Origin of the sequence: Tenacibaculum sp. 190524A02b (assembly GCF_964036645.1) — a bacterium.
GTDB lineage: Bacteria > Bacteroidota > Bacteroidia > Flavobacteriales > Flavobacteriaceae > Polaribacter > Polaribacter vairaonense.
The window spans coordinates 3,210,687-3,268,357 of sequence record NZ_OZ038525.1 but is presented as its reverse complement, the minus strand read 5'-3'; the positions used below and the strand labels follow the sequence as shown (position 1 = coordinate 3,268,357).

Annotated in this window: 49 protein-coding genes and 3 tRNA genes (2 of these 52 cut by a window edge); 31 read left to right on the top strand and 21 right to left on the bottom strand. The window is 29.9% G+C overall.

The features are described from left to right. The 3 genes from ABNT65_RS13370 to ABNT65_RS13360 form a co-directional block, all read left to right on the top strand. Positions 1 to 529, top strand: the 3' portion of a protein-coding gene (locus ABNT65_RS13370) for a glycoside hydrolase family 113 (RefSeq protein WP_348746046.1). Its footprint begins 473 nt before the window's first position; 529 of the gene's 1,002 nt are visible here — the last part of the coding sequence; the start codon falls outside the window, past its left edge; the stop codon is at positions 527 to 529. Further along, positions 519 to 1,253, top strand: a complete 735-nt coding sequence (locus tag ABNT65_RS13365) for a hypothetical protein (RefSeq protein ID WP_348746045.1) — start codon at positions 519 to 521, stop codon at positions 1,251 to 1,253. Before ABNT65_RS13370 ends, ABNT65_RS13365 begins: the two co-directional genes overlap by 11 nt. 69 nt (positions 1,254 to 1,322) lie before the next feature. After that, on the top strand, positions 1,323 to 2,519 hold the full coding sequence (locus ABNT65_RS13360) for a POTRA domain-containing protein (protein ID WP_348746044.1): 1,197 nt from the start codon (positions 1,323 to 1,325) through the stop codon (positions 2,517 to 2,519). Positions 2,520 to 2,703: 184 nt separating this feature from the next. Here ABNT65_RS13360 and ABNT65_RS13355 read toward each other — a convergent pair whose 3' ends face one another. Continuing rightward, positions 2,704 to 3,210 (bottom strand): hypothetical protein, encoded by a 507-nt coding sequence (locus ABNT65_RS13355; protein WP_348746043.1) that lies wholly within the window; start codon positions 3,208 to 3,210, stop codon positions 2,704 to 2,706. Between the two features lie 217 nt (positions 3,211 to 3,427). Between ABNT65_RS13355 and ABNT65_RS13350 the strand changes: the two genes are divergently transcribed. After that, positions 3,428 to 3,640: a helix-turn-helix transcriptional regulator gene (locus tag ABNT65_RS13350; RefSeq protein ID WP_348703453.1), complete on the top strand. Its 213-nt coding sequence runs from the start codon at positions 3,428 to 3,430 to the stop codon at positions 3,638 to 3,640. Between the two features lie 2 nt (positions 3,641 to 3,642). Here ABNT65_RS13350 and ABNT65_RS13345 read toward each other — a convergent pair whose 3' ends face one another. The 4 genes from ABNT65_RS13345 to ABNT65_RS13330 form a co-directional block, all read right to left on the bottom strand. After that, positions 3,643 to 4,134 (bottom strand): rhodanese-like domain-containing protein, encoded by a 492-nt coding sequence (locus ABNT65_RS13345; RefSeq protein ID WP_348703454.1) that lies wholly within the window; start codon positions 4,132 to 4,134, stop codon positions 3,643 to 3,645. Between the two features lie 39 nt (positions 4,135 to 4,173). Beyond that, a complete protein-coding gene (gene arsS, locus ABNT65_RS13340) occupies positions 4,174 to 5,223 on the bottom strand; it encodes an arsenosugar biosynthesis radical SAM (seleno)protein ArsS (protein ID WP_348703456.1) in 1,050 nt (349 codons plus the stop codon). A 69-nt stretch (positions 5,224 to 5,292) separates the two neighbouring features. Continuing rightward, positions 5,293 to 5,628, bottom strand: coding sequence for an arsenosugar biosynthesis-associated peroxidase-like protein (locus ABNT65_RS13335; protein WP_348703457.1), 336 nt, complete (start codon positions 5,626 to 5,628; stop codon positions 5,293 to 5,295). 74 nt (positions 5,629 to 5,702) lie between these two features. Then, positions 5,703 to 6,410, bottom strand: coding sequence for a DUF547 domain-containing protein (locus tag ABNT65_RS13330; protein WP_348746042.1), 708 nt, complete (start codon positions 6,408 to 6,410; stop codon positions 5,703 to 5,705). Between the two features lie 315 nt (positions 6,411 to 6,725). Between ABNT65_RS13330 and ABNT65_RS13325 the strand changes: the two genes are divergently transcribed. Then, positions 6,726 to 8,414 carry an endonuclease/exonuclease/phosphatase family protein gene (locus tag ABNT65_RS13325; RefSeq protein ID WP_348746041.1) on the top strand — a complete coding sequence of 563 codons (1,689 nt, stop codon included), beginning with the start codon at positions 6,726 to 6,728 and terminating at the stop codon, positions 8,412 to 8,414. Positions 8,415 to 8,442: 28 nt separating this feature from the next. Continuing rightward, a complete protein-coding gene (locus ABNT65_RS13320; RefSeq protein WP_348746040.1) occupies positions 8,443 to 8,637 on the top strand; it encodes a hypothetical protein in 195 nt (64 codons plus the stop codon). Positions 8,638 to 8,650: 13 nt separating this feature from the next. Here ABNT65_RS13320 and ABNT65_RS13315 read toward each other — a convergent pair whose 3' ends face one another. The 3 genes from ABNT65_RS13315 to ABNT65_RS13305 all read right to left on the bottom strand — a co-directional run bounded on the left by ABNT65_RS13315 (position 8,651) and on the right by ABNT65_RS13305 (position 15,847). After that, a complete protein-coding gene (locus ABNT65_RS13315; protein WP_348746039.1) occupies positions 8,651 to 13,933 on the bottom strand; it encodes a T9SS type B sorting domain-containing protein in 5,283 nt (1,760 codons plus the stop codon). Positions 13,934 to 14,083: 150 nt separating this feature from the next. Beyond that, a complete protein-coding gene (locus ABNT65_RS13310; RefSeq protein ID WP_348703473.1) occupies positions 14,084 to 14,779 on the bottom strand; it encodes a response regulator transcription factor in 696 nt (231 codons plus the stop codon). A 3-nt stretch (positions 14,780 to 14,782) separates the two neighbouring features. After that, the gene (locus ABNT65_RS13305; RefSeq protein ID WP_348703474.1) at positions 14,783 to 15,847 is read right to left on the bottom strand and encodes a sensor histidine kinase; all 1,065 of its coding nucleotides are present in this window, start codon (positions 15,845 to 15,847) and stop codon (positions 14,783 to 14,785) included. Between the two features lie 191 nt (positions 15,848 to 16,038). Here ABNT65_RS13305 and ABNT65_RS13300 point away from each other — a divergent pair, with 191 nt between their 5' ends. Both ABNT65_RS13300 and ABNT65_RS13295 read left to right on the top strand, forming a co-directional pair. Next, positions 16,039 to 16,905, top strand: a complete 867-nt coding sequence (locus ABNT65_RS13300) for a hypothetical protein (protein WP_348746038.1) — start codon at positions 16,039 to 16,041, stop codon at positions 16,903 to 16,905. Continuing rightward, on the top strand, positions 16,895 to 19,078 hold the full coding sequence (locus tag ABNT65_RS13295; RefSeq protein ID WP_348746037.1) for a carbohydrate binding family 9 domain-containing protein: 2,184 nt from the start codon (positions 16,895 to 16,897) through the stop codon (positions 19,076 to 19,078). Before ABNT65_RS13300 ends, ABNT65_RS13295 begins: the two co-directional genes overlap by 11 nt. Positions 19,079 to 19,357: 279 nt before the next feature. Here ABNT65_RS13295 and ABNT65_RS13290 read toward each other — a convergent pair whose 3' ends face one another. The 4 genes from ABNT65_RS13290 to ABNT65_RS13275 all read right to left on the bottom strand — a co-directional run bounded on the left by ABNT65_RS13290 (position 19,358) and on the right by ABNT65_RS13275 (position 20,643). Beyond that, a complete protein-coding gene (locus ABNT65_RS13290; protein ID WP_348739654.1) occupies positions 19,358 to 20,167 on the bottom strand; it encodes an alpha/beta hydrolase in 810 nt (269 codons plus the stop codon). A gap of 143 nt (positions 20,168 to 20,310) precedes the next feature. Beyond that, a tRNA-Leu gene (locus ABNT65_RS13285) sits at positions 20,311 to 20,396 on the bottom strand. A 62-nt stretch (positions 20,397 to 20,458) separates the two neighbouring features. Continuing rightward, positions 20,459 to 20,547 (bottom strand) — tRNA-Leu (locus ABNT65_RS13280). A 24-nt stretch (positions 20,548 to 20,571) separates the two neighbouring features. Then, positions 20,572 to 20,643: transfer RNA gene (locus ABNT65_RS13275), tRNA-Gly, on the bottom strand. A gap of 169 nt (positions 20,644 to 20,812) precedes the next feature. Here ABNT65_RS13275 and cyoE point away from each other — a divergent pair. From cyoE to tsaB, 10 genes are all read left to right on the top strand, one after another. Further along, positions 20,813 to 21,715, top strand: coding sequence for a heme o synthase (cyoE, locus tag ABNT65_RS13270; protein WP_348703481.1), 903 nt, complete (start codon positions 20,813 to 20,815; stop codon positions 21,713 to 21,715). Continuing rightward, the gene (locus ABNT65_RS13265) at positions 21,715 to 22,305 is read left to right on the top strand and encodes a cytochrome c oxidase subunit 3 (RefSeq protein WP_348703483.1); all 591 of its coding nucleotides are present in this window, start codon (positions 21,715 to 21,717) and stop codon (positions 22,303 to 22,305) included. The genes cyoE and ABNT65_RS13265 overlap by 1 nt, the downstream gene beginning before the upstream one ends. 56 nt (positions 22,306 to 22,361) lie before the next feature. Beyond that, the gene (locus tag ABNT65_RS13260; RefSeq protein WP_348703486.1) at positions 22,362 to 23,345 is read left to right on the top strand and encodes a cytochrome c oxidase subunit 3; all 984 of its coding nucleotides are present in this window, start codon (positions 22,362 to 22,364) and stop codon (positions 23,343 to 23,345) included. Between the two features lie 18 nt (positions 23,346 to 23,363). Then, positions 23,364 to 23,702, top strand: coding sequence for a cytochrome C oxidase subunit IV family protein (locus ABNT65_RS13255; RefSeq protein ID WP_348703487.1), 339 nt, complete (start codon positions 23,364 to 23,366; stop codon positions 23,700 to 23,702). Between the two features lie 69 nt (positions 23,703 to 23,771). Beyond that, positions 23,772 to 24,449 (top strand): hypothetical protein, encoded by a 678-nt coding sequence (locus ABNT65_RS13250; protein WP_348703488.1) that lies wholly within the window; start codon positions 23,772 to 23,774, stop codon positions 24,447 to 24,449. Next, on the top strand, positions 24,436 to 25,083 hold the full coding sequence (locus ABNT65_RS13245) for an SCO family protein (protein WP_348703489.1): 648 nt from the start codon (positions 24,436 to 24,438) through the stop codon (positions 25,081 to 25,083). Before ABNT65_RS13250 ends, ABNT65_RS13245 begins: the two co-directional genes overlap by 14 nt. Beyond that, positions 25,076 to 25,606 (top strand): DUF420 domain-containing protein, encoded by a 531-nt coding sequence (locus ABNT65_RS13240; RefSeq protein WP_348703491.1) that lies wholly within the window; start codon positions 25,076 to 25,078, stop codon positions 25,604 to 25,606. The genes ABNT65_RS13245 and ABNT65_RS13240 overlap by 8 nt, the downstream gene beginning before the upstream one ends. Next, on the top strand, positions 25,599 to 25,814 hold the full coding sequence (locus ABNT65_RS13235; protein ID WP_348703493.1) for a hypothetical protein: 216 nt from the start codon (positions 25,599 to 25,601) through the stop codon (positions 25,812 to 25,814). Before ABNT65_RS13240 ends, ABNT65_RS13235 begins: the two co-directional genes overlap by 8 nt. Before the next feature lie 220 nt (positions 25,815 to 26,034). Next, positions 26,035 to 27,363, top strand: coding sequence for a TolC family protein (locus tag ABNT65_RS13230; protein ID WP_348703495.1), 1,329 nt, complete (start codon positions 26,035 to 26,037; stop codon positions 27,361 to 27,363). Between the two features lie 100 nt (positions 27,364 to 27,463). Beyond that, positions 27,464 to 28,138: a tRNA (adenosine(37)-N6)-threonylcarbamoyltransferase complex dimerization subunit type 1 TsaB gene (tsaB, locus tag ABNT65_RS13225; RefSeq protein ID WP_348746036.1), complete on the top strand. Its 675-nt coding sequence runs from the start codon at positions 27,464 to 27,466 to the stop codon at positions 28,136 to 28,138. Between the two features lie 8 nt (positions 28,139 to 28,146). On the opposite strand, the gene ABNT65_RS13220 is transcribed toward tsaB, so the two are convergent. The 3 genes from ABNT65_RS13220 to ABNT65_RS13210 all read right to left on the bottom strand — a co-directional run bounded on the left by ABNT65_RS13220 (position 28,147) and on the right by ABNT65_RS13210 (position 29,654). After that, positions 28,147 to 28,953 (bottom strand): mechanosensitive ion channel family protein, encoded by an 807-nt coding sequence (locus ABNT65_RS13220; protein WP_348703497.1) that lies wholly within the window; start codon positions 28,951 to 28,953, stop codon positions 28,147 to 28,149. 64 nt (positions 28,954 to 29,017) lie between these two features. Beyond that, on the bottom strand, positions 29,018 to 29,374 hold the full coding sequence (locus tag ABNT65_RS13215; protein WP_348703498.1) for a DUF1304 domain-containing protein: 357 nt from the start codon (positions 29,372 to 29,374) through the stop codon (positions 29,018 to 29,020). 79 nt (positions 29,375 to 29,453) lie between these two features. After that, positions 29,454 to 29,654, bottom strand: a complete 201-nt coding sequence (locus ABNT65_RS13210; protein WP_348703499.1) for a dodecin family protein — start codon at positions 29,652 to 29,654, stop codon at positions 29,454 to 29,456. Between the two features lie 157 nt (positions 29,655 to 29,811). On the opposite strand from ABNT65_RS13210, the gene ABNT65_RS13205 reads away from it, so the two are divergent. Further along, the gene (locus ABNT65_RS13205; protein WP_348703501.1) at positions 29,812 to 30,156 is read left to right on the top strand and encodes a nicotinic acid mononucleotide adenyltransferase; all 345 of its coding nucleotides are present in this window, start codon (positions 29,812 to 29,814) and stop codon (positions 30,154 to 30,156) included. Between the two features lie 59 nt (positions 30,157 to 30,215). Here the strand turns inward: ABNT65_RS13205 and ABNT65_RS13200 are convergent, their stop codons facing one another. Together ABNT65_RS13200 and ABNT65_RS13195 are read right to left on the bottom strand one after the other, a co-directional pair. After that, positions 30,216 to 30,854, bottom strand: a complete 639-nt coding sequence (locus tag ABNT65_RS13200) for a ribonuclease H family protein (RefSeq protein ID WP_348746035.1) — start codon at positions 30,852 to 30,854, stop codon at positions 30,216 to 30,218. Beyond that, positions 30,844 to 31,416 carry a phosphoribosylglycinamide formyltransferase gene (locus ABNT65_RS13195; protein ID WP_348703506.1) on the bottom strand — a complete coding sequence of 191 codons (573 nt, stop codon included), beginning with the start codon at positions 31,414 to 31,416 and terminating at the stop codon, positions 30,844 to 30,846. The genes ABNT65_RS13200 and ABNT65_RS13195 overlap by 11 nt, the downstream gene beginning before the upstream one ends. 181 nt (positions 31,417 to 31,597) lie before the next feature. On the opposite strand from ABNT65_RS13195, the gene ABNT65_RS13190 reads away from it, so the two are divergent. The 6 genes from ABNT65_RS13190 to ABNT65_RS13165 all read left to right on the top strand — a co-directional run bounded on the left by ABNT65_RS13190 (position 31,598) and on the right by ABNT65_RS13165 (position 36,484). Then, the gene (locus tag ABNT65_RS13190) at positions 31,598 to 31,834 is read left to right on the top strand and encodes an acyl carrier protein (protein ID WP_028891431.1); all 237 of its coding nucleotides are present in this window, start codon (positions 31,598 to 31,600) and stop codon (positions 31,832 to 31,834) included. Positions 31,835 to 31,841: 7 nt separating this feature from the next. Beyond that, entirely contained in the window at positions 31,842 to 33,092 is a 1,251-nt protein-coding gene (gene fabF / locus ABNT65_RS13185) for a beta-ketoacyl-ACP synthase II (protein ID WP_348739647.1), read from the top strand. Between the two features lie 5 nt (positions 33,093 to 33,097). After that, on the top strand, positions 33,098 to 33,835 hold the full coding sequence (gene rnc, locus ABNT65_RS13180) for a ribonuclease III (RefSeq protein ID WP_348703512.1): 738 nt from the start codon (positions 33,098 to 33,100) through the stop codon (positions 33,833 to 33,835). Positions 33,836 to 33,919: 84 nt separating this feature from the next. Beyond that, entirely contained in the window at positions 33,920 to 34,399 is a 480-nt protein-coding gene (locus tag ABNT65_RS13175) for an IPExxxVDY family protein (protein WP_348703514.1), read from the top strand. Positions 34,400 to 34,402: 3 nt separating this feature from the next. Next, on the top strand, positions 34,403 to 35,830 hold the full coding sequence (gene pyk, locus ABNT65_RS13170; RefSeq protein WP_348703516.1) for a pyruvate kinase: 1,428 nt from the start codon (positions 34,403 to 34,405) through the stop codon (positions 35,828 to 35,830). A 186-nt stretch (positions 35,831 to 36,016) separates the two neighbouring features. After that, entirely contained in the window at positions 36,017 to 36,484 is a 468-nt protein-coding gene (locus tag ABNT65_RS13165) for a CBS domain-containing protein (RefSeq protein ID WP_348703518.1), read from the top strand. Position 36,485: 1 nt separating this feature from the next. Here the strand turns inward: ABNT65_RS13165 and ABNT65_RS13160 are convergent, their stop codons facing one another. Both ABNT65_RS13160 and ABNT65_RS13155 read right to left on the bottom strand, forming a co-directional pair. After that, positions 36,486 to 36,836, bottom strand: coding sequence for a hypothetical protein (locus ABNT65_RS13160; protein WP_348703521.1), 351 nt, complete (start codon positions 36,834 to 36,836; stop codon positions 36,486 to 36,488). Beyond that, positions 36,826 to 37,368, bottom strand: a complete 543-nt coding sequence (locus ABNT65_RS13155) for a GNAT family N-acetyltransferase (protein ID WP_348703523.1) — start codon at positions 37,366 to 37,368, stop codon at positions 36,826 to 36,828. Before ABNT65_RS13155 ends, ABNT65_RS13160 begins: the two co-directional genes overlap by 11 nt. A 159-nt stretch (positions 37,369 to 37,527) precedes the next feature. On the opposite strand from ABNT65_RS13155, the gene ABNT65_RS13150 reads away from it, so the two are divergent. Both ABNT65_RS13150 and ABNT65_RS13145 read left to right on the top strand, forming a co-directional pair. Next, complete coding sequence (locus ABNT65_RS13150; RefSeq protein WP_348703526.1) at positions 37,528 to 37,863, top strand: single-stranded DNA-binding protein; 336 nt, start codon at positions 37,528 to 37,530, stop codon at positions 37,861 to 37,863. Between the two features lie 464 nt (positions 37,864 to 38,327). Then, positions 38,328 to 39,152 (top strand): tachylectin-related carbohydrate-binding protein, encoded by an 825-nt coding sequence (locus tag ABNT65_RS13145; protein WP_348703528.1) that lies wholly within the window; start codon positions 38,328 to 38,330, stop codon positions 39,150 to 39,152. Positions 39,153 to 39,466: 314 nt separating this feature from the next. On the opposite strand, the gene ABNT65_RS13140 is transcribed toward ABNT65_RS13145, so the two are convergent. Together ABNT65_RS13140 and ABNT65_RS13135 are read right to left on the bottom strand one after the other, a co-directional pair. Next, positions 39,467 to 40,198 (bottom strand): LytTR family DNA-binding domain-containing protein, encoded by a 732-nt coding sequence (locus ABNT65_RS13140; RefSeq protein ID WP_348703530.1) that lies wholly within the window; start codon positions 40,196 to 40,198, stop codon positions 39,467 to 39,469. Between the two features lie 8 nt (positions 40,199 to 40,206). Beyond that, a complete protein-coding gene (locus ABNT65_RS13135) occupies positions 40,207 to 42,990 on the bottom strand; it encodes a histidine kinase (RefSeq protein WP_348703531.1) in 2,784 nt (927 codons plus the stop codon). Positions 42,991 to 43,426: 436 nt separating this feature from the next. On the opposite strand from ABNT65_RS13135, the gene ABNT65_RS13130 reads away from it, so the two are divergent. From ABNT65_RS13130 to ABNT65_RS13115, 4 genes are all read left to right on the top strand, one after another. Continuing rightward, positions 43,427 to 43,558 (top strand): hypothetical protein, encoded by a 132-nt coding sequence (locus ABNT65_RS13130; RefSeq protein WP_348703532.1) that lies wholly within the window; start codon positions 43,427 to 43,429, stop codon positions 43,556 to 43,558. A gap of 53 nt (positions 43,559 to 43,611) precedes the next feature. Further along, a complete protein-coding gene (locus tag ABNT65_RS13125; protein WP_348703533.1) occupies positions 43,612 to 44,151 on the top strand; it encodes a transposase in 540 nt (179 codons plus the stop codon). 603 nt (positions 44,152 to 44,754) lie between these two features. Next, positions 44,755 to 54,033: an amino acid adenylation domain-containing protein gene (locus tag ABNT65_RS13120; protein ID WP_348746034.1), complete on the top strand. Its 9,279-nt coding sequence runs from the start codon at positions 44,755 to 44,757 to the stop codon at positions 54,031 to 54,033. Positions 54,034 to 54,049: 16 nt separating this feature from the next. Further along, positions 54,050 to 57,671, top strand: the 5' portion of a protein-coding gene (locus ABNT65_RS13115; RefSeq protein ID WP_348746033.1) for an amino acid adenylation domain-containing protein. It continues 959 nt past the right edge of the window; the window shows 3,622 of its 4,581 coding nt (coding positions 1-3,622); it begins with the start codon at positions 54,050 to 54,052; the stop codon falls past the right edge of the window.

The window sequence follows — 57,671 nt, the reverse complement described above, 5'->3', positions numbered from 1 at the left end:
GTTTGTGTTAAAAAGACCAACGTATTGGAAAGGGTTAATAAAAGAAGTTAAAAAGATATATAAAGGAAAATTGACCTATGCTGCTAACTGGGATGAATTTAAGAGAGTGTCCTTTTGGAATGAATTAGACTTTATAGGTATTGATGCTTATTTTCCTTTAAGTTCTAAAAAAACGCCTTCAGTTAGTGAGTTTATAGCAGGATGGAAAAAACATAAGTATACTATTAGCAAGGTTAGGGAAAAAGTTAATAAACCTGTTTTATTTACAGAGTACGGGTACAGAAGTGTGTTTTACACAGGAAAGGAACCATGGAATTCTAATAAAATTAAAGGAAAAGTAGATTTGATAGCTCAAAAAAATGCCTTAGAAGCTTTATACAATCAGTTTTGGAAAGAAGATTGGTTTGCTGGAGGCTTTTTATGGAAATGGTTTCACAATTATCATCAAGTTGGAGGGGCAAATAATAACAGGTTTACTCCACAAAACAAACCAGCAGAAGAAATAATTAGAAAAGCACATGAAAACTAAAACAATCTACATATTATTTATTTTAAGTCTCTTTTCATGCTCAAAAGAAAGAGAGGTAGATGTAAATATTTTACAAAATTATATTGAAGATAAAAGTAATTTAGAAAGAGATGAAGTAATAGCGTGCGCTGCTAGTGCAAAAGATTTGTCAGATGACACCTACATTTTTTTCTATCCAATACCATCAGCCACTAATATTCAATATTTTGAAACAGATGGCTTGAATGTGGATAAAAATGACTTCAAAAAGTATCATAAAGTAGTATTAGAAAAACAAGATGTATTTAATGGCTACTTAGGTAGGTTTGTTAAAGAAAATAAGATAGAAACATGGTGCGTGGTAACCTATGAGTCTGCAGGAAAGCTACATGTTTCTAATCCAATAAAATTAAAACAGATAACAAAACCAACTGAATGGACAAATAGTGCAATTATAGATAAATCTAGTGCACTCATGCCTAAATTTTCTTGGAGTGATGGAAGAATAAAAGAAAATGCTATTTATTTTGAAGTAATAACAGATGAAAAAAATAATTTACTATCTGGAACCTACACCTATGATAAATGGTTTCAGTATTACAAACTAGACAATGTGGTATTAAATGTAACACGAGATAATCCACCAAAACTAATCAACAATAATGAATACGGTTTCACAATGATGGGAGTGAGTGAAGACAATTGGGTGAACCTAGTGATTCAAAAAAGCTTTATTGCAAATTAATTAATGAAAACTTTTTACACCCTTCTCCTTTTCATTTTTTGTATTTCTCTATCATTTTCACAGGAAAAAATGATTTTAGATGTAAAAATTAAAGGTATTAAAAAAACAAAAGAATCAACTATTTTAAAATTATTGGAAACTCAAAAAGGGAAACCACTAGATTCTTTAAAAATAGCGGAAGATATTATTCGGTTAAAGAGGCTTCCTGCTGTTTCTTATGCCTATTACCAGGTATTTAATTCAAGTGAAAATTTATACGATGTTGTAATAAATATAGAAGAAAACTTTACTATTATTCCTGAGTTTAATTTTTGGACAACCACTAATAAGCGATTAGCCTATAAAATAGGTTTATATGATTATAATTTTTTAGGTAGAAATATAACTATTGGTGGATTTTATCAACAAAATGGTTTTCATTCTTATGGTATTAACTTTAAAGCACCTACGTTGTTTTCTAAACATTTTGGGATAGCAATAAATCATCAGAATTGGAGTAGTGAAGAACCTTTGTATTTTGATGATAAATCAGCTAACTATAAATATCAGAATATATCTTACGAGTTTTTAGCATTATGCCAACTAAACTTTAAAAACAATATAGCTTTTGGGATTAACTTTTTTAAAGAAAAATATGATTATTTAAGTGGCCATACAGCAGATAATGTTCCGCAAAAACTAAACATAAATAAAAAGTTATTAAAGTTTGTTTATACCTATGATGGGTTAGATTATTTCTATCATTATGTAGAAGGCTTTAAAAGTCAGTTTTATGGACAGTATGTAACGAGTAAAATAGCATATCAAGATAATTTTTTAGTAGCGTGGAATGACTTTTTCTATTATAAGAGAATTGGAAAAAAGGGAAACTGGGCTAATCGTTTAAGAATGGGATTATCAACAAATGAGAATAGTCCGTTTGCACCTTTTGCACTAGATAATAATATTAATTTAAGAGGTGTGGGGATTTTGGTTGATAGAGGAACAGGAAGTATAGTATTGAACACAGAATACCGTTATACGTTTATTGATAAAAAATGGTTTGTATTACAAGGAAATGTATTTACTGATGTTGGTTCTTGGAGAAAACCAGGTGGAGCGCTAAGTGACTTTATAAAAAGTGAAAATATAGGCGTGTATTCTGGAATTGGATTGCGATTTATAAATAAGAAAATATTCAATGCTGTTTTCCGAATAGATTATGGTCATGGATTAACTAAAAATTCGTCAAGAGGTTTTGTGTTTGGAGTGGGGCAGTATTTTTAATCGCAAGTGCAATAGCTAAAGGGTTAATTCTCCAACGCTTTACATCGAATAGTTTAAAAAAATATTTTGACTGGATCCCCCATATATTTGCTTCGGGGGAGTTCATTTTTTCTTAAAAGAAAACAGGCAGTAATTGTATAAATAAATTACTACCTATTTTTTAATAACTTTTATAGTTGTATACCTATTGCTTAATAGGTAATTCTATTAATTGTGTAATATCTCTATCAGAAGGAATGTAAAATTCTTTAGTATTTGGAACAAATACCATTGGAGCTTTATATACTGCATGTCCACTTGAGTTTAAAAAATCGTAAACTAAACTTCGATTACAATTTTTTGTCCAGCTTTTATCATCTTGATCACTTTTGCTACAATTAACAGTGTATTTTGTGTTATGATCAACTCCTTTTAGAGTGTTTTTTTGTTTCGCAACATAAAGGGCCAATCCCCAACTAGGTTCAGTTTCTTTACTATCAATTAACTTAATAGTGCCTTCTTTTACGTTCCATTCGTATTTTATTAAAAGAACTTTTTCTTTTCCTACTTTAATATCTTTATTTGACATTTTTTCAAAAAAGCTTTCAAGGCTATTTGGTTTGTTTTGAAGGTCTGTTAGGTTATTAGTACCATTTTGACAAGACCAAAATGATATGATACCGACTAATACTATTAAAAAAACTTTTTTCATAATTTTTTAAATATTTGAATGTTTAACTGGAATTATAGTTTTATAAGTACTGTAAACATTAATTACAATGAGCAGTAAAACTACTTTAAAAATGTTGGTCTAAAGAAAAAAAACAACCCCTTTTTCAACTAAGGGTTTTCCCTTAGTTGAAAAAGCAATTAAAAAAATTAGACTAGAAAAATATATTTTTTATCTTGCTCAAAAGAATATTATAATTATGTATCAAGAAAAGATCAATAAAATATTATTAAAAATTAAAGAGAAAAGAAAGGAATTAGAAATGTCTCAATATGAGTTTGGGAAGAAAATAGGATTAAGTCAAAATGCCTACTTTAAGTTGGAAACAGGAAAAACCAAACTAGATTTATTTCGTTTTTTTATAATAGCCAAAGTTTTAGGGGTAAGCTCTAGAGATTTGATAGGCGAATAAAGTTAATACACCTTTTTACCTTTCGTAAGCCATTTACTCCATTCTTTGTTAAAGGTGTGGATTTTTTCAGTAGTTTTATTTTGCTTATTTACTACGCTGTTATTTTGGTTTTTCCATTCAAAAATACCACCGTATAAATTGTATATATTGGTGTAACCTGCTTTATGGAGTTTTTCTGCAATATCTTCTGAGCGGATACCTAATGAGCAATACACTACAATTTTAGCATTTTTATCACTAGGCAAATTAGTAAGTGTTTCTTTTAAATTGAAATTATCATAACCAACACAAATAGCATTTTCAATATGACTAACTTTAAATTCTTTGGGTTCACGAGCATCTAACAGTGTAATATTTGAAGATTTTTTCAAATCAGTGACAGAAATATAAGGAACACTTTCTGTGTTAAATTTTTTTAGCAACTGTTCAAGATTTTTTTGAGCATTTGTTGTAAATGCTATGGTAAATATAAATAGATAAACAATGTTCTTCATAATAAAAATAATTTAAAAGAACAGTTACTAATAAATGTATTATGCTACTGTTCCCTGACAGCTACTTCCTGCGCCAGCAGTACATCCGTAGCAATGTTGATTAATAATAATATTTCTGTTTTGAAGCAATTCTTCATTATATTCAGAAATATGTTTTACTTTACTAGCTACTTTTAAATTAAGCATTTGATTAAAGTCACAATCATACAAATATCCATCCCAACTTATAGAAAGTGTATTGGTACACATAACATTAGAAACTGCATGCGGATTGTACGCTTCAACTAATGCATACATATAATCTTCATAATTTTCAGAAGCAATTAAATAATCTAAAAACCGACTAATTGGAAGGTTTGTAATAGCAAATAAATTATTAAATGAAACCGAAAAATCATCCATTAAAGCCTTTTTAAAGTCCTTTTCCATAGAAGCTTGATCACCTGGTAAAAATGCTCCTGAAGGATTGTAAACCAAATCAAGTTTTAAACCAGTGTTTTCCATACCATAACCAACGGCATTTAATTCTTGTAAAGCTTTTATAGACTTGTCAAAAACTCCGTCGCCTCTTTGTTTATCTGTTTTACCACGAGTCCAGTGAGGCATGGAAGAAACAACATGAACGTTATGTTTTTTAAAAAACTCAGGAAGGTCGTAATATTTTTTATTAGCTCTAATAATCGTTAAGTTAGAGCGTACGATGAAATCTTTAATTCCTGCTTTAGAAGCCTCCTCAACAAACCATCTAAAATTCGGGTTCATTTCTGGTGCTCCACCAGTTAAATCAAGGGTATGCGCTCCTGTTTTTTTTATAACATTTAAACATTGTTGCATGGTCTCTTTAGTCATAATTTCCTTTCTGTCTGGACCAGCATCGACATGACAATGTGCACAAACTTGATTGCACATATATCCTACATTAATTTGTAAGATTTCAAGTTTTTTAGGTTTTAAAGGAAACTGATTTGTTTCCTTTATTTTTTCAGCAAAAGTAGGTAACTCATCTTTAAAAATTCCATTTGATAAAATTTCTAATTGACGTTGCGTGTTAGCTAAATCATTATTTCTTGCTAAAAGAGATTTCTTCATAAATTGTTACGAATGTAGAATTATAGCTTACTGATTAAATACAGGTGTAAGCTATAATTCATAATTGTTTTACATTTCTAGTTTGTTTACTTTGTTCATCATTTGAACTCCATGAACTAAAGTAGCACCACTTTTTATTGCAGCACCTACATGGATTGCCTCCATCATTTCTTCTTTAGTGATACCACGTTGTAATCCATCTTTTGTATAAGCATCTATACAATAAGGACATTGTTCTGTGTGGGCAACAGCTAAGGCAATTAAACTTTTTTCTCTAGCAGTTAAAGCACCTTCTTCAAAAACTTTTCCATAATAATCAAAAAATTTATTTCCTAGTTCTTCGTTCCACTCTGTTATTTTGCCAAACTTACGTAAGTCGGCAGGATCATAATATGTTTTAGACATGTATTGATTTTAGTATTGAGAAATAAAAATACAAAAAAGAAAAGCGACAAAGCTTTTCTTATATAGTATAGGGTTTATTTACCATTTAAATTCCAATCATATTCTAAATAACGAATTTTAGCTTTTTTACTAATTTCTACATCAGAATACTTGTTTAAAAAGTCTATTAAAGAACCTTTTTTAGTAAAATCACCTTTAAACCATTCAAAAATCTTAGAAATTTGTAATTTTTTAGCAGTTATCTTATTTCTATTAGTATCGTTAACAAATTTTTTCATTAACGCTTTAGTTTTACTTTCATAGTTAGCTTCTGTAAAAGCAAAATTTGCAAGTTGTGGACAAGAACCTGAAGCGCAATTAACACCTACATGTATTTTAGGATCGTTAAAATCTTTACGAAGAATTTCGTGCTCAATATGGTTTAACGTATAAGTTTTACCGCCTACTTTAGCAAACTTAATATTCCAAGCATCTTTACCTTTTTTCTTAATCTTTAAAATACTCTTTAAAGGATAGTTTTCTAAAATTAATTTAACGGTATAAGCATTATAAGCATTTACCCAAAAAGCTTTTGTTTTGGCTGCTGACCAACTTTTTTTAGGAGTAGTTTTAGCTAAATAGGCTAAATAAGTATCTAAAGTACTTTCATCACTCTTGAAAGCTTTGTAATTAACGTTTCCTTTTGCATCTACATGCTTTTTTAAAAGTCCATCAAAAACACTGGTTTGAGCATGAGTGTTTATGAAAAAAGCAAGACTAAGAAATAAAAATAATTTTCGCATTTCAAATATATTTTAACTATTGACTTAGACGACATCTCAATCAATACATTACAAATAATATTCCAATATTTTTTCAATACTTGTATTCGTTATAAATAATCAGGGAATAATTAATAAAAGGATTAGGTTCAAATACAATTTTTAAGAATGTTTAGTGGTTTTTTGTTTAAATCTTTGAAAGATAATGAGTTGTTTTTTGGAAGTGTCTTAACAATTTCCTTACTTTAAAATAAAAAACTGAAAACCATTTGTTTACATATATTGAATTTTCAGCTTGTTTTTTTACCAAAAATAAATTAACTAAAATTAAAACAAATGCAAAAACAATTACTCACATTATGTATATGCTTCATAGCATTTATGCATACTGCAATGGCAACTACTCATATTTATGTACAAAATAATACAGATATTGACTTTGGATTTGATATTATTAGGTATACAGGAAACTCTTCTTCCTTTGTTTCAAAGCATGTAAATGGTATAGGTGCTTACAAAAGAGATGTAAAGGTGTCAAGTTTTGGTAGGAATTATGGCGTAAAATGGGGTAAAACTTATGGCTTTCATAATCAATTAACCATTGCTGGAACTTCACAAAAAATTCAGTTAAAATTACAATTAACAGGAACGTGGAATCGAAGTACTATTAGTGCAGGTTATAATGTAACGGGAACTAATAATGATTTTTGGAGTGATTTATGGGGAGATAGAAATATACGTACCTCACAAACATTTACATTAGCTGATGGGAGAAGTTACCGTATAAAAATACGTTTTTTATATACAGGTGGTGATGATGATATTTTATATGTAATTGAATATGCAAATCAATCACAGGTTGTAAATACTTCAGATTATAACAATCCTAATATTTTAAATGTTGCGGCATGGAATATTTGGCAATTACCTACATTTTCAAGTATTCCAAATGCACGTTATAACTATGTAGATGATTGGTTGGCTCCTTATGAAGTGTTAATTATTTCAGAAGCCTTTGATAATAGTAATAGAGAAAGTATCAAAAATCAATTAAAGCAAAGAGGATTTGCTAATTTTACAAGTGTAGTAGATAATCCAAATAATATAAAACAAGATGGAGGCGTATTTATAGCTAGTCGTTATCCAATTTTAGATGCAGAGCAAGAATTGTTTGACGACTTAGCAGCTAATGGAGATGACCAATCTAATAAAGGGGTTATGTATGCTAAAATTAATAAATTAGGTAAAAATTACCATGTTTTAGGAACCCATGCGCAGTCAGGAGGTTCATATGCTTCTTATAGGACTAAAAATTTTAAAGAAATTATTAACCTAAGAAATAGAAAAAATATTCCTTCAAATGAACCTGTCATTATTGGAGGAGATTTAAATGTAAATAAATTTACGGCTTCTGAGTACAATGGAATGTTGGGGACGCTACAAGCAAATGATCCGCAACGAATAGGAAGATATACAGCAACATATTCTGGAATAACCAATGGATGGATTGGTTCTAGTAACGATCAAATATTAGATTATGTATTGTATTCATCAGCACATCAACAACCAGTATCATCAACCACGCGTGTATTTGTACCAAGACATACAATGCTAAGTCACCCAGGATTAAATTCTAATGACGAGTGGAGGTCAGTAGTTACAGATATCTCAGATCATTATGGTGTACATGCACGCTTTGTTTTTGGAGCTTCAAAAGAGACAAAACCTAAAAATGAAATAGTTGCTGTTGATAATCAAGAGGAGCATATTGAAGCTATTATAAAGAATGAGTTTAAAGTGTTTCCAAATCCAGTAAAAACCGTGCTAAATATTAAATTACCAGAAAACTCAACTGATGGTTTAGTACAAATTATAGATGCATCTGGAAGGGTATTAATAACTCATGAAATTGAAGAAGAAGGAACACAAAGAATAGATGTAAGAGATCTTCCTAGAGGAATGTATATTACTCGTTTTATAAATAAAACAGGAGAAGCTAAAATGAAAAAGATTGTTGTTAAATAAAACAAATTTATATAACCAGTACAAGTGCATGACGTGTTTATCTATAAATACTGAAGTTTTAAGTAATAATAGAGACGAGATTTCTTTTTGGAAAAGTCTTCCCGCATCAGTGCGAGACGGGAATTATTTTTCTGGAAGCTATGTTGCACCAGTGCAAGACGAGATTTATAAAACATACAAAGCTCCAAAGAAAAATCCTTGGAGCTTTTATTATTTATGTTGATAGTAAGGTATTACTATCTCACTTCGCTTCTTAACAAAGAAAAATGACCTTTATAACTTTGTATTTCATTGTCTTTTACAAATTGAAAACTATACCAATAATCGTTAGAAGGCATTTTTTGTCCGTTATGCGTACCATCCCAACCATTGCCACCATAAACTATAGTGGTTACAAGTTTACCAAAACGATTGTAAATATAAATTTTAGTATTTTCTGGAATTGAATTGGTAGGATCCGTAATAAACCAAGTAGGATTAATGCCATCGCCATTAGGAGTAAAGAACTTAGGGATGTTAATTTCTTTTTCAGGCTCTATAACTATATCTTCATCAACGATAACCCTAGTGCTGTAAATACAGCCATTACTTGTTTTTACATACACTGTATGTTCTCCTGCGGCTACATTTTCAAAAACTACTTGATTTTGATAGTTACCGTTTAGGTCATCCAAAGCATACGTAAATGTATCGGTAATACCAGTAACTTCAACAATTATGGTGTCATTATTTTCAACTTGTGAGGTAATATTAATCGTTCCAATATCGGCAGCAACTACTCTAAAGGTTTTAGTAGCTTCATTACAAGTACTATTTGTATTGGTAGCAATAATACTATAGGTTCCAGTAGTATTAATAGTGGCGTTAGCAGTATTAGAAACAATGGTGTTGGTGTCTGTGTTTACCCATTTAAAAGTATCAAAATTAGTGTTATCAACTTGGAGGTCAATGCTGTCGTTGTCTTCATTTCCAGTACAAAGTATATACCTGTCTTCAATAGCAATAGTGATATCGTTTTTTACTAACTTAAAACTAGTAGTGTTTTGGCAACCTCTACCATCAATATAAATACGTGCAAAAACTTCCGTTTCTTCTCCTGTAAAACTATGGTTTGAAGGATGCGGAATAGAGCTGTCTCCACTTTCTGCACCTATTTGAGAGGTATGATAGGTAACAATTAAATTAGCTCCTGTCTGATTCCCTATAACTTCAGTAGTTTTAGTTGTTAAATCAAAAACAGGGGTAGTGGTTGTGTCATCTACACATAACACATAATCTTCAGGCTTATTGGCTATAGGATCTACACCAGTTACTGTAAAAGCTTTAGTTTGTGAACAAGTTTCTCCGTCAATAGTATTGGTAATGGTAACACTATAATTTCCTGCTTTAGTTGCTATAAAGTCAGCTGTAGTACTCTCTTCAGTATTATCGTCTTCATTTCGCCAACTATAGGTGCTAAAAGTACCCAGCGTAAGCTGAATTTGAGTATCAGCAACGTTAGCACTATTGTTGCAAACTGCATAATCATCTTCTAAAGGAATAAAAATAGTATTCTTTTTTAACCAGAAAGAAGTAGTGTTTTGGCAGCCCTTGTCCTCTAAATACAAACGAACAAATATTTCTGTTTCACTTCCTTGAAAAGTATATTCTGAAGGATTCTGTATTGCTTCTGTACCACTTTGCGCATCCGCTAAATTGGTATGATAAGTTACGGCTAAATTTGTTCCTTGTTGGGTTCCTATAACTTCCGAGGTTTTGGTAGTTAAATCAAAAATAGGTTCGTCTTCGGTTTCTACACACATAATGTAGTTAGAAAGTGGTGTGGCAATAGGATCTACGCCGGTTACCACAAAGTTTTTAGTTTGTGAACAGGTTTCCCCATCAATAGTATTGGTAATGGTAAGACTGTAATTCCCAGTTTCAGTAATGGTTATATCTGCTGTGTTAGAGACTTCTTTACCTTTATCAACATTCATCCAGCTATAGGTGTCAAAAACTCCTACCGAAAGTAAAATTTGAGTATCGGCAACGTTAGCACTACTATTACAAATTGCATAACTTTCTTCTATTTTTGGGTTTACATTGTTTTTATATAATGTAAATGTACTTACACTATAGCATTCAGTCCCAGTTTCAGCAAATCTTGCAAAAACTTCTTGTGAATTTCCATCAAAAGAATAATTAGTTATATTAGTAATAGGCTCTGTATTTGTGTCTGCATTCTCCTGTGTTAAATGAAATGAAATTTCTAAACTAGTTCCTAAAACACTTTGCCTGATTTCCTCTTCTTTAGTAGATAAATCAAAAACAATATCATTACCAGTATCACATATTATATAGTTGGTAGTTACGTTATTTACAGAGGTTCCTTTAGTAATTTTAAAGGTTTTAATAGCTTCACATAAATTGTTTTTTGTTACCTTAATACTATAGGTTCCAGGTTTTGTTAAGGTTACTTTTGGTTCTGTTGAAATATCTTCACTTGTGTCTAAATATCGCCATTCATATGAATCAAAACCATCATTACTTAAATCTATTTCTACGGTAGAAATAGTGCCTGAGCAAATATTGTATTCTTCTTCAACATTGATACTAAGATCGTTTTTTATTAGTTTGAAAGAAGTACTATTATGGCATCCTTTATCTGCTATAAAAATTCTAGCGTAAATTTCCTTTTCAGTTTCACTAAAAGTATAATTAGTAGTATTGGTTATTGGTGCGGTTCCACTATTAGCTTCATCTTCTGTATTATGATATGTTATAGTAAAATTACCTACTTGCCCGTTTATAATCTCAACATCTTTAGTAGTTAAATCAAATATCGGGTCTTCGCCGTCTTTAATACAAAGTGAATACTCTGATGGTTGGTTAGCTATAGGATCTACTCCATCTACTTTAAATTCTTTAGTTTCTTCACAAACTCCTTTTCTTACAGTAACACTATAGGTACCTGCATTTGTAATTGTTACTTCTCTTGCTGTAGAAAACTCTGTTTTAATTCCATTAGCACCTAGAGTATTCCAGCTATAACTATCAAACACTTCTAAGGATAGTTTAACTTGTGAATCATTTGGATCAGTGCTATTATTACAAAAGGCATATTCTTCTTCTAAATTAATCGTAATTTCATTTTTGCGTAACATAAAAGAAGTGGTGCTTTGACATGTTTTACCTTGAATAAAAACTCTTGCAAATATCTCTTTTTCATCAGTAGTAATACTATAGGAATCTGGAGTTTGAATTATTTCTGTTCCAGCATCAGCATCAGCTTGTGAGGTATGAAAAGTTACCTCAGCTCCTTGTTGACTACCTAGTATTTCAGCGGTTTTAGTTGTTAAATCAAAAACAATATCTTGTCCATTCACTGAACACTCATTAAAATCTGATGGTTTATTAGCGGTGGGACTGATTACCTCAACTGTAAAATCTTTAGAAAGCTCACATCCGCCTTGTCCACCACTAGTTACGGTTACACTATAATTTCCTTCTTCAGTAATTACTACTTCATTTCCTGTAAAAAATTCGGTAGCGTCTCCATTGGTTGCTATTTTGTTCCAACTATACGTATCATATGAATCTAATGTTATACGTACTTCTTTATCAGTTGCATTGGCACTACTACCACAAAAAGCATAATTATCTTCAATAGGTAAAGTTCCTGTAGTACCGCTTTTTGACAACTTAAAAGAGGTTACTGCATAACACTGACTTCCTTCAAGATATATTCGTGCAAAAATTTCCTTTGTATCACCGTCAAATGTATATGCTGTTGGGTTTTGAATGGGTATTCCTCCCAACATAGCATGTTCTTCAACAGGATAATAATCTACTTTAATATTGGGTATTACTTGTCCTCCAATAACTTCGGCATCTTTAGTTGTTAAATCAAAAATACCTGTACATGAAGAATAGTCTTCTACTTCATTTGCTATGGGACGAACAGGGATGGTTACCGTAGTTTGTGGAAAAACAGTTTCAATTCCATCAACAGTTACTTTAACATCAATTGTATACTCTCTTGGTTCAGGAAAAAAGAAGGCACCTTTTTTATTTGTCAGTACTCCAAAAGTTTCTATGTCACCATCTTCGTTTATAAATTTAGCAACCCACTCAACTTTTTCAATAGGCGTTAATACTTCTACTGAAGTAGGTTCATATTGACAATTAGGGATAATTTCAATTTCAGGTTCTTGATAGCAACATCCTCCCACTTGCGAGTAGTTTTCAACTTGTTGTGCTGTATCACCTCCTGTTGGTTTTTCAAAAATTTTATCATTTGGAAAATGTTGTTTAACGGTTCTTAATAACGCTAACCAATCATATCTAAAACTTATGGTATTGGCTGATGAAGATGGTGCCTTTCCTTTTAATATAGTAAACGCTTGTTGAAGCGTACCCATAATATCTTGCCTTTTCACAATATCTTTAGGAGCATAGTGTCTTAATAAACCTCCTTTTCCTTGTACATCTATAGTTCCTCCTTCACCTAAAAAGAAACGTTCAATTATTTCCCAGGTAATTTCATAATCCCAAAGTGGAGTTGACGTATTAGTTGCTGCTTGTTCTCCTCTAGCTACAATACTTTCAATTACTTCCGTAATATGCTTTCTATAATCAGCATGTCCCGTAGGAAGTAAATCTCTTGCATTTGGGTTGTTTTTAGTAGCTTCATAATTATCTTTTTTCATCGTTTCTGCAATAGTAGCAGCTGCTGAAAAACCTCTATTATAAGTAACGGTCATAGAAGCCAAAGCATAATAGGGGTCAGCAGGTTCTTCAATAATTTGTTGCCAACATAAATCTTGTGCGTAGCTAAACCAATTATATATTGTAAAAAAGTTCATAATACCCAACATATACCCATTTACAGCTGGTGCTTCATTTAACCATGCTATATCGGCAGTTGTTCCTACATAGTTTGCCATAAAATCGGTAGGATCTACACCAGAGGTAGCAATATCACGAGCATTTGTTAAGTGTAATTCATATTTAGGAAAAAATGAAGGATATGCCATTACTCTATCTAATCCGGTAAACATTTCTACTTCAAAAGGACCAAAAGCTCCTTCTCCATTTGTTAAAGAAGTAGCACTAGCGTTTACAGTACCACTAAAAGTTTCTTTAGCTCCAATACCCATCATCCATTGCATATCAACATTCATATACTCTTGTCCCATTGTCAACGCCATCCAATACATGTAGTTAGAGTCATTTGCCACATATTGCGTACTGGTTTTATTAACAACTATTGGCAGCCCGTTATAAGGAAACATAATTTGTGTTTCTCCTAACCAAGTATCAAAAAAACCTCCGGAATACTTCCCGCCTTTGGTTCCTAAACCATCTAAATACCGATGATTCGTATCATAAAACGAAGGTGTAGTAATTAAATTCGATAATTGTTGTAGCGTAATGGGAGCCTCATCAGTAGGCTTTTGAGTTTCGTTACAGGGCTCATTTTGAGCAAACAGATTAGTTATTGCAAAGAGTACAACTAATACAAAATAAGGGGTTTTCATATGTAGTTTTATGTTATGTATGTACTAGTGTGATTTTAAATAACACTAGTACTATAAACTCTATACAACGGAGTAATTGTGTTTTTAGCGTATGGTATTCTAACTTTATCTAATACTTTTTAAGCTTTATTAGAAAATGAAATAAAAAACTTATTTCAAAACCTCAAAAACTAAACTTTTATAACTGTCTCCTATAGGGATTTCAAGAGTGTTTATTTCTACATCATGTTTGGTGAAGGCGGTAACTTTTTGAGTATTTATAATATAGGATCGATGAATGCGTAAAAAACGAGTATCTAATAAATTTTCAAAAGAAGAAATACCATGTTTTATTACATGAGTTTTTGAAGTAGTAATGATTTTAATGTAGTTTTTAATACTTTCAATATAAAGAATAGTGTCAAATAATAACTTAACCTGTTTTCTATCTTCGGTAACAAATACATAATCTTTATCTGTTTTTGTATTGGTAGTAGTTGGTGTTTGATTGGTGTTTTGAGTAGCCAAAAATTTTTCAATAGCTTTAAAAAAACGAGGAAAAGTGATGGGTTTCAACAAATAATCAATAGCATTTACCTCAAAACCATCAACAGCATATTGCCTATATGCAGTAGTGAAAATAACAGCAGGCTTATTAACTAAGTTCTTATAAAAATCAATTCCCTGTAAAACGGGCATCTCAATATCAGAAAAAATAAGATCTATACAATGTTCATTTAACACCTTACTAGCTTCTATAGCACTTTTACAAGAAGCAATCACTTCAAAATGATCAATGTTAGCAATATGATTTTCAATAAGTTTTCTAGCTAACTTCTCATCGTCAATAATTAAACATTTGTACATATACTAACGTTTTTCTAATTCTAAGGTAATAAAAAAACTATCAGGATTATCCTCAATAGTTAAGGTATATGCATTAGGATATATTAAACTCAGTTGTTTTTCTACATTTTTTAATCCTATCGATTTTTTTAACGGACTTTTGGAAGTACCCATTATAGGTTTGGTGTTAAAAATAGTGAATAGAATATTCTTTTTATTTGTAGCTAATGTTAAGGAAACTTCAGCAATATCAAGTTCGTGTTTTACGCCATGTTTAAAAGCATTTTCAATAAAGGTTAGCAATAAAAGTGGAGCAATTTTTACAACTTCCTGTATATTGTTAGTAAAAGAAATCTTAGCACGATCTTCATATCTAATTTGTTCTAAAGCTAAATAGTTTTCAATCAAATCAACTTCTTTATAAATAGGAACAAAAGTATCGTCGCAACCATATAACATATAATCTAACATTCCTGAAAGTTTAGCAATTACCTCAGGTGTTTTATCTGATTTTTCTACTGCTAAAGAGTAAAGATTATTCAAAGTGTTGAATAAAAAGTGAGGATTTAGTTGATGGCGTAATACCTTTAACTCGTCAATTTTCTTTTGTTCACTTATTTTAGACTGGTAGTATGCTTTTTCATAAAATTTCAAGGCTACTAAAAAGAATAAAGAAGGTAGATAAAAAATAGGCAAACGGATATAAATAGATTTCCAATCGGTAATACGATCTAGAAAAGATTGCTCTCCATACATTTTTTTATAGGTAACATAACAGTCTACATACACTCTTTCTAAATAAAACATCCATACAGTTGCATAAAAAACATTAATGATAAAGAAAATGAGAAGGAAAGAAATTATGCCTTGCCATATACTTTTATTCTTTCTGTATCTGGGGATTATAATGTGTAAAATACTATAGGCTATTAAGACTTGGAAAAGAACATGAAAAAAATAAGTAATTAAAAGTTCTTCTATAGAACTAAAGCGCTTATAAGCAGAAGTAGTATAAAACAAAAAAACCACTACCCAAAATAAGGTGTGTTTATAAATAGGTTTATTTATTTTTTGTAGAAATGAACGCATATTGATTGGTAAAAATACAGATTACAACAATGAATAGCTCTATTTGGGGACGAATATCATGTTAATGGATACAAAACAGGCTTTTTAAGAGAAGAAAGTTTACGTAACCTTAAAGTAAGAGTTGGTACACTTTTAAAAAAATGAACTATTTCACTTTTTAGTTTTGAAGCATTCTATAAATACTTAGTAAAATGAAAAAAATAGCTTTTATAATAATTATAGCTTTAATAGTTGCCTCATGCACTATAAAAAAAGAAGGGTATGGTGAAATATTATCCAATCCAACATTAGAAAAACTTTGGGAAACTGATAGTGTTTTGTCAGATTTAGAATCAGTAGAGTATGATGCATCTAAGGATTTACTTTATGTGAGTAGTATTAATGGACATTGGTTAAAACCAAATGGAAAAGGGTTTATTAGCAAGGTAAATTTAAAAGGAGAGGTTGTTAACCATAAATGGATTGCAAATATAGAAGGGCCAACAGGCTTGACTTTATTTAAAAATAGATTGTTTGCAGCTGATTTTGATAAAATTATAGAAGTTGATGTAAATAATGCTAGTATTATTAAGAAACATATAGTCAATGGGGCTGAACGTATCAATGATGTAACGGTTTCAGAGGATGGTACTGTTTATGGAAGTGGTACAAAAAGCGGAAAACTATTTGCATTGAAAAAAGGAAAAGTAACCGTTGTAAAAAGTAATTTGAATTGGCCTAATGGACTTTTAGTGGAAGGAAATCATATTTTAATAGGTTTGGGAGATAAATCCATACAAAAGTTTGATTTGAAAACGAAGTCGACAAGTATTTTAACCCAAGGAATTTCAAATCCTGATGGAATTGTAGCTATAGGAAATGGTGATTATTTAATTTCTAGTTGGGAAGGAATGATTCATTATGTAACTAAAAACGGGAAGAAAACCTTATTGTTAGATACCACTAAAGAAGGAATAAATGCAGCAGATATTACGTATATACCTTCTAAAAAAATGTTGCTAGTACCAGCAATGTTAAAACACAAATTAATAGCTTACAGATTGATCGATGAGAAATAATATTTTAACAATTATAGGTGTTTTTTGTGGTTTTTTAACTGGAGTTTCACAAAATAAAAGTATTCCAATAATAACAAATGAAGTAATAACAATAGATGGAAAGTTAGACGAAAAAGTTTGGCAGCAAGCTGAAGTGTTTTCAGAGTTTAATAATTTCTATCCTAATGATGAGGGGAAGGCAACAAATAAAACAGAAGTACGTGTTTTTCATAATGGTAAATATCTATATATAAGCGCTATTTATTTTGATACTACCTCAAATAATAAAATAAGTACATTAAAAAGAGATAATCATGGGGATGCTGTGGTTGGGAGTGATGCTTTTGGTATTGTATTAGATCCTTTCAATAAGGAAAATAATGGATATTACTTTACCTTAAATGTAGGAAATACGCAACAAGATGCTTTGGTAGATTTTAATGGTACTGACTATAGTTTTAATGAAAGTTGGAATGCAGTTTGGGAGTCAAAAACAACAACAAAGGGAACACAAAAAGTTTATGAAATAGCAATTCCATTCAAATCATTAAACTTTGATGTGAATAATTCAGTTTGGGGAATGCAGTTTTTTTACCGTGATTTTAAAACAAATTCATGGATGACCTATACAGATATGTCTCGTAATTTTTTTCAATTTGACCTACGATTTACAGAAGAGGTAAGTATAGAAAGCTTGCCTAAAAATAGTAATGCTCCTTTTACAGTAACACCATCTATTACTTATAATTATGAGAAAAATGTTATAGATGATAAAAATACTTCTACATTCAAACCAAGTATTGATGTGCAGTATAATATTACCTCTTCATTACGATTGGACGCTACACTTAATCCAGATTTCTCTCAAGTGGATGTAGATCAACAAGTAGTAAACCTAACCCGATTTGCGATTAATTTTCCTGAACGTAGAAACTTTTTTTTAGAAAATAGTGATTTGTTTAACAATCTAGGAACCTATGGAGTAAATCCTTTTTATTCAAGAATTATAGGTGGAACAACCAATATGCAATTTGGATTAAAACTTTCAGGAAACATTTCATCAACCACAAGAATAGGAGTTTTAAACGCACAAACAGAAAAGGAGGGAAGTAAAGTTGCACAAAATTATGCGGTGGTGGTTGGTCGTCAAAAACTATCGGAAACATTTACTACAACTGGATATCTAGTCAATAGGCAGGAGACAGATGGTTTTTATTTTAAAAATAATTATAACCGTGTATTAGGGCTAAACCTTAATTATAGGTCAAAAAATAAATTATGGTCGGGACAAGCAAATTATGGAAAGAGTTTTAGTAATACTATTCATACCGATAATAATTTTTTTAATATTGAAACTCAATACAATACTAGAGAAACCTTTATAAAAGGTGCTTTTAAAACGCTTGATAAAAACTTTATAACGGAGGTTGGGTTTACACCAAGACTTTATAATTACGATGCCATAAATAAGCTAACAATTCGTGATTCTTATTTGGATTCTTATATGGTTTTTCAAAAAACACATTACCCAACCAATTCTAAAACCATTGATAGATATCGTTATTTGTCAATTGTGAATGATGCTTTTTGGGATGGGAATGGAGTTTTAACAGAAATGACAACCGTTATAGGGAATTCTTTATGGTTTAAAAAGAATTTAGCGTCCTTATACCTGAATATAAAACATGATTATTTTGACTTAAAATATGGATTTGATGTATTAAACAATGATAAACCTATAATACCAGGTGTTTATAATACTACGGATATTACTTTAGGATATAATAATCGTGCCACCAATAAGAATATGTACTATGCTTCAGAAGTTTTTTATGGAGGGTATTTTAATGGATATAAAAAAGGATTTGAAACTGAAGTAGGCTACCGAATGTTACCCTTTGCACAGGTTAATGTAAATTATTCAATGAACCATATAGATTTAGAAAATTTAGGAAGCGAAACTTTTCATTTAGCAAGATTTACTGGAGAAGTATTTTTTAATAACCGATTAAATTGGACTACCTATGTGCAATACAATACCCAATTTAATAATTTTAATGTAAATACAAGGTTGCAATGGGAATACAAACCTTTGTCTTATGTTTACTTAGTGGTAACTGATAATTTCAATAAGTATTTAACTAGGACTAATTGGGGAGCTGCATTAAAACTAAATTATCGTTTTGATTTTTAATAAAGATGTTGTTACTCTGAGAATATAGTAATAAACCCGTTGCACATTTAGAAACTTTACAATGAAGTAATTTAAACTTTTTTCGCTGCAATCAAAAAAGTTTAAATCATTTCAATATCAAATATGTCAGTTTGAGTGTTTTTGAGGTACGGGAAAACGTATTAAAAACTATTTTGAACAGAAACGTTACTTCTCAAAATAATTTTTCTTCCTTGTAGTCTGAAAAAATCACTACTAAAGTGAGAGTATTGTTCTCTATATGTGCAACGGGTTAATAAGTTATTTATTAGTTTTAAGAATTCCTTTGTAAAAACTATCCAAAAACAAAGAGTTGTGCGTGTCTTCTGGGTAAAGTTTTGTTGTTAGTTTTATGTTTTTCTTTTTGGCTAGTTCCTTTATAAAGTCTTCTATTTTATTTTTATGAAACTCAGGAATTGGTTGGTAAGTTAAGTGAATCGTAACTTTTTTGTTATTATAGTTCTTTTTGAATCTGTTAATTACCTCTCCGTTGCTAAACCATATAGAAGGATCGTATATATGTAATACTTCAAAAGGATGATTTAATGATAAAATGTAGCCGCCAAAATAACCACCGTAAGAATGACCAATTAATGTTTCATGATTATTAGTAGCATACTTTTTATTTACATCGGGTATCAATTCATTAGTTAAATAGTTAAAAAAGGGCATTCCTTTTCCTGAATTCGTATCGTTATACCAAGTTGAATCAACTTTATCACCATCGTATTCTATGTTAGATTGACTAAAAGTAAGGTCTTGCCCTCTTTTCTTTTCCATATCTATATGAGGAATGCCTACTATAATTGAATTTTTAATTTTTTGATTAGCTCCTAAATCGAAGGTTATATTTTTAATAAGGTCAAATCGCCATTCTGCATCAAAAACATAAATAACAGGGTATTTTAATGAGTCACTATAATGAAGAGGAAGGCTAACCCAATAATCTCTACTTTCTTTTAAATGTTTTGAGTGGATTGTATGTTTAATAGATTTGTTAATGCAAACAGTATTTTGAGCATTAGAAAGTTGAATAGTTAAAGTGAATAGTATAAGTAGTAGTTTTTTCATATTGATTGGGTAGTGTCTGTAATAAAATAGAGTATTTTTTATGTGATAAAGATAGCTAATTATTAAAAGTTAAGAGTAGTAAAAAAGAGAGGAAGCGTAAGTGTATAAACAAAAAACCTCAACTATAATAGTTGAGGTTTTAGTACTGAAGGCGGGACTTGAACCCGCACGGGCATTACGGCCCATTGGATTTTAAGTCCAACGTGTCTACCAATTCCACCACTTCAGCGTATATATTTTTTTGACTACTTTATTTAAAATAAAGCCTCACTAATAAAAGTGAGGCTTTCGTGGTACTGAAGGCGGGACTTGAACCCGCACGAGCATTACGGCTCATTGGATTTTAAGTCCAACGTGTCTACCAATTCCACCACTTCAGCATAACCTCTTTATAAAAGGATCAGAGCGAAAGACGGGATTTGAACCCGCGACCCTCACCTTGGCAAGGTGATGCTCTACCCCTGAGCTACTTTCGCGTAGTCAAAAATTTTATTTTAATGAACGTGCATTACTGTGAATGCGGGTGCAAATATAACACGTTTTTTTGAATTACAAAGTAGTTTTTTGTTTTTTTTAATTAATTTCAAAAAATATGGTCATTATATAATAAAGAAATATCTTTGCAAAAATTTTTTAAGTAAGACGGTGAGTACGGTATCAACAATACAAGGTAAAACATCTGTAAAAACATTGTTTTCTGATTTTAAACAGCTTACTAAAGTTGGTCTTTCAGTAAGTGTAGTGTTTACATCAATTACAGGGTATTTACTTGGGGCTGATGAAATAAATTATAATACTATTTTGCTTTTAGCAATTGGTGGTTATTTTATGGTAGGTGCGTCTAATGCATTTAATCAAGTTATAGAAAAAGATATAGATGCATTAATGCAACGAACCAAAAATCGACCGTTGCCGTCTGGAAGAATGTCGGTAACTTCAGCATTAATAATAGCTTCTATATTTACAATTGCAGGAATTGCTATACTATACGCTATACATCCTAAATGTGCTTTATTTGGTGCTATATCTATATTCTTATATACAAGTGCCTATACACCATTAAAGGCAGTGACTCCTTTGGCAGTTTTTGTAGGTGCCATTCCAGGAGCTATTCCCTTTATGTTAGGTTGGGTAGCTGCAACAGGTAAATTTGGAATAGAAGCTGGTTTCTTATTTATGATTCAGTTTTTTTGGCAATTTCCACACTTTTGGGCCATAGGTTGGTTGCAGTTTGAAGAATATAATAAGGCAGGTTTGCATATGTTACCTATGGATAAAAAAGACAAAGGAGCTATTGTGCAAATTATTTTTTATACCTGTGTTATGATTTTAATGTCTGTAGCACCAGTATTAAAGGTAACAGGGAAGTTTTATATATACCCAGTAACAGCAGTAATCATTTTTCTTTTAGGAGCCTTAATGTTAGTGTATGCATTTAAGTTGTATAAAACCGAAGAAAATACTGATGCAAGAAAATTAATGTTGGCAAGTGTGTTTTACATTACTATAGTGCCAATAATATATGTTGTAGATAAATTTTTACATTAATGAGTGAGCAAACACAAACAGTTGACGAAGAATTAAAAGTTGCTAAAAGAAAATCAGCAAAACCAATGTTATGGGTTTCCATGATAAGTATGGTCATGTTTTTTGCTGGACTAACCAGTGCGTATGTAGTAAGTATGAACCGTGAAGATTGGGTAACTTTTGATTTACCACAAGCTTTTTATATTAGTACGGTTTTAATTGTATTTAGTAGTATTACTTTGTTTTTATCTCAAAGAGAACTTAAAAACGACAGATTACAACAGTCATTAGTCCTTTTATTAATAACATTTGTGCTAGGATTAGGCTTTGTTTGGTATCAATATGTTGGATTTAATCAATTAAAAGAAGTAGGCTTGTATTTTACTGGACCAGAAAGTACGGTGTCAACCTCTTTTATTATAGGAATCACTTTTATGCATGTTTTACACCTAATAGCAGGGGTAATTGTATTATTAGTAGTTATTTATAATCATTATAAAAAGAAATATTCATCCACCAATATGCTTGGGTTTGAGCTAGGCGCTATCTTCTGGCATTTTGTAGATGTTTTATGGATTTATCTATTTTTCTTTTTCTATTTCATTAGGTAATTAAAAATGCGTAATTTTGGCGCACTGTTTTAACAAAAATTAACTAAAAAGTATTTATGGGAGCAAATATTGCTGTAAATTCTGACAACAAAGAAACCTGGAGCGGAGGTGGTGTAAAGCCATTTGGCGCTAGTTATGGTAAAATGATGATGTGGTTTTTCATATTATCAGACGCACTAACCTTTTCTGGATTCTTAGCAGCGTATGGTTTAACACGTTTTAAATTTATTGACTCTTGGCCTATTGCCGATGAGGTATTTACGCACTTTCCTGGTTTACATGGTGTACACGCACCAATGTATTATGTAGCTTTAATGACGTTTATTTTAATTGTATCTTCTGTAACTATGGTGTTAGCAGTAGATGCAGGTCATCAAATGAAGCAAAAAAAGGTAGCTTGGTATATGTTTGCAACGATTGTTTTTGGTTTAATTTTCGTTGGATCACAAGCATGGGAGTGGAAAAACTTTATCAACGGTTCTTATGGGGCAGTTAAAACTTCTGATAACCATATTTTACAATTTGTAAAAGATGGACATCAAATAGCGTTAGCTGATTTTGTTCATACGGAAAGAAAAGATGGTAGAGTACAACATGCTAAAGAAAATGGATTGTGGTTTGAGAATGAGAAAACAATTTCTCAATATTCTATAGCGCAAGTTCAAGAAGCATTTAAAAAAGATCCATCTTTACGTATAAGAACTGAAAAGATTAATCTTGAAACTAAGCAAAAAATAATTTTATCAAGAGAAGAAAGTTTAGCACAATTAGCAAAAGCTACTATGGTAGTAGAAGGAGCTAACTTACATGTTAATGAATATGGAAATCCAATTTTTGCAGACTTCTTCTTCTTCATTACTGGATTCCACGGATTTCACGTATTCTCTGGAATTGTATTAAATATTATCATTTTCTTTAATGTTGTTCTTGGAACTTATGAAAGAAGAGGACATTATGAAATGGTTGAAAAAGTAGGATTATATTGGCACTTTGTAGATTTAGTTTGGGTATTCGTATTCACATTCTTCTACTTAGTATAATCATAAAAATATTGTAAAATGGGTCACGCACACGAATCAAATACAAAAAGAATCTGGATTGTATTAGCAATCTTAACCGTATTAACAACTGTTGAAGTTGTATTAGGTATATTAAAACCAGCTGCCTTACATTTACATGGGCCAGGAACAAGTTGGTTAAACTGGATATTCATTATATTAACCATTTTCAAAGCATATTATATTGCTTGGGCTTTTATGCATTTAGAAGGAGAAAAAACATGGTTTAGACGTTCAATAGTTTGGACAGCAGTGTTTTTAATTTGCTACCTTGTAACCTTAGTATTAATAGAAGGAGGTTATTTATACGATACATTAGCACCATTAGTAAAATGGTAATCAAATAAAATAAATAAAAAGAGGTGGTGTTTAACCGCCTTTTTTTAGCTCTAATCGTAATTTATAATTATGAGTAAAAAACAAAAATTCATAGTATTATTTGCCCTTTTTATAGTCCCATTATTATTTTATATTTTTTTACAATTAGGAACTCATAACTTTGGTAAACTACCCGTAGTTTCTAAAAATGTAATCGATATTTCCTTAATAGATAAAGGGTATTCTTTTAAAGACAAGGTTTCAGTAGTTACGTTTTTAGGAAATGATATTGAAAAAGCTGATGCTGAAATATTTAATTTAAACGAAAAAGTTTATAAAAAGTTCTATGGTTATTCAGACTTTCAACTAATTTCATTAGTAGCAAAAGGTCAAGAAGATGCAGTAGAAAAATTAAAGAAGCGATTAAGTATTAATACAAACTTAGTAAAGTGGAGATTTCTTTTCGCTTCTGAAAAAGAAATAGAAGCCATATATGAAGGTTTAAAAACAAGCATGTCTTTAGATTTGAATTATCATACCTCAAAAGCATTTATCATTGATAAAGAAAACAATCAACGAAGAGGGAAGTCAACAATCAAAAGCCAAGAGAATAAAGAACTATTAGGTTATAGTATGAAGTCGGTTGCAGAATTAAAAAATGATATGCATGATGATATTAAAGTAGTATTGGCTGAATATAGTTTTGCATTAAAGAAAAACAGAAGTGAAGATAGAAGGATAAATAAGATTTCAAATGAAAAAAAATAAGTATTCATACGTAGGAATATCGTTTATAATTTTGTTGTTTGGTATTTATGCAGTGCCAAAAATTGTGAGACATTTTCAAACAGCAGATTTACATACCTTTAATAAGGTGCCAGCTTTTGAGTTTATAAATCAATTTGGAGAAACCGTAAATAATGAAAGTTATAAAGGGAAAGTATATGTGGTAGAGTTCTTTTTTGCTACCTGTCCTACAATTTGCCCTATAATGAATCAAAAAATGGTAACGATTCAAAATGAGTTTATGGGGAATCCTAATTTTGGAATAGCATCATTTTCAATAACACCAGATATTGATACACCCAATCAACTAAAAGAGTATGCTAAAAGATATGGAATTAATCATAAAAATTGGCATTTATTAACAGGGAAACCAGAAGAGGTGGTTTTTAAATTGTCTAACGATGGCTTTAAATTACCTGTAGGTGTAGGTGATAATGATCATGGAGGATTTTATCATTCAGGCTTATTTGCTTTAGTAGATAAAGATGGATATTTGAGATCAAGGTATGATGAACATGGAAACCCAATAGCATTTTATAGAGCTCTTGAGGAACATGGGCTTTCTGATCAGGTTAATGAGTTAAAACAAGATATTAAATTGTTGTTAAATGAGTAATACAAGCATAGAAGAAAAGAAATACAAACGATTTATAACTATAGTATCAATAGTTATTCCATTAGCAGTAGCAGCTTTGTTTGGGATAAAAATTCCTAATGTAGAACCATTGTCTTTTTTACCACCTATTTATGCATCCATAAATGGACTGACTGCTGTTTTATTGTTGGCTTCTGTAGTGGCTATAAAAAAAGGAAATAGAAAGTTACATGAAAAACTAACTACCACCGCAATTATTTGTTCAGCATTGTTTTTAGTAATGTATGTTGCCTATCATATGACTTCCGATTCAACAAAGTTTGGAGGAGAAGGGATTGTAAAATACATCTATTTATTTATACTAGTTACGCATATTATTTTGTCAATAGTTGTTATTCCATTTGTATTAATAACTTTTATGAGAGCGAAATTATCTAAATTTCCTGAACATAAAAAAATAGCAAAAATTACATTTCCTTTATGGTTGTATGTAGCGGTAACGGGAGTAATTGTTTATATAATGATAGCGCCATATTATGGATAAAAGAATAACACTTTTTTTAATATTTTTTTTAGTATTAGAGTTTTCTAATGCTCAATGTGCAATGTGTAAGGCGGTTGTAGAAGGAGGGAATGAAACAATGGCTGAAGGAGTGAATAATGGAATTACCTATTTAATGATTTTTCCATACATATTGGTAGGAGTTTTATTTTACTTTATTTATAGATATAAAAAGAAAAACAAAAATTAATTACAGAAAGCATTCTTTTTTTGTAACATAATTAAACAATGTTCGTCATATATTGGCAAACAATAAAAAAAGCTGTTCAAAAGCAAACACTTTTATGTTCGTTTTTAGACGGTTTTTTAATTTGTCAAAAACTAAACTTCTGATTTTTAGTTGTTTGTTTTTGTTTTATTGTTTGGAATATATATTGAAACAAACTAACAGAACATAAAAATATTAGGTTTTGAAAACAAAAATTGTATTACTAGCTACACTATTAGCTACTTTGGGGGCTTATTCACAAAAACAATGGACTTTAAAAGAATGTGTTAATTATGCATTAAAAAATAATATTAGTATTAAGCAAAATAAATTAAATTTAGATGTAGCTGAAACTAATGTTAAAAGTGCTAAAGGAAATTTTTTACCTACTTTGAGTGCTTCTACCAGTGGGTCGTTAGGAATTGGTCCAGTTATTAATCAAATAACAAACACAAGGGTTGGGTCTACAACTTCATTTGGTGGTTCAGTTGGTATAAGTGCAGGGTATACAGTTTTTAATGGTTTTAGAAACTTAAATACCAAAAAACAAGCTTTATTAGGAATTGAACAAAGCCAATTAGATATACAAAAAATCGAAAATGATATTTCGCTAAATGTTATAAATACTTATTTGAATGTATTATTTGCCAAAGAAAATTTAGCAGTGGCTTTAGTACAAGCAGAAATTAGTAAAAAACAGATAGAAAGAGCGAAGGCACAATTTGAAGCAGGCGCTATTCCTAAAGGAGATTTGTTAAATGTGGAATCTACAGCAGCCAATGATCAACAAAATGTAGTTCTGCAAGAAAATACTTTGAACTTAGCTTTGTTGAGGCTTGCTCAATTATTACAGGTTTCATCTGAGAATTTTGATGTAACTAAGATAGAAATAGATTCTCCATCAGCTGCTTTGTTGTATAATAGTTCTAAACAGGTGTACGAAAAAGCTTTATTTAACATGCCTGAAATAAAAAGAGAAAAACTAAATGTGCAAAATTCTGATTTGAATATTGAGATTGCTAGAAGCGCTTACTTACCATCTTTATCATTATCTGCAGGAACAAGTTCGGGGTATTTTTATGATTTAAAAACAGATATTTCTCAGGGAGGTTTATTTAAACAATTAGAAAATCAGTTGAGGTATAGTGTTGGGTTCAATATCAATATACCAATTTTTAATGGCTTCAAAACCGACGCGAATGTTGAACAATCTAGGATTAATAAAAGTATTTCAGAGTTAGCTTTAGAGAATCAGAAATTACAATTACAACAAACTATTGAACAAGCATTTTTAGATGCCAAAGCTGCGGCTAAAACGTATGAAGCAGCACAAGTTTCTTTAGAAGCACAAAAAGAAGCTTTTAAAAATGCACAGGTAAGTTATGATTATGGAACGATGACACAATTTGATTATGATCAAGTTCGTAATCGTTTAGTGAATGCGGAAGGGGCCATGATTAGAGCTAAATATGATTACGTTTTTAAAACAAAAGTATTAAAATTCTATTTTGGGGAATCGATAATAGATTAAATGAAGGGATAATTTATTGTTGATATATACGACCTCACCTAACAAGGTGAGGTTTTTGTTTATAATGTATTGTATCTTTGTAAAACAAAATACTTGATTAGTGGCATTAATTTTAAACATTGAAACAGCAACAAAAAACTGTTCAGTAAGCATTGCAAAAGAAGGAGAGGTAGTCGCATTTAAAGAATTAAATGATGGTAATTATTCACATGCTGAAAAATTACATCCTTTTATAGAAGATGTTCTTAAAGAAGCTGGTATAAATAGAGGAGCTATTGATGCAATAGCAGTAAGTAAAGGACCAGGATCTTATACAGGACTGAGAATTGGTGTTTCTGCGGCTAAAGGTTTGTGTTTCTCATTAGATGTTCCTTTAATATCTGTTGATACTTTACAGTCGTTAGCTATGCAGGTTGAAATTGAAGAAGGAATTATTTTACCTATGTTAGATGCAAGAAGGATGGAAGTGTATTCATCAATGTATAATAGAGAATACATACAACAAAGAGAAATTAAAGCTGAAATTATAGATGAAGTTTCTTTTCAAGAGCTATTAGAAACAAAGAAAGTCTATTTTGTAGGAGATGGAGTGGATAAGTGTAAAGAAGTTATACTTAATAAAAATGCTTTTTTTGTTGAAGATAAATTTCCTTCAGCAAAGGAAATGGCCATCTTAAGTTATGAAAAGTACAAAAAAAACGACATCGAAGATGTCGCTTATTTTGAACCTTTTTATTTAAAAGATTTTGTGGTTACTCCTCAAAAAAAGAAGTAATTATTCATTTAACCTTCTTTTTGTATTTCAACAGAGTGAGGGTAAGGTATTTCAATTCCAGCTTTGTCTAATTCTATTTTTACATTTTCTGTAATGTGAAAGTAAGCATCCCAATAATCAGCAGAATTTACCCAAGTTCTAGTGATAAAATTTACAGAGCTATCTGCTAATTCACCAACTATTACAGCAGGAGCAGGAGTTTTTAAAGTAAATGGCGTGTTATTAATAACACTTAATAATACTTCTTTGGTTTGTTTGATGTCTGCATCATAAGAAACACCAAAAGTTAAATCAACACGTCTTGTTGGTTCAGCGGAATAATTAATGATGTTTCCATTTGATAACGCTCCGTTAGGTAGGATAACTTCTTTGTTGTCAATAGTATTTAATTTTGTAGTGAAAATCTGTATGTCCTTCACAACTCCTTGTTCACCTTGTGCCTCAATATAATCACCAATTTTAAAAGGTCTGAAAATCATAATTAACGCACCTCCAGCAAAATTAGCTAAAGACCCTTGAAGAGCCATACCAATAGCTAAACCAGCTGCGGCTATAATAGCTGCAAAAGAAGTTGTTTCAACACCTAATTGCCCAGCTACAGTTACAAATAAAAATATTTTTAACGCCCAACTTGTTAAACTAATTAAAAAACCTTGTAAAGAAGCGTCTAATTCACGTTTAACCATCACTTTTTTAACACCTTTCATAATTAGTTTAATAATCCATAAACCAATAATTAGGATAATAAATGCTGAGATTACTTTTGGACCGTACTCTAGCAATAATTCTTTTAACTTTTCAATGTTTGTTTCCATTTTTAATTTGATTTTTAATGATTTGTTATTTGATAGCGTAGTAGAAGTAGTTTTTGTAGCTAGATTAGAGGGCAATAATACTAAAAAAAGCTAATAAGGCTGGTATAGATTGCACGATAAATATTCGTTTATTTTTAGTAGAGTAAGCACCATACATTCCAGCAATAAAAATACATATTAAGAAAAAAGTAGCAGTGTTATCATTCTGTAAAATCATAGACCATACTAATCCAGCAGCTAAGAATCCATTATAAAGACCTTGATTGGCTGCAAGAACTTTAGTTTCTTCGGCAAATTCCTTACTTTTTAACCCAAAAGTTTTAATTCCTTTAGGTTTAGTCCAGAAAAACATTTCTAATATTAAAAAATAAAAGTGTAATAATGCAACAATGCTAATAAGTATGATTTGTAATAAGTTCATATGTGTAGTGTTTTTTTGTAAAAAGAATGCGATTCTGAAAAATCAAAACCGCATTTGAATAGTAGTTGTTTTTATGATATTACTTTACCTCGAAAGTAATCTTTAAATTCACTCTAAATTCACTCACTTCATCATCATTAACAACAACACTTTGCGATTGTACAAAAGCTGATTTGATGTTTTTTACTGATTTTGAAGCCTGTTTGATAGCTTGTTTAGTTGCATCTTCCCAGCTCTTTTCAGAGTTAGAAAGTACTTCAATAACTTTCATTACTGCCATAATAATTTTTTATTAGATTAATATTCTAGTAAAGATACAAAAATGATTTTATTGCTTTTGTAAACCCTAATGTTAACTTAATGTTATGTAATTGTTGTTTGTTTGTAAAATTAATGTTATATTTGTTTTATAAATGTTAACGAATAGAATATTAGATATGAAGAAATTAGTCGTTTTAGCTTGTGGTTTAGCTTTTGCAATGGTACAGGCACAGGAAGAGCCTAAGTTTGAAAAGGCTGGGGACTTAGTAAAGGTTACTTATTTTTATAAAGATGGTACAGTAAAAGAACAAGGTTTCTTTAAAGATAAAAAATTAGCAGGAACTTGGATGACCTTTGACGAAAAAGGAAATAAAACAGCCATAGCTCACTATGAAGATGGTAAAAAAGTTGGGAAGTGGTTTATGTGGCATAAAGATGGATTAAAAGAAATAGATTATAAAGATAATACAGTAGCAAGTGTTCAAACTTGGAAAGAAGAAACCAAGATTGCTATTAAATAATAAAATTTAAAATAGTTACGTAATATAAAAGGCTGTTTTTTTTTAAAACTCAGCTTTTTTTATTTTCTGCCAAAATCAGCTGGAATTTCTCCCCAAGCTTTTGTTTCCCATTTTAAAATAGGAGTAGAAAAGGTGTTTTTTTGCAGCCATAGTTCTGCTCTTTTAATTAATTCAAGAACATCTTTATTAGATTCATCAAAAGTAATATTAGTTTTACATTGCTTTTTCAGTACCCATCCCATAGCTATTTTTGAATCAGAGTAAATAGGAATACTTTCCTTTTTTTTACTCTTTAGCAACGCAATTCCATGAACTAGAGCTAAAAACTCACCAATATTGTTAGTACCATTTTTAAAAGGCCCCATTCTAAATATTTCCTTTTTGTTGTGAGTTAAAACACCTCTATACTCCATAATACCAGGATTTCCAGCACAAGCGGCATCTACAGAAATACTTTCTAAAATTGGAGTACCATATTTTTCTTTCTCACTTTTAGATAAAACTTTCTTTTTAGTGTTAATACCTTTATAGTCATTAAAACTTTTTTTGAAAGCTTTTTCAGCCTCAGTTTTATCAATAAAAGATTTGTATTGAGCACCTTCAAAACCATTTATTTGTTTCTTACAAGCATCCCAAGATGTGAAAATTCCTGTTTTTTTACCTTTCCAAACAACATAATACTTTTTTTTATTCCCCATTATCTAAAATTACATTTTCAATTACTTTAGGAAAAAAAGCATACTCAAGTTCATGTATTTTTTCAGCAATAGTTTCAGGAGAATCTTCTTTTGAAAGTATAGTTTTGGCTTGGAAAATAATATTACCTTCATCATAATGTTCATTTACATAATGTATAGTAATACCACTTTCTTCTTCATTATTTTCTTTAACAGCCTTATGAACATGCATTCCATACATACCTTTTCCACCATATTTAGGCAAAAGAGCAGGGTGTACGTTAATTATTTTATTAGGAAAAGCATCTACTATTTTTGAAGGAACTTTCCATAAAAAACCAGCTAAAATTATATAATCCGCCTCTTTTAACAAAAATTTAAGAATTGTGTCTTCTTTTATAAAATCTTGTCTATTGAAATGTTTTGCTGATATTTTAAGTCGTTTACAACGATCAAAAACTTTGGCATACTCATTGTTAGAAAGCACGTTAGTAACCCTAGCTATAGAAGAGTTTTGGAAATGTTTAATAATGTTTTCGGCATTGGATCCTGAGCCCGAAGCAAAAATTACAATACGTTTCATACTTAATTTTAGTTGAATTGTTACTGCAAAAAAAAGAATAAATATTAACAATGACGGGCAGTTTGGCCAAAGATTCAAGTATTTTTTTTATTTTAGGCATCACATTTTTGAGCAAAAATTAGAATTAAAACTTAAGATTTGTATTTTTGCCCCGATTTTAAATTTTAAAACTTATAAAATTATGTCAGACATTGCATCAAGAGTAAAAGCGATTATCGTTGACAAGTTAGGTGTAGACGATAACGAAGTAACAAACGAAGCAAGCTTCACAAATGACTTAGGAGCTGATTCATTAGATACTGTTGAGTTAATTATGGAATTCGAGAAGGAATTCGATATTCAAATTCCAGACGATCAAGCTGAGAATATTGGTACGGTAGGTCAAGCGATTAGCTATATAGAAGACGCAAAAAAATAAGAATTATATGCAATTAAAGCGAGTTGTAGTAACTGGACTTGGCGCATTAACGCCAATAGGAAACAATAAAGAAGAATATTGGAACAGCTTAGTTAACGGAGTTAGCGGAGCAGCACCTATAACGTATTTCGATGCTGCCAAGTTCAAAACTCGTTTTGCTTGTGAATTAAAGAATTTTAACGTGAATGACTTCATCCATAGGAAGGAATCACGTAGAATGGATAAGTTTACTCAATATGCAATGGTAGCTTCTGATGAAGCAATTGCAGATTCAAAATTAAACTTAGACGAAGTAAACAAATTACGCGTAGGTGTAATTTGGGGAGCAGGAATTGGAGGTTTGGAAACTTTTCAAGAAGAGGTGTTAAATTATTCAAAAGGAGATGGAACACCAAAATTCAATCCATTTTTTATCCCAAAAATGATAGCAGATATAGCACCAGGTAACATATCTATTAAAAATGGATTTATGGGGCCTAATTATACTACAGTATCTGCTTGCGCATCATCTGCTAATGCAATGATTGATGCTTTAAACTATATTAGACTTGGACATTGTGATGTTGTTGTTACCGGAGGAAGTGAAGCAGCTGTTACTATAGCTGGTATGGGAGGATTCAATGCAATGCATGCTTTATCAACAAGAAATGAGAGTCCAGAAACAGCCTCAAGACCTTTTGATTCTGAAAGAGATGGTTTTGTACTAGGTGAAGGAGCAGGAGCAATCGTATTAGAAGAATATGAGCATGCTAAGGCTAGAGGTGCTAAAATATATGCTGAAGTAGTTGGAGGAGGTTTGTCTTCTGACGCACATCACATGACTGCGCCACATCCTGAGGGAGTTGGAGTTATTGCGGTAATGAAAAACTGCCTTGAAAATGCAGGTTTAAAACCAGAGGATGTAGATCATATCAATACACATGGAACTTCTACACCATTAGGTGATGTAGCTGAATTAAAAGCGATATCTGAGGTGTTTGGTGAACATGCAAAGAATATTAATATCAATTCAACAAAGTCAATGACAGGGCATTTGTTAGGAGCTGCTGGAGCTATTGAAGCAATCGCATCAATCTTAGCCATGGAAAATGGTGTAGTTCCACCAACTATTAATCATGCTAATGTTGATGAAAACATAAATTCAGACTTGAATTTAACGTTGAATAAAGCTCAAAAGAGAGATATTAAGGTAGCTATAAGTAATACTTTTGGATTTGGAGGACACAATGCTTGTGTTGCCTTTAAAAAATTAGATTAAATTATATGAATTTCCTTCGTAGAATAGTTAAACCCCAGAATAAAGAGGATGAGGACTTTTACTACGAATTGAAAGAACTGCTTAATTTTAAGCCCATAAAGTTATCGCATTATAAAAAAGCGTTTACGCATAGGTCTTTAAAATTAGTAGATAGTAAAGGAAATCCTGTAAATTACGAGAGACTAGAGTTTTTAGGGGATGCTATTTTAGGCTCTGTTATTGCTTCTTATTTGTATAAGAAAGTCCCTAAAGGTGATGAAGGTTACTTAACACAAATGAGATCAAAAGTGGTAAGTAGAGAACATCTCAACAGTCTTGGTAAGGATTTAGATTTGATCCGATTTGTTAAAAGTAATATAGCACAAAACCAAATAAGTAATAACTTACACGGAAATATTTTTGAAGCACTTATTGGAGCCATTTATTTAGATAGAGGTTATAACTACTGCCATCAATTTATTTATGAGCAAGTTATTTTACCTTATGTAGATATTGGTAAACTAGAAGGTAAAATCTCTAGTTATAAAGGATATATTATAGAGTGGTGTCAAAAAAACAAGAAGAAATATAGCTTTGATTCTTATGAAGATACAGGGAAACAAAGTAAAAAACATTTTAGTGTAAGAGTTAGCATAGATGGTATGATTGTGGCTAAAGGAAGAGCTACATCGAAGAAAAAAGCAGAAGAAATTGCAGCAAAAAGAGTGTACTACGCTATGCAAGATAAAATGAAAAACTCTTAACATACAGCCGAAAACCTTTTCGTTAATTTCACATTATATTTTAACTACATTGTTTAAATTAGCAAAAAACTAATAGATTTTTTTATGTCTTTTTATGAGCTAGATTTTAATGAGTTTGCTATTAGTCAATATTCATTAATAGGAATTCATACAACGCTCAATGATTATAAATTGGCTTATCTTTTAAATAGCAAATTAGAATGTTTTTTTGAAAAAGCTAATTTTTGTTTAGATATAAAAAACAAAAACAAAGAAATTGTGTCGTTTCCTATTTATGAATACGTAAACGAAAAAGAAGATACCAATTGGTTTTTAATAAATAATGTAAGTAAAAAGAAAGTAGAAATAGAAGCAATAGGACTTTTTATGAAAAGAACTACCAGCGTAGTTGAGTACCTAGTTTCTGAAAAAAAGAAGGTGGATTATTTTTTAAAAATAGAAGGGGACTTTAAAGAAACATTTGTTGATTCTTTAATAAATAACATAAAAACTATTCCACAAGTTGTAACATCATATCAAATAGATATTGATACTTTAAAATCAAAAGATTTTTTAATTTTTTAGCATATGCCACATAATAAGAAAACAAAAATAGTAGCCACTTTAGGTCCAGCAACAAATACAAAAGAAATTTTAACTAAAATGGCAGCTGCTGGAGTTAATGTTTTTCGTATTAATTTTTCTCATGCAGATTATGAAACTGTAAAGGAAAGAATAGTGCAAATTAGAGAAATCAATGAAGAGAAAGGGTACAATGTAGCAATTTTAGCAGATTTGCAAGGGCCTAAATTGCGTGTTGGTATTATGGAGGAAGGTGTTGTATTAAATGAAGGAGATATTTTTAAGTTCACAACAGAAGAATGTGTTGGAACTAAAGAAAAAGCTTATATGACTTACAAGCGCTTTCCAAAAGATGTAAAAGAAGGAGAGCAAATTTTAGTAGATGATGGAAAACTTTTATTTGAAGTTGTTTCAACTGATAAAAATAAGACTGTTGAAGCTAAAGTAATAGTAGGAGGGCTACTAAAATCAAAGAAAGGAGTTAATTTACCAAACACTAATATTTCATTACCAGCACTTACTGAAAAAGATAAAAAAGATGTAGTATTTGCATTACAACAAGAGGTAGATTGGATTGCTCTATCTTTTGTAAGAACGCCTGAAGATTTGAGAATGCTTAGAGACCTAATTAAGCAAAAATCACGTTACCGAGTACCTGTAATAGCAAAAATAGAAAAACCTGAAGCTGTTGAGAATATAGATGCTTTAATACCTTACTGTGATGGCTTGATGGTAGCAAGGGGAGACTTAGGTGTTGAGGTTCCAATGCAAGATGTACCATTAATTCAAAAAAGTTTGGTGCGTAGAGCTAAGTTGGCAAGGATTCCTGTAATTATTGCTACACAGATGATGGAAACAATGATTGAAAACCCAGTACCTACAAGAGCAGAAGTTAATGATGTAGCCAACTCTATTATGGATGGAGCAGATGCTGTGATGTTATCAGGAGAAACTTCTGTTGGGAAACATCCTGTAAAAGTGATTAAAAAAATGACTGAAATAATAGGAAGTGTGGAATTTTCAGAATTAATTAAAGTACCACAAGAACCACCACATATTAGAACAAATCGTTTTATAACAAAATCAGTTTGTCACCATGCAGCGTTAATGGCAGATGATATTAATGCATCAGCTATTTCTACATTAACCAATAGTGGTTATACGGCTTTTCAAATTTCTGCATGGCGTCCAAAATCACACGTATTGGCATTTTCATCTGAAAAAAGAATACTTGGTAAACTAAATCTTTTATGGGGAGTTAGAGCTTACCATTATGATCGAAACTTAAGTACAGATGAAACGATTGAAGATATCAATGAAATAGCTAAAGAGAAAGGATTCGTGAAAACAGGTGATTTTATGATTAACCTATCTTCTATGCCAGTAAAAGCCAAAGGAATGGTAAATACACTACGTGTATCACAAATTGACTAATACATTTGAGATAACTATATATTTTTAGAGCTTGCAAATTATTGCAAGCTTTATTTTTTGTAATTTATTTGAGTTTCTAATTGTACGATAAGTAGTGAAAATATAGGAGTTAATTATTTATTTGAAGCTTTAAATTTTGATAATTGATTTAAAATCAATATATTCAGTAGTTTAAAACTAACTATTATGGGAATTATTAACTTTCAAGGGAGGCGAACAAATGTACAGAAAAAGGAAACAGAACCTATTTTAGTTTCAGACTATATGTCAACTAAAATAATTTCTTTTAAGGAAGAACAACCTATAGAAGAGGTGATAGAAACTCTAATTAGTAATAAGATTTCTGGTGGACCTGTAGTAAATGATAAGAATGAATTGATAGGTATTATTTCTGAAGGAGATTGTATAAAACAAATTTCTGAAAGTAGATATTATAACTTACCTATTGATCAAAACAATACTGTAGGGAAGGCAATGGTAAGAGAAGTAGAAACTATAGATGGTAGTATGAATATTTTTGATGCTGCTAATAAGTTTTTAGATTCTAGAAGAAGGCGGTTTCCTATTGTACAAAATGGAAAACTAGTAGGGCAAATAAGTCAAAAAGACGTATTAAAAGCAGCCATGAAACTAAAAGGAAATACATGGAAATAAATTACTCTTGCTTTACTAGCAAAAACCATTCATTTTCCAACTCTAAATAACCTTGGTCATATACATAAAAATAGGTGTTTCCTGTTTTAGTAATATATAATGAGGTCATAAATTTAAAATCAAAACCTTTATCAAATAATTTTCTTCTGGTGACTTTTGTCTTTCCAGAAGAATTTAACTCTGTGAGAATTTTATAATTTTTACGGAGTCTATTGTTTGTGTTTCTAATAAGGTTTTTACTTTCCTTATTCACTTTATTATTAAAAGCATTTCTACAATAATCAGAACAGAACTTTTTATCAACTCGGCCAATTACTTTTTCACCGCATTCTAAACACTTCTTATTTCCCATAATTTTCTTTTTTCAATTCATACCAACTAGCTTTTTCACCTTCAAAAACAAATTCATTAATAAATTGGAGACCTATTTTTTTTAGAATTTTGTTAGAACCAATATTAGAGTTTTGTGCAGCTCCATATATAACCTTATAATTCATTTTTTTAAAACCGAAGTCTAAACAGGCAAAAGCAGATTCAGAAGCATATCCTTTACCCCAAAATTTAGGTAATAATCTATATCCAATATCAATAAAGTTAGTAAAACCATTTAGTTCTTCTTTTTCACCTTTGTTTAATTTCAGTCCAGACCAACCAATAAATTCCCCAGACACTTTTTCAAAAGCAGCAAATCTACCGATGCCATTATCATTGTATTGCGTTTTAAAAAACTCAATAATCTTTTCTGCCTCCTGATAAGTAGAAATAGTATTATTACCAAGATATTTATGAACTTCAGGATTAGAATCTAATTCAAATATAGACTTGGTATCCTTTTCTCTAAAGTCTCTTAAGATCAAACGTTCCGTTTCTAAGTAAAATTCCATGAAATTATTTTTTTCAAATATAACAATAAACGATTACATTCATTTACAATCGAAAACAAACGATTACTTACCAATTAATCCTTTGATGGCATTGCATCTTTGCAGTGTCAAACAAAAACAAATAATAAATCTTAACTGTTAAACGAAAAAATGAATAACATGAATGCACTTAAAAACAAGGTACAGTTAATTGGTAATTTGGGTAGTAACCCAGAAGTTATAACACTAGAAAGTGGTAAAAAACTAGCTAAATTTTCTTTAGCAACCAATGAAACTTACAAAAATTCAAGCGGACAAAAGGTAACCGATACACAATGGCACAACATTGTAGCATGGAACAAAACTGCAGAAATCATAGAGCAGTATCTACAAAAAGGAAGTGAAGTAGTAATAGAAGGAAAATTAACTTCTCGTTCCTTTGAAGATAATGAAGGAAATAAAAGATACATAACGGAAGTAGTATGTAATGAGTTTCTAATGTTAGGAAATAAATAAGTGGGAAAATTTGCTATTAAAAAAAGTACTATAAAGGTACAAAACTAGAAGCCTGCTAGCTTCAAAAAACGAAAAAGAAAGAAAATAGAGCCAGATTTTATATAATCTGGCTTTTTATATTAGGTAAGTTATTGGTTTTTAGTTGTTAGTAAGGCGGTTGCTTAATGATTTATTATTCTTAGTAAAAGAAATTCGCCTCTACTCCTATTGAAAACACATATATTATTTGATACTTTACACTTATTTATTCTAACCCTACGAAAAAAAAATAACGCTTTTTACCAGATATAACGACACCTACTTTTGTTGTAAATAATAAAAAAAAATACTAGATGTATTTACTGTTATGAATTTAAGGGGAATATAATAGCAACACTAAACTTCAACTCATAATAAGTAAAAATGTTTTTCTTTTTTAAAACTTAATCATCTTTAAAAAAATCAATATTAAATATAAATAGATTATGAAAACAAACTTTACAAAAACGACATTACTTGCCTTAGTTATAGGAACTATATCTATTTCTTGTGAAAATGAAGAGATAGAAAATATTACCTCATATACCAAAAAGGAAGTTATTGAGTCAAAAAAAACTAGTTCTGTACATCCATCTTTAATTTATGCAGTAAATAATAATGGAGACTTACTTCTTTACAAGCATAAGCAAGGAACAGAATGGGGGTTTAATGGTAATTATAAAAAAATAGCAGATGGATGGGATTTCAAGCAAATTGTTGTAGGAGATTTAGGATTTTTATATGGTATAAAACCTAATGGAGACATGTATTTTTATAAGCATCTAGGAGATGGTAACTCTTGGGATGATTCAGGTAAGAAAATAGGCACAGGATGGAACTTCAAACATGTATTTGCAGGATATGATGGTCATATTTATGCAATTAAAGATAATGGTGATATGTATTTGTCAAAATATGATGGATCAAAATGGACTAAATCCATAAAAAAAATAGGAAATGGATGGAATTTCAAGCATGTATTTGCTGGAACACATGGTCGCATTTATGCAATTAAAGATAATGGTGATATGCTTTTATTTGTGCATAAAGGTAATGATTGGCTGTTTGATGGAAATTATAAAGTATTAGGCAATGGATGGAATTTTAAACATGTCTTTGCAGGGAACAATAATCATATTTATGCAATTAAAAATAACGGAAATATGTGTTTGTTCCAACATACAGGGTTTGATTCTAGTTTGTCCGCTGTAGGTGGATATCTAATTGGGAATGGTTGGAGTTTTACCCATATAGATGCTAGATATAAATAATTTTTACACTAAAAAGCTCTCAATCGTAAATGAGGGCTTTTTGTTTTTAATAACGGTAATAGGATTCAAACAAACTTTGTAACCTTCGGTTATGAGTCCTCATTATTTAAACAACTAGTCTACATCAAAGTTAATCCGTACGAAAAATTACAAAGATTGTCTAAACAACTCTTTCTTATTTTCGTTTTAAGGTTACTGGAGTGCAAAAGAATTATTTAAAAATACTTCAGTACTTTTAAAATAAAGTACCTCACAAATTAACTCTGTTGTCTTAAATTAAATGAGTGTTAATTTTCGGTAAAATAGTCTTTGTCTTAAGTTAAAAATGTATTTAAAAACTGCTCTCTTTTTCTAGAAGATACCGGAATTTTTTTGCCGTTTTTTAAATAGATAACTCCAGATTTATCATATTTATTTATATAATTTAGATTAACTATAAAGGATTGATGTGGACGTATAAAATTGTTTTTGAAAAGAGGTTTTTCAAATTCTTTTAAAGTTTTTGAAACCACATATTTTTTATTGTTACTACAATAAAACGTAGTATATCCTTTATCTGACTCACAAAACAAGAGTTCATTTAAATCTATAACTTGAAAACTATTATGCAATGATAAAATTAACTTAGTTTCATCATTATTCCAAGCTTGTTTTACTAGATTAAGTTGATGTTTCTGCTCAGCGAACGATAATTTAGTTATTTTTTTCAATGCTACTTGTAGTTCTTCAACATCCACGGGTTTTAAGATATAATCTATAGCACCAACTTTTAAAGCTTTGAGTGCATATTCTTCATAAGCAGTAATAAAAATGATATTAAATGATAGATTTTCAGTTTGTTCTAAAAAATCAAATCCAGAACCATCAACAAGGTTTATGTCCAAAAAAACTAGTTCTGGTTTACAGGCATTTGCTACAATAACAGCGTCTTTTACAGATTCGCATTCCCCGATAACTTCAACTTCTATTGAGGTCTCTAATGAGAGTAACAAACTAATTAAGCCTTTTCTTATATATTCTTTATCCTCTATTATTAATGTTTTCACTTAATTTATCAATTTTTTATGTAAGGTATTACTAAGGTAGCAATTGTTCCTTGCTCGTTATATTTTTTTCTATCTTCTAAGTTAACAGAACCTTTCATTTTAAAATCCTTAGAAAGTGCTTGTAATCGTTCTAATGTTATAGCTGTAGATAATGATTTCTTATTAGTGTTAACAGTTTTGTCAAAAGAGTTAATACCGATACCATTGTCTTTAATAGTGCAAATTAATTTTTTATTTGAATATGTAAGCTGAATATCTATGAATCTATCTTTTTGTTGATTCGAAAATGCGTGCTCAATAGCATTCTCAACAAAGGGTTGAATTAACATAGGGGGTATTTTAAATAACGATGTGTTTATGGTATTCTCTATAGAAATAGTATATGAATACATATTATTTTCTAAGTTTTGAAGCATTAAATAGTTTTCTATCGCTAATAACTCTTCAGATAACAAAACTATTTTATCTCTAGAATTCTCTAAAATAATTCGAAGTAATTTAGAAAATTTAGATATGTATAAAACAGACTTACTTCCTTCTTTATTTAAGATCATACCCTGTAATACAGAAAGTGAATTAAAAATAAAATGAGGAGTCATTTGCGAACGTAAGAGTTTTTGTTCAATAATAACATTTTGAGTTTTAGATTTTTCATTCTGTAGTCTTAAATAAAATAAGAAGGTTGATAATAATAATACAATTATTGTTATTATAAAATAAAACCACCATTGTTTCCAGTAAGGTTTACTTATTTGGAACTTATATGATACGGTTTTTTGTAATTCTTTTTGATTCAAGCAAGATGCATTGAAAGTATAATTTCCAGGTGGTAAGGATGCAAATGTAATCTCTCTGTTTTTAGAATAATACCACTTATTACTTAAGCCAAGTAATCTATATTTATAGGTCAAATAATCTTTAAAAGATATACCTTCTAAATTAAATGTAATTCTATTTTGATTATGTAATAGTTCTACATTATTAGATTGATTTAAAATGATGGAATCATTAATTATTACTTTTTTAATTTTTAATCGGGGCTTATCAACGTAATGCTTGTTTAAAATAGTCTTATGCATTTTTAGAAGCCCATTTTTTATACCTAAGAACAAACTATCTCCTACTACTTCTAGGTCAGTAACTTTATTGTTGTTGCCTATATTCTTAAAGGAAACACCTTCTATAGACTTTTTCTTATTCAAAAATGATATTTTATTGATTCCTTTATCTGTTATTGTCCAAATATTATCATCATTCTCAAAATAAATTTCTTCAATATTATTACTAAGCAAACCATCTTTCTTTGTTAATGTTTTAATGGTATCATTAGTATATAATACAATACCATTACCAATCGTGGCAATGAATAATTTATTTAATTTTTTGTTAATTTTTAAGTCCTGAATTCTACAATCTAATATTTCATGATTTATTTTTTGAATAGAACCATTAACAACTTTAAATAACCCCTTTGGAGTTCCAATAAATGTTTGATTGTTATAAGTTACTGCGTCTAGACATCTATAGGGTGTCTTTATACGCTCTATGCTATCATTTTTAATCTTAACAACTTGTCCTATTGATGACAAAAAAACTGTGCCATTTTCAGGCTTAGATAGACCTAATGTATATAACTTTAAGTTTAAATAATTCATATTTTTAAACAACCTATTATCCGATATAAAATATAAATCATCATTATCCATGTCATATTCAACCAAAGAAGGAGTAGCAAGTTCTGCATCATAAACTTTTTCAAGTTTTCCTCTATTACTTCTTTTTATAACATTTCCTTTAGAAAACCCCATAACTAAATCATCATTATTCAGTTTTATCATAGATTTCACTTCTTCACTTCCAATATTTATATAATCTATTTCTGGACTAGCTACATAAAATACTCCAAATTTTAAGGTACTAAACCAATAACCTCCTTCATGATCTACTAAAAAACTTGTAGATGTATTTCTATGAAAATAACTTTGTATTAAGTTTCCATTTAAATCATAAATGGAAGTCCCTCCTTCTATAAAGTTTATAGCAATTTTATTAATTCCAACTTTGTTTATTGTGATTGGCTCGTTTTTAAAATTAGCAATCTCTATATTTTTATTTTGGTTGTTAACAATAACAACTTTTTTATTGTAGAGCACTGCAAACACATCCTTACTAAATGAAATGTTATCAATAAAACCTAGATTAAGAGTGTAATTGAAAATACCTTTATTATCAATAAAACTATATTTATTATCTTTATCTATAGCTAAATAAAGCTTTTCATTTTTTTTAGGTAATATATTAGTTTTTTTTGTGAGCTTTCCTTCTTTAGAAATTATGACCTTTCCTATAATTTTTTGTCCTGATAAATGTAGATTATCTTTTTCATCTAAATAAATGTTTTTTATTATTTGATGAGGAGATGTAATAATGCGATCCAATAAATAATTATACTTGTATTCAATAAACTTATCACTTCCTTTTTGAAAATAGAATAATTTATTGGTATGTTTTGTCCAGCACCAAATTTGATTATTCGCTTGTGGAAAAAAATCAAAAATTACATTACCAGGTATTCCATGCTCCTTCCCATAATTTTTAAATTCATAACCATTATATTTTGATAAACCTCGATCACTTGAAAACCACAAATAACCATTTACATCATCTTGGTATATATCATATATCTCATTACTTGGCAGACCATTTTTTAAATTAAAATTAATATAGTTGTGGTTTTGAGAAAAACTGTAATTAATAATAGTTAACAGAATTGTTATTATTATTTTTTTCAAGATTTTAGGTTTCATATAAGAAAGTAGATTTCTTTTATTCTAAGAGCGTGAAATATATAACTTAGTATATTATAAATTAAACCTACAAAACAGCTCATAAGAACCGCTTTAATAAACATTATTTATAATTCAATTCACGGTTTTAAAAATTATTTTCTATATGCATCTAGCGAATTTTTATTTACAGATATAATTCTTTTTTCCATAGCTTAAGCACTAAAAATACATTTCGCTCTTTCCAATAATTTTACCACTATTAGCTTTAAGGTTAAAACTAAGTTCTCTAGTGTTATTTTTTTTAATTACAAATTCACCCATTTTAAAATTGATTGGATTTATTAATGAATTATAAATATACAATAAATATGACTAGTCCTAAATAACTGTAACGGTTATTTAGGACTAGTCAGAGTCCAGGATTTTCGTATCTTATAGCATGAAAAGTCCAGTTCACTTCAAAGGATATAATCAACATCAAATTACGTTATTTCCTGTAAGTTATGATGATTATGTTTCTCAATATCATCCAGTACGTATAATCAATCAAGTTTTAGAGGTATTGATATAAATAATATTGAAGCTACCTACAGATGAGGTGGAACTTCTAGTTGTCACTCTCGTATGTTATTAAAGGTAATTGTCTATGCTTATTTGCGTAATACTTATTTTTCTCGAAAAATAGAACAAGCTTTAAAGGAAAATGTTCGCTTTATGTGGTTAAGCGTAGTCAATACACCCGATCATAATACGATTAATAATTTTAGAGGGAAATGTTTGAAAAACGAATTACAATATATTTTTTCTCAAGTAGTATTATTCTTAAATACTGAAGGAGTTTCAAGCTTGAAAGACTTGTATGTCGATGCTACTAAATTTGAAGTTAATGCTAATAAATACACTTTTGTTTGGGCAAAATCTATCCAAACCAATAAGAAAAAAATAGAGCAACAACTCAGAGAACAATGGTTTTATGTTGAAAGTGTTTATAAACACGGGGCTTTAGAAATTACTACTCCTGATATTGAAAATATTACTCCAGAGAAAGTAATTCAGGCTATTGATAAGATTAATCAAGCTTTAGCTACTAAAAAAGTAAAAGTAGAAACTGGATTAATAGCCTTAGCACACAATTTGAAGAAATACAAGCTACAATTAGAGTAAAAAGAAGCTGCTAAAAGAGCTTTTAAAGAAAAGTAAAAATCAAAACTAAAAGTTGAATCTAAAAAAACTGTCTGAAAACTACTTTTCAGACAACTTCTATTTCATTAGTACTCAAATAGAATTTACAATCTAAGAAGTTATTTTAATATTAAAAAATGTTAAAATTTAATTAAACTTTACTTTTTTTTAAAAAAAATGATTTCGAATATATATATTTGGAAATAGGTGAAGGTTTACTAATACTGAAAGCAAAATAAAAAATAATTGTTATTTCTATTTTCTTTACTGCTTGTTTAAATTTGACAAGAAAAAGACTAAGCCTTAGTGTTTTAATTCTTTTAATATAACTCCTGTGTGACGGAGAGTGGCGAAGCCCTATCTTTTTCAGATTAAATTTTCTAAACTAATTAATAAAACTTTTAGAAGTTAAAAAACTACTGTTATGATATAACTTTTTTATATCTATTACAAAAAAATAAAAATTCTTATACAGCTTAAGTATTTAGGCTAATAATCAAAACAAAACTATTGTGAGAATCGGTTTGTTGCCATAGAATACTATGGTAGCACTCTATAATATGTTCTATCAAAATTATCTATTATATGAATAAGAGTGAAATTTCTTCCCTACAAAAATATCTTTGGTTAGATCAAAAACTAACTCCTGAATCTCCTAAATACAATATTGGAGGATATGCGGTTATTGACGGTTATGTAGATTTTAACTTATTTAAAGAAGCGTTGTCTATTTTTTCTGATAAACATAAAATATTGAAAAGTGTTTTTAGAGAAGAAAATGGAAAGCCGTTTTTATTAATTAATGAAGATGAAAAGGAGTTTAACGAAGGGGTTAATTTTATTGAGAAAAGAAATAAACAAGAAATCTTAGATTTAATTCGTAAAGATTTTAAAAAGCCTTTTAATCTTGAAGAAGATAAAAAAATATTCAAAATATGGTTAGTAAAAATAAGTGCTAATACTTTTATTTGGTATACAAAGTTACACCACCTTATTGCGGATGGATATTCATTTCAATTGTTGTTTAATGAGGTCAGTACTATATATAACTCTTTATTAAATAATGATATTAGTACCTATGAGAAAATTAATGTTAAAGAGTTTAGCAATCATATTGAAGAAGAAGTAGGGTACTATAATTCAAGTGCTTTTTTTAAAGATAAAGAATATTGGCAAAATAAATATACAGTTTTTCCTGAATTGATTTATCATAAAAAATATCAAGAATGTAATTTTTATGATAAAGAACTTTACTTGTCTGAAGATGTATTACAGAAAATGAAGTCACTATCTAAAGAGGAAAACATAAGTGTATTTCATATATTACTGGCTAGTTTTTCTATTGTATTTTCTAAATTCTATTTTACAAATCAGATTAATATAGGAACTCCTGTTCTTAATAGGCTGAGTAGATTGGATAGAAAAATATTCGGTCCTTTTATCAATTTACTTCCATTGCAAGTACAGCTAGATAAAGACATTTCTTTTTTAGAACTTATTAAACAGGTTAAAAAGGATATTTTTACCATGTTTAGGCATCAAAAATTTCAACAAGCAGAAATTATAAAGTCTTTATCCTATAAAGGGAATAGATTGTATGATATTAGAATATCTTACGAAAGCTTTGATTACCAAAATACGTTCTCAAAATTTGAATCAGAAATTGTAGCACTATCTAACTCCAGTGAAGAAGATCCAATATCTGTTCACATTATGGATTATAATAATGAAGGATTAAAGTTTCGTTTTGATATTAATGGTAGTTATGTGCCTGAATACATTGCTAATGAGTTTATAGAGTCATTACATTACATACTTGAAAATACAAGTACTATACTTAATACAGGAGTAAAGGAAATACCTATAATTAATAAGACGCAGAAAAAAGAAATAGAAAAAATTTCAAAGGGGGTAACTAGGCCATTTAAGCATGAAAACTTTTTAGAGTTATGGAATGAGAATGTTAATAATTTCCCTTTGAATGAAGCATTAAGGTATAAAGAGGAAACTTTAAACTATAATAAAGCAAATGTTAAGATAGAAAAAATAGTAGGATTCTTAAATGCTCAAGGAATTTGTAAAGGAGATCGAGTAGGAGTTTTAATAGATCGATCAATAAATATAATTCCAGTAATTTTAGGCGTATTAAAATCAGGAGCTACTTATGTACCTATAGATAAAACTTTTCCTGAAGATAGAATTGAGTTTATTATCCAAGATAGTGAAATTAAGTTACTGATAACTGATGATGAAAAAATAACATATAGGTTTGAACCGACTGTTTTGGTTGATAGTGTTTTAGAACAAGATTCTCAACCTTTATTAGAAAAGGTGAAAATATCGAAAGAAGATGAAGCTTATATAATTTATACATCTGGTTCAACAGGGAAACCTAAAGGAGTACTAATTAGGCATGAGTCATTGATAGATTATGCATTAACTTTTTCAGAATATTTTAAACTAAGTGATATAGATTGTGTTATTCAACAATCATCGTTTGTATTTGATACTTCAATTGAAGAGATTTTCCCAATATTAAGTATAGGAGGAAAATTAGTAATTTCTGAGAACCCAAAAGACTTTCATAGCTTACTTCAAGAGTGTAGTAAAAATCATGTTACATTGCTGAGTACTAATCCTTTTGTTGTTCAGTATTTGAATGAAAATAAAGGTAGGTACAAGTTGTCTTTAAAACACATTATCAGTGGTGGTGATGTATTGAAAAAAGAGCAGGTAAATAACCTGTTAAATAATATTGATGTATACAATACATATGGTCCAACAGAGAGTACGGTATGTGCTACTTACCATAAAGTAAACCCAAAAGATACTACATTACCTATTGGTAAACCAATAACAAATAGAAATGTTTTTATCATCAATAATGGTAAACTTTTACCAAAAGGAGCTGTTGGAGAAATAGCTTTAGGAGGAAAAGGATTGGCGATTGGTTATCTTAATAATAAAACATTAACAGATACTTTTTTTGTTGAATTAGATGGAGAGCGTGTTTATAAAACAGGTGATGTTGGAAAATGGGATAATCAAGACAATGTAATCTTTTTAGGAAGAAAGGATAGTCAATTGAGTTTTAAAGGGTATCGAATTGAGCCTAAGGAAATAGAGCAAGCTATTAAATCTCTCAATCCGTTAATAAGAAACTGTATTGTAACGATAAAGGAACTACAAAATAACCCAGTACTTGTTGCTTATTTATCGGGTAACATTAATGTTGAAGAAACTTCTTTAATAAAGCAACTTAAAGTTAAATTACCTGCTTATATGATTCCAAATCATGTGGTAGTATTAGAGGACTTTCCTTTAAATACAAGTGGAAAAGTAGATGTAAAACAATTGCCTTTACCTAAAAAGAATTTTATAAAACAAGAGGTAGTATTAGCAAAAACTGAAGCTGAGCATGAAATTACTAATATTTGGAAAGAACTTTTACATTTAGATGAAATTGATATACATACTAGCTTTTTTGAGTTAGGAGGGCATTCTTTGTTGGCAAATCAATTTATTGGAATAATTAGAGAACATAGAAAACAGGATATTTCATTAAAAGAATTTTATGAAGCACCAACAATATGTGAGGTAGTTAAGGTAATAGAAAACAAAGAAGTTTCTACTGTATTTGAATTACAAAAAGCACCTGAACAAGAATTATATCCGTTGTCATTTCCACAAGAACGTTTATGGTTTTTAGATCAGCTGAATAAGGAAAATAAAGCATACTATGTTCCAAGGGCAATCAAAATGTCAGGGGAATTAGATATTTCACTTATAGAGGAAACATTTACATTGCTTATTGAAAAGCATGAAATATTAAGAACAGTATTTCCTGTTATTGAAGGTGTTCCATATCAAAAAATAGTAGCACCATATTATTTTCATATACCTTTAATCTCTTTGGTAGGATTCTCTGAAGAAGAGCAAGAACAAGAAATACATGATTTTATTTTAAAAGAAGGAAATTTAGATTTTGATTTAGAAAACGGACCACTACTTAGAGTGTATATTCTTCAAAAATCAGAAAAAAATAATATCCTTGTCTTTTGTGAACATCATCTTATTCATGATGGATGGACACAAGGAATTTTACTTAGAGAGTTTATTGATACATACACAAAGCTATCTCATAATAGAAATTATAAGCTTTCTCAATTAGAACTTCAGTTTAAAGATTTTTCTTATTGGCAAAAAGAGTTTTTTAATGATGAAAGACTAAATAATCATATTTCTTTTTGGAAAGAAAAATTAAAAGGACATATTCCTGTATTACCATTACCTCAAAAAAATAAAAGACCTAATGAGATTTCTGGAAATGGAGAATTATTAATTAAAACAATAAATGAAGAGTTATCAGATAAAATAAGAGCTTTTAGTTTAGAAAATAATTCTACATTATTCATTACTATGTTAACAGCGTTTAAAATAACGTTAAGCAAGTTTAGTAATGAAACGGATATATGTGTAGGAACAGCTGTTGCAAATAGACGATTGGCTTCTTTAGATAATATGTTGGGAATGATTATTAATACGATGGCTTTACGAACAAAGCTAGATAATAATGATTCTTTAAAGGATATGTTAGATAAAGTAAAAGAAACTTGTTTTGAGGCATATAGCTATGAAGATACACCTTTTGGAAAAGTAGTAGAACATGTATCCCCAGTTAGAAGTTTAGGTATTATGCCTTTGTTTCAGTACGCTTTCAGTTTTATGAATACACCATCAAGAGATTTATTTCTTCCTAACCTTGAATTAGAAATTGTAGATTCACATAACCGATCAGCAAAATTTGATATAAATATAGTTGTCGTAACACCTCTAGAGCAAGCAGCCTTAGAAGGAATGGAAGAAACTAATAAAACAATTATAGTTGAATGGGAATACAATTCTGATATTTATGCAGATGATGTTATGAATCAAATGCTAGATGCATACTTTGATATTCTAGAAGCATTAGTTTCTTCTCCAGAAACTCCTTATAAACAAGTATCGTGTGTATCTGTAGCGCAAGAAAAAGAGTTATTAAATATATTAAATAATTCACAAATAGATTACCCAAGTGATATAACAGTTTTAGATTTATTTAAAAATCAAGTAAAAAAATCACCAAATGGTACAGCAATAGTATATGAAGGTAAAGAACTTACGTACCAAGATTTAGAAGATTTTTCTAATATGATGGCTAATGATTTGTTATCGACACAACTGGTTTATAAAGAGGTGCTTATAGGGGTAGAATTAGAACGTAGTGATTGGTTTGTAATTAGTTTATTGGCAATACTAAAAACAGGAGCAGCTTATGTTCCTATTGATCCATCATATCCTGAGCAAAGAATTAATTATATTAAAGAAGATAGCCAATGTACTTTTGTAATTACAAAAGAATATATAGAAGAGTTAAGACAAAAGCAACCAAATATAAGTGAACCAAAAATAGAGGTAACTAGTAATCAACTAGCCTATGTTATTTACACTTCAGGTTCAACTGGACGCCCTAAAGGGGTAATGATAGAACATAAAAGTTTAACAAACTTATGTTTTTGGCATAAAAATGAATATAATTTAAGTGAAAATACAAAAAGTACATTATATTCTTCTGTAGCCTTCGATGCTTCAGTTTGGGAGGTTTTTCCTTACCTATGTTTTGGAGGCTCTCTATTCCCAATTTCAAATAATGATATTCGATTAGATACACTTAGGCTGTCATCATTTTTAACAGCAAATCAAATAACCCATTGTTATTTGCCCCCTAAAGTTATTGGTGAATTAAAAAACACCTTATTGCCACAAGGATTGAAAATTTTATCAGGAGGAGAAGCTTTAGCAGTAAAGTATATTGAAGGTTGTGAATTGTATAATAACTACGGACCAACCGAAAATACAGTTGTAACCACAAGTTATAAAGTATCTAAAAAAGATGAACTTCCACTTCCTATAGGGCGTCCAGTAGCCAATACAGATATATTTATATTAGATCAGCAAACAAATAAACTACAACCTAAAGGGGTAATTGGTGAGTTATGTATATCAGGGGCAGGATTATCTAGAGGATACTTAAACCGTCCAGAACTCACTAATAAAAGTTTCATTGTACATCCTTTTAAACAAGGAGAACGTTTATATAAAACAGGAGATTTAGCAAGATTGTTGCCTAGCGGAGATATTGAATTTATAGGAAGAAAAGATGCTCAAGTTAAAATAAGAGGATACCGTATTGAATTAGGGGAAATCGAATACGCATTAACAAGTCAAGAGAAAATATCTGAAGCAGTTGTTACAATAATAGAAAAGAAAGAAGAAAAACATTTAGTAGCTTATGTAAAAGGAAAAGGAATTTTGGAGTTGGAAATAGTTAAACAAAAGCTTCATAGTTATTTACCAAGCTATATGATTCCTAGTTATTTTGCACAAATAGATGAAGTTCCATTAACACCAAATGGTAAAATTAATAAAGAGTTATTACCTAAAGTTGAATTAGATGAGGTAAGAGAATATGTAGCCCCCAGAAATGAAATAGAAAGTAAGTTGGTGGAAATATGGCAAAATTTATTAGACGTTGAAAAAATTGGAGTTACAGATGATTTCTTTGACTTAGGAGGGCATAGTTTAAAGGTTACACAGTTAATAAATGAGGTGAATAAAGTATTGTCATCAACTGTTAAAGTAAAAGAAGTATTTACAAATCCTACCATAGCATATTTATCAGAAAAAATAAAGAGAGATAAAATAGTAAACATCCCTAATTTTCCACCAAGACCCTATTATCCATTAAGTTCTTCACAACAACGATTATGGGTTTTAAGCCAATTTGAAGGAGGAAATAAAGCATACAATATTCCAGGTGTTTTTGAAATGGAAGGCAATTTGAATGTTGAAGTATTACAACAATCTTTTCAATACCTACTCAAACGTCATGAGAGTTTACGTACACGTTTTGTAGAGATAGAAGAGGGAGTATATCAAGAAGTTATAAATGAAGATGCGCTTGCTTTTACTATAGAGAATAAGAAAGTTATAAAAGAAGACGTAAAGGAAATAATAACCAGTTTTTACGAAGAAAAATTTGATTTAAGTCAGGCACCTTTATTAAAATCTCAACTATTACAAACAGGTGAAGATTCATATTATTTACTATTTGCCATTCATCATATTATAGGAGATGGTTGGTCAATGGAAGTTTTTACCAAAGAGTTAATGTATGTGTATAATCAACTTTTAAATAAAGAAAATATTGATTTACCAACATTAAGAATACAATATAAAGATTACACACTTTGGTTAGAAAGCGATGAAAGTCAAGAACGATTAACTATACAAGGGTCTTATTGGCAAAATAAATTAGCAGGTGAATTACCAGTTTTAGAACTCCCAAGTTATAAAAAACGACCTTTAGTTAAGAGTTATCATGGAGCTACTAAATTGTATAATTTCTCAAAATCATTTAGTGATAAACTCAAAACATTTAACCAATCACAAGGTGTTACCTTGTACATGAGTTTGTTATCAGGAATTAATGGCTTATTTTATAGATATACAGGTTTAACAGATATTCTATTAGGAGGACCAATAGCAGGGCGTTCTCATTCAGATTTAGCGAATCAAATAGGTTTGTATTTGAATACTTTAGCAATCCGAACACGTTTTGAAGGAGATGATAGTTTTATAAGTTTATTAGCAAAACAAAAAGTTACATTATTAGAAGCTTACGAACACCAAGAGTACCCATTTAGTAGTATAGTAGACGAGCTAGGTTTACAACGAGATACTTCTCGATCAGCCTTGTTTGATGTGTTAGTTGTTTTACAAAATCAGCAAGAAACAGCAATAACCCTTAAAGATGTAAACATAAGTCCATATAATGAAGTATCAAGGCAGGTAAGTCAATTTGATATGACATTTTCTTTTTCAGAAGTAGATTCAAGATTATGTCTTCGATTGGAATACAATACAGATATCTATGAAGCATTTCAGATAGATGAGCTTTGTGAGCATTTAGAGCGATTTATAGAATCGGGGATTGATTTTCCTAATGAAAAGATAAGTAATTTAGGGTATCTTACATCAGAAGAAGAGAATGAACTATTGTACGATTTTAATGACACAGATGTAGATTATCCCAACAATAAAACATTGGTAGACTTATTTAGGGAACAAGTAGCTAAAAACCCAGAAGCTATTGCAATTGTGTATGAAAACAAACAAATAACTTATCAAGAGTTGGATAGTTTGTCCAATGCAATGGCTAATGATTTATTGGGGACAGGTTTAATAGAGAAGGAAACATTTATAGGAGTAGAGTTGAAACGTAATGATTGGCTAGTGGTAAGTTTATTGGCAGTGTTAAAAACGGGAAGTGCTTATGTTCCTATTGATCCACTTTATCCTCAAGAAAGAATCAACTATATTAAGAAAGATAGTGAATGTACTTTTGTAATCACGGAAAACTATATAGAAGAATTCAAAAGAAAGGAGCAAAATATTCATACGCCACAAGTTGAAATAGTTAATAATCAACTAGCTTATGTTATATATACTTCAGGATCAACAGGGAACCCCAAAGGAGTAATGGTTGAGCATAGAAATGCTTCAGCATTAATTAATTGGTCGTTAAAAGAATTTAATACTGATAGTTTTGATATTACCTATTTTTCAACTTCACATTGTTTTGATCTTTCTGTATATGAAGTTTTTTATACATTAAGTGCAGGAAAACAAATAAGAGTAGTAGAAAATGGCTTGTCAATTCCTAATTATTTAGATATTGATAAAAATATACTTATCAATACTGTACCGTCTGTGATAGAGTCTTTTATAGAGAATAACGTAGATTTATCTAATGTATCAATATTAAACATGGCAGGGGAAATAATTCCTCCTAGATTTACAAAACTATTACCATTAACTAATCTAAATGTTTATAATTTATACGGTCCTTCTGAAGATACAACTTATACAACTTATTATAAAATAAATGAAGAAAGCACAAGTGTAATACCAATAGGAACACCAATAGATAATACACAAATATGTATATTATCTAATACGAATCAATTACAACCTAAAGGGGTAATTGGTGAGTTATGTATATCTGGAGCTGGATTATCTAGAGGATATTTAAACAGTTTAGAACTTACAAACGAAAAATTTATCAAAAACCCGTACAAAGAAGGAGAACGTTTATATAAAACAGGAGATTTAGCAAGGTGGTTACCTAATGGAAATCTTGAATTTATAGGGAGAAAAGATACTCAGGTAAAAATAAGAGGATATCGTATTGAGTTGGGAGAAATTGAGCGAGTTTTGTTAGAGAACCATAGTATAACACAAGCTGTGGTTAGTACAGTAAAAGATAAGCAAGAAAAATATTTAGTGGCTTATTTAGTTGGACAAGAAGAATTAGAGCTAAATGAAGTTAAGAGTTTCCTTGGGAAATATTTGCCAGACTATATGATTCCTAATCATTTTATGCAAATACCTATAATTCCATTAACACCTAATGGAAAAGTAGACAAAAAATCGTTGGAAGAAGTAATAACAAAAGAGGCATTGGTAGATCCATATGTAGCGCCAAGTAATGAAATAGAAGAAAAGTTGGTTTTAATCTGGCAAGAAGTATTAGGTGTAGAAAAAGTAGGGATTACAGATAATTTCTTTGGATTAGGGGGGAATAGTATAAAAGCAGTTACTATTAAAAATCGAATTGATAAGCAGTTTGATATCACCATTCAAATAACCACTTTCTTTCAAGAGCCTATAATACAAAACATCTCAAAAATTATATCTGTTTTGTCTTCACAACAGTCAACAAACTTTGACTTTAATGAGGAGGTAGAAGAAATAACTATCTAAAAAAACGTATTAAATATTGGAACTTATAAAAAAACTGGGTGAGTTAGGAATCCAACTTATCAAGGATAATAATGACTTAAAAATTAAAGCTCCTAAAGGAACTTTGACTAAGGAGTTAGTTACTCAAATTAAGGAAGAAAAAGAAGCTTTGTTAATGTTAATGTCAAGATCAATTGATAGTAACAATGTTATCCCTAATTATCCATCAAGACCCTATTATCCATTAAGTTCTTCACAACAACGATTATGGGTTTTAAGCCAATTTGAAGGAGGAAATAAAGCATACAATATTCCAGGTGTTTTTGAAATGGAAGGCAATTTGAATGTTGAAGTATTACAACAATCTTTTCAATACCTACTCAAACGTCATGAGAGTTTACGTACACGTTTTGTAGAGATAGAAGAGGGAGTATATCAAGAAGTTATAAATGAAGATGCGCTTGCTTTTACTATAGAGAATAAGAAAGTTATAAAAGAAGACGTAAAGGAAATAATAACCAGTTTTTACGAAGAAAAATTTGATTTAAGTCAGGCACCTTTATTAAAATCTCAACTATTACAAACAGGTGAAGATTCATATTATTTACTATTTGCCATTCATCATATTATAGGAGATGGTTGGTCAATGGAAGTTTTTACCAAAGAGTTAATGTATGTGTATAATCAACTTTTAAATAAAGAAAATATTGATTTACCAACATTAAGAATACAATATAAAGATTACACACTTTGGTTAGAAAGCGATGAAAGTCAAGAACGATTAACTATACAAGGGTCTTATTGGCAAAATAAATTAGCAGGTGAATTACCAGTTTTAGAACTCCCAAGTTATAAAAAACGACCTTTAGTTAAGAGTTATCATGGAGCTACTAAATTGTATAATTTCTCAAAATCATTTAGTGATAAACTCAAAACATTTAACCAATCACAAGGTGTTACCTTGTACATGAGTTTGTTATCAGGAATTAATGGCTTATTTTATAGATATACAGGTTTAACAGATATTCTATTAGGAGGACCAATAGCAGGGCGTTCTCATTCAGATTTAGCGAATCAAATAGGTTTGTATTTGAATACTTTAGCAATCCGAACACGTTTTGAAGGAGATGATAGTTTTATAAGTTTATTAGCAAAACAAAAAGTTACATTATTAGAAGCTTACGAACACCAAGAGTACCCATTTAGTAGTATAGTAGACGAGCTAGGTTTACAACGAGATACTTCTCGATCAGCTTTGTTTGATGTGTTAGTTGTTTTACAAAATCAGCAAGAAACAGCAATAACCCTTAAAGATGTAAACATAAGTCCATATAATGAAGTATCAAGGCAGGTAAGTCAATTTGATATGACATTTTCTTTTTCAGAAGTAGATTCAAGATTATGTCTTCGATTGGAATACAATACAGATATCTATGAAGCATTTCAGATAGATGAGCTTTGTGAGCATTTAGAGCGATTTATAGAATCGGGGATTGATTTTCCTAATGAAAAGATAAGTAATTTAGGGTATCTTACATCAGAAGAAGAGAATGAACTATTGTACGATTTTAATGACACAGATGTAGATTATCCCAACAATAAAACATTGGTAGACTTATTTAGGGAACAAGTAGCTAAAAACCCAGAAGCTATTGCAATTGTGTATGAAAACAAACAAATAACTTATCAAGAGTTGGATAGTTTGTCCAATGCAATGGCTAACTATATACTTGACAATAATGTTGTTAATGATAGTGTAATAGGAATACAATTAGAAAGAAGTGAATGGATTGTAATAAGTATGTTAGCTATTTTAAAAGCTGGAGCGGCTTATTTATCTATTGATCCAAATTTTCCTGATAAACGTATCAATTTTATTATTCAGGATAGTAAATGTGATATTGTAATCAATAGTAGTTTTATAAAAGAATTTGAATTACAAGTTAAAAATACATTTGCTCCAAATATTAAAGTCACACCTAACTATTTAGCTTATGTAATCTATACCTCAGGTTCCACAGGAAATCCAAAAGGAGTAATGGTTGAACATAGAAATATTGTTAACTTTCTTTTTGATTATCAGTTGGATATTCATAATACATCACTTACTTGTAAAACTATTTTTGATGTATCAGTATTTGAAATAATAGGAACTGTTACTTCAGGAAGTACATTGTTTATTCCTGAAGAAAAGACAATTTACAATCCAAAAAAGTACGCTGATTTTCTGTATAAAAACAAAATAACTCATTGTTATATACACCCTATGTTTTTAGAAGGCATAGCAGAGCAATTGGCTATTTATGATGAAGTATATTTAAAACAAATTTTAATAGGGGTTGAAGCAATTAAACCTAGTTCCATTCAGTGGTATTTTAAAAATGATGTAAAGATTATAAATGCTTATGGACCAACTGAATGTACTATTTGTGCTACCAAATATAAAGTTGACAGTCTTGAAGAAATAAAAACACCTAATATTCCTATAGGAACTCCATTAAAAAATTATCAAGTATATATTGTAAATGAAACAATTAACCAATTACAACCTAAAGGAGTTATTGGAGAATTATGTATTTCTGGAAAAGGAGTAGCTCGCGGGTACCTTAATAACTTATCACTTACACAAGAAAAATTTATTGCACATCCGTTTATAAAAGGAAAACGAATGTATAGAACTGGAGATTTAGCAAGAAGATTACCTAATGGTGTTATTGAGTTTATAGGAAGAAAGGATACGCAAGTTAAAATACGTGGTCATAGAATTGAATTAGGAGAGATAGAAAATACATTAATTTCATTAAAGCAAATTTTGCAAGCGGTTGTTATAGTAGAAAAGAAATCTCTAGTAGAATACCTAGTTGGTTATCTGGTAAGTAGAACAACATTGAATATTAAGAGTATAAAGGAATCACTTAAGGAGTTTTTACCTGATTACATGATTCCTAATTATTTTGTTCAAATAGATGAAATACCAGTAACACCTAATGGAAAAATAGCAAGAACAGCATTACCAAAGGTTAATTTAGATGAAATTTTGGAAGATGAATACCTTGCTCCAGAAAATAAAATACAAGAAAAGCTAGTAATAATTTGGGAAAAGATTTTACGAATAAAAAAAATAGGAATTAATAAAAGCTTTTTTGAAGTAGGAGGAAATAGCCTTCACTTAATACAACTCAACTCAAAAATTAAAGAAGTATTTAATGTTGAGTTGCAATTGTCAGACATAATAATGAATATGGATATTCAATCTCTGGCAGTTAAAATAGCATCAAAAGAAAAGACCCTGATAAGCATTCAGAAAATAAATTTAGAAGAGAATATTCCATTAACACCATTACAAGAAAAAATATGGTATACATGCCAAGTAAAGTCAAGGAAAACGTCATATAATATGGTAATGACATTGCAAAATATACCAAACTTTACTTATGAATTGTTTACAAAAAATGTTCAAGATTTTATTCAAAAACACCGAATTTTAAGAGCTTTTTTTAAGTATGATAAAGGTAAATTAACACAAAGCATAGTACCTTCACTCAATATAGAACAAGTATTGAATAGAATTGAACTATCAGGAACAAACGAAGTTATTCAAGAACGTATTTGTCAAGTTGAAGAGAACGAAAAAACATACGAATTTAATTTAGAACATC

What these genes read in the sequence shown, in the direction of transcription:
- ABNT65_RS13240 (WP_348703491.1), top strand. Translation starts at nt 25,076, where the DNA reads ATGAGTAATACAAGCATAGAAGAAAAGAAATACAAACGATTTATAACT.
- ABNT65_RS13255 (WP_348703487.1), top strand. Translation starts at nt 23,364, where the DNA reads ATGGGTCACGCACACGAATCAAATACAAAAAGAATCTGGATTGTATTA.
- ABNT65_RS13155 (WP_348703523.1), bottom strand. Translation starts at nt 37,368, where the DNA reads ATGGAATTTTACTTAGAAACGGAACGTTTGATCTTAAGAGACTTTAGA.
- ABNT65_RS13360 (WP_348746044.1), top strand. Translation starts at nt 1,323, where the DNA reads ATGATTTTAGATGTAAAAATTAAAGGTATTAAAAAAACAAAAGAATCA.
- ABNT65_RS13125 (WP_348703533.1), top strand. Translation starts at nt 43,612, where the DNA reads ATGTTATTAAAGGTAATTGTCTATGCTTATTTGCGTAATACTTATTTT.
- ABNT65_RS13190 (WP_028891431.1), top strand. Translation starts at nt 31,598, where the DNA reads ATGTCAGACATTGCATCAAGAGTAAAAGCGATTATCGTTGACAAGTTA.
- ABNT65_RS13150 (WP_348703526.1), top strand. Translation starts at nt 37,528, where the DNA reads ATGAATGCACTTAAAAACAAGGTACAGTTAATTGGTAATTTGGGTAGT.
- ABNT65_RS13145 (WP_348703528.1), top strand. Translation starts at nt 38,328, where the DNA reads ATGAAAACAAACTTTACAAAAACGACATTACTTGCCTTAGTTATAGGA.
- ABNT65_RS13345 (WP_348703454.1), bottom strand. Translation starts at nt 4,134, where the DNA reads ATGAAGAACATTGTTTATCTATTTATATTTACCATAGCATTTACAACA.
- ABNT65_RS13165 (WP_348703518.1), top strand. Translation starts at nt 36,017, where the DNA reads ATGGGAATTATTAACTTTCAAGGGAGGCGAACAAATGTACAGAAAAAG.
- ABNT65_RS13365 (WP_348746045.1), top strand. Translation starts at nt 519, where the DNA reads ATGAAAACTAAAACAATCTACATATTATTTATTTTAAGTCTCTTTTCA.
- ABNT65_RS13250 (WP_348703488.1), top strand. Translation starts at nt 23,772, where the DNA reads ATGAGTAAAAAACAAAAATTCATAGTATTATTTGCCCTTTTTATAGTC.
- ABNT65_RS13120 (WP_348746034.1), top strand. Translation starts at nt 44,755, where the DNA reads ATGAATAAGAGTGAAATTTCTTCCCTACAAAAATATCTTTGGTTAGAT.
- ABNT65_RS13290 (WP_348739654.1), bottom strand. Translation starts at nt 20,167, where the DNA reads ATGAAAAAACTACTACTTATACTATTCACTTTAACTATTCAACTTTCT.
- ABNT65_RS13220 (WP_348703497.1), bottom strand. Translation starts at nt 28,953, where the DNA reads ATGGAAACAAACATTGAAAAGTTAAAAGAATTATTGCTAGAGTACGGT.
- ABNT65_RS13260 (WP_348703486.1), top strand. Translation starts at nt 22,362, where the DNA reads ATGGGAGCAAATATTGCTGTAAATTCTGACAACAAAGAAACCTGGAGC.
- ABNT65_RS13355 (WP_348746043.1), bottom strand. Translation starts at nt 3,210, where the DNA reads ATGAAAAAAGTTTTTTTAATAGTATTAGTCGGTATCATATCATTTTGG.
- ABNT65_RS13215 (WP_348703498.1), bottom strand. Translation starts at nt 29,374, where the DNA reads ATGAACTTATTACAAATCATACTTATTAGCATTGTTGCATTATTACAC.
- ABNT65_RS13195 (WP_348703506.1), bottom strand. Translation starts at nt 31,416, where the DNA reads ATGAAACGTATTGTAATTTTTGCTTCGGGCTCAGGATCCAATGCCGAA.
- ABNT65_RS13310 (WP_348703473.1), bottom strand. Translation starts at nt 14,779, where the DNA reads ATGTACAAATGTTTAATTATTGACGATGAGAAGTTAGCTAGAAAACTT.
- ABNT65_RS13210 (WP_348703499.1), bottom strand. Translation starts at nt 29,654, where the DNA reads ATGGCAGTAATGAAAGTTATTGAAGTACTTTCTAACTCTGAAAAGAGC.
- ABNT65_RS13200 (WP_348746035.1), bottom strand. Translation starts at nt 30,854, where the DNA reads ATGGGGAATAAAAAAAAGTATTATGTTGTTTGGAAAGGTAAAAAAACA.
- ABNT65_RS13235 (WP_348703493.1), top strand. Translation starts at nt 25,599, where the DNA reads ATGGATAAAAGAATAACACTTTTTTTAATATTTTTTTTAGTATTAGAG.
- ABNT65_RS13205 (WP_348703501.1), top strand. Translation starts at nt 29,812, where the DNA reads ATGAAGAAATTAGTCGTTTTAGCTTGTGGTTTAGCTTTTGCAATGGTA.
- ABNT65_RS13315 (WP_348746039.1), bottom strand. Translation starts at nt 13,933, where the DNA reads ATGAAAACCCCTTATTTTGTATTAGTTGTACTCTTTGCAATAACTAAT.
- ABNT65_RS13330 (WP_348746042.1), bottom strand. Translation starts at nt 6,410, where the DNA reads ATGCGAAAATTATTTTTATTTCTTAGTCTTGCTTTTTTCATAAACACT.
- ABNT65_RS13335 (WP_348703457.1), bottom strand. Translation starts at nt 5,628, where the DNA reads ATGTCTAAAACATATTATGATCCTGCCGACTTACGTAAGTTTGGCAAA.
- ABNT65_RS13245 (WP_348703489.1), top strand. Translation starts at nt 24,436, where the DNA reads ATGAAAAAAAATAAGTATTCATACGTAGGAATATCGTTTATAATTTTG.
- fabF (WP_348739647.1), top strand. Translation starts at nt 31,842, where the DNA reads ATGCAATTAAAGCGAGTTGTAGTAACTGGACTTGGCGCATTAACGCCA.
- ABNT65_RS13265 (WP_348703483.1), top strand. Translation starts at nt 21,715, where the DNA reads ATGAGTGAGCAAACACAAACAGTTGACGAAGAATTAAAAGTTGCTAAA.
- pyk (WP_348703516.1), top strand. Translation starts at nt 34,403, where the DNA reads ATGCCACATAATAAGAAAACAAAAATAGTAGCCACTTTAGGTCCAGCA.
- ABNT65_RS13320 (WP_348746040.1), top strand. Translation starts at nt 8,443, where the DNA reads ATGACGTGTTTATCTATAAATACTGAAGTTTTAAGTAATAATAGAGAC.
- ABNT65_RS13350 (WP_348703453.1), top strand. Translation starts at nt 3,428, where the DNA reads ATGTATCAAGAAAAGATCAATAAAATATTATTAAAAATTAAAGAGAAA.
- ABNT65_RS13130 (WP_348703532.1), top strand. Translation starts at nt 43,427, where the DNA reads ATGAAAAGTCCAGTTCACTTCAAAGGATATAATCAACATCAAATTACG.
- ABNT65_RS13305 (WP_348703474.1), bottom strand. Translation starts at nt 15,847, where the DNA reads ATGCGTTCATTTCTACAAAAAATAAATAAACCTATTTATAAACACACC.
- ABNT65_RS13295 (WP_348746037.1), top strand. Translation starts at nt 16,895, where the DNA reads ATGAGAAATAATATTTTAACAATTATAGGTGTTTTTTGTGGTTTTTTA.
- rnc (WP_348703512.1), top strand. Translation starts at nt 33,098, where the DNA reads ATGAATTTCCTTCGTAGAATAGTTAAACCCCAGAATAAAGAGGATGAG.
- ABNT65_RS13300 (WP_348746038.1), top strand. Translation starts at nt 16,039, where the DNA reads ATGAAAAAAATAGCTTTTATAATAATTATAGCTTTAATAGTTGCCTCA.
- ABNT65_RS13325 (WP_348746041.1), top strand. Translation starts at nt 6,726, where the DNA reads ATGCAAAAACAATTACTCACATTATGTATATGCTTCATAGCATTTATG.
- ABNT65_RS13175 (WP_348703514.1), top strand. Translation starts at nt 33,920, where the DNA reads ATGTCTTTTTATGAGCTAGATTTTAATGAGTTTGCTATTAGTCAATAT.
- arsS (WP_348703456.1), bottom strand. Translation starts at nt 5,223, where the DNA reads ATGAAGAAATCTCTTTTAGCAAGAAATAATGATTTAGCTAACACGCAA.
- ABNT65_RS13160 (WP_348703521.1), bottom strand. Translation starts at nt 36,836, where the DNA reads ATGGGAAATAAGAAGTGTTTAGAATGCGGTGAAAAAGTAATTGGCCGA.